Here is a 44,998-nt window from a genome sequence, read left to right as displayed (position 1 = left end):
AGAGGGTCGCCTTGTTGCCCTTCTTGTCGGCGACCTTCGCGTGGAAGGAGATGGCCTTGCCCTTCTCCGGGTTCTTCACCTTGATCTTGCCGCCGGTGACGGAGACCTTCTTCCAGGTCTGGCCGTAGTCGTACGACACCCACACCGACAGCGACTTGAGGTTGCTGCCCGCCGCGGCGCCCACGACGCTGACCGGGACGGTCTTCGTCTGACCGGCCGTGACCCGGCTGCTCAGGTCCGTCTTCGCGTTGAAGCGGACCGTGGAGGCCGGGAGCCTGACCTGGTCGGACGCCGGCTTCTTGGACTTGAACGTCCAGCTGGCGTCGATCCGGGTCGAGGCGGCGGCCACCTTGACGCTCCGCTTGACCGAGGTCGTCAGCTTGTACTCGGCCTCGGCGGACGGCACCTTGAAGACACCCTCACCGAACAGCGGGTCGGTGTTGGAGCCGATCTTCGTGCCGTTGCGGTACAGCTCCGTCTTCACCGAGGTGAAGTCGGAGGAGCCGGCGTGCTTGGCCCCGTCGGCGAACAGCGGCAGGAAGCCGTAGACGCTGTTGCCCTCGCGGAACAGGCCGTAGTCCGCGTTGATGTGCGGACCGAAGACCGCGGTGTTGAAGGTCTTCTGGTAGGTCTGGCCCGCCTTGAAGATCTGCGACGTGCCGAGCGTGTAGAAGGCGTCCGCGACCGGGAAGCCCTCGGGCGTGTGGCTGCCGTACTGCTCGACGTCGAACGTCCACCGGATGTTGTCGGACGTGGACAGGTACGTCGTGCGGGTGCCCGGCAGCTTCTGCTCGACCGGCGTGCCCATCACGAAGTCACCCGGGAACTCGCCGTACGAGCTCACGCCGCCGGTCTTGCCGGAGGCCGAGGCGCCCAGGCGGTTCTTCACCGTGGCGAGCTCGCTCGCCTTGAAGTGGCGGACCTTGTCGCCCTGGATCTTCTTCACCTTGGCGGTGGTGGCCACGTTGTACTCGGTGCTCGCGCCCTTGGTCCACTGGCCGCTCCAGGTCTGCTGGAGACCGGTGACCTCGCCGCCCAGGTGCTTCATGCGCAGATCGGCGAAGGAGCCGAGACCGACGCCGACGCCGATGGCGGCCGGGTCGTACATGTAGCCGATCATCGCCGAGAGCTGCTCGGCCCCGGCGTCCGGCACCGTGATGTCGGCCGCCTGGGTCTTACGGGCGTCGATCGTCACCGAGGTGTTCTTGGTGACGTTCAGCTTCGGCTGGACCAGCCAGTCCAGGCCACCCTCGAGGTTGACGAAGTCCTTGGCGATCCAGGCGTCCAGCAGGTACTGGCCCTTGGGCAGCCGCAGCGTGGTGGTGCCGGAGGCGACCGGCGGAACACCGTAGGAGCGGTTGGCGGCCAGGCCCGTGTAACCGAGCAGGATGGTGTTGTAGACGTCGGTCGGCTTGCCGTCCTTGCCGATGTGCTTGACGGTGACGTCGTACGACTCCACCTCGCGCTGCACCGCGGCGGCCGTACGGACCGTCTGCCCGCCGCCCGTCGCCGTCACGTACGCCGAGTAGGCGCCGTCCAGCGTGCCGCCCAGCTTGGTGTTGACCGTCATGCCGACGCTCGCCTTGCCGCCCGCCGGGACGGTCACCGAGGTGGCGCCCAGCTTGAAGAAGCCCGCCGGGGCCGGCCGGCCCTTCGGGTCGGTGGCGGTCGCCGCCAGCTTCAGGGTGACGTCCTGCGTACCGAGGTTGCGGTACGTCAGCTCCTTGGTGACCGGGGTGTCATCGGTGTGCGGCCACTGCTGCACCCCGAAGCTCAGCGACACCGGGTCGGCGATCAGGGTCTGCTTGATGGCCTTGTCGACCCGGATCCGGCCCGAACCCTGTTCGAACGGCGTGTACTTGCCGCCCTTCGCGGACGCGGTCAGCGCGCCCTTGAGCTCGGCGTACGTCCACTCCGGGTGCTGCTGCTTCAGGATCGCTGCGGCGCCCGCGACATGCGGCGTCGCCATCGACGTACCCGAGATGGTCAGGTACCCGGCCGGCTTCTCGCCGACCTCCTGCTCGATCATGCTGCCCTTGGCGGACGCGGCCGTGATGTCCACGCCCGGGGCGGTGACGTCCGGCTTGATCGCGCCGTCGCCGAGCCGCGGTCCGGTGCTGGAGAACCCGGCGAGCCGGTCCTTGTCGTCGACCGCGCCGACGGTGAGCGCGGCCTCGGCGCTGCCGGGCGAACCGACCGACTCCGGGCCGGAGTTGCCCGCCGCGATGGCGAACAGGATGCCCTTCTCGGCGGACAGCTTGTTGACCGCCGCCTCCAGCGGGTCCACCTCGGGGGTGTCCATGCCGCCGAGGCTGAGGTTGACGACCTGGGCGCCCTGCTCGGCCGCCCACTCGATGCCGGCCAGGATGCCGGAGTCGTCACCGGAGCCGGTGTCGTCCAGGACCTTGCCGTTGAGGACCTGGGCGCCGGGCGCCACGCCCTTGAACTTGCCGCCGGACTTCGCTCCGGTGCCCGCCGCGATGGACGCGACGTGCGTGCCGTGGCCGACCTTGTCCTCCGCGGTCGCGGCCGGGGTGAAGTTCTTCGAGGCGATCACCTGGTCCTTGAGGTCCGGGTGGTTCGCGTCGACACCGGTGTCCAGGACGGCGATCTTGACGCCCTTGCCGTCGTACCCCGCCGACCATGCCTTCGGGGTGCCGATCTGGGCCACGGAGGTGTCGAGGGTGGCCTTGCGGGTGCCGTCGAGCCAGACGTGGGCGATGCCCGAGGCGGTCCGGTCGCCGTTGGTGACCGCGGCCCACAGGTCGGGCGTCTCGGTGTACGGCGTCTGGACCGCGTCCGCGTTCAGGGACTTCAGGGTCCGGCGGAGCTGGCCCGCGTCCCGGACGTCGGCCTTGGTGCCGGCCGCGGCGCCCTTGTAGCCGACGATCACCTTCAGGCCCTTGGCCTGCGACTTGCGGGTGGCCGACTTGCTGAGCTCGGTGACGTCGAACAGCCGCTGGTCGAGCTTGCCCGCGGTGATCAGGCGGGCCGCGTCGGCGGGTATGACGAGCGTGTGCCCGTCGGCCTTGCGGATCTGGACGGGTATGTGCTGACGTCCCTCCGCCCGCTGCAGGCCGATCACCCGGCCCTTGGCGTCGACGGTGACCCGGTCACCGGTGATCAGGGTGAGGGCGTGATGGCCGGTCAGCTGAGCGGCGCCTGCTGCGCGCTGCTCGGGCTTCGCCGACGCCGGGCTGGTCATGCCGGCGGCGAGGGCGACGGCGGCGGCCGTGGCAACCGTGGCCGCGCATGCTCTTTTCACTTGTCTGCGCAAGTTTCCCCCTTGCTGAAGTACCGGGTGAATTCCCCCTTCACCCGGCCGGGGGTGGTCTGCACAGACGTACGTGCCCCCCGGAATAGGCAGTATGCCGGGGGGTGATCAGCTACCTCAATAGACAGGGGGCGGACAGAATCGGACTGTTACGCGTCGGTCTCACGACGCGACTTACGCGCTCGTGTTTTCCTTGACGGAGATCTTTCCCTTGCGGATGGTCGCGACGCGGGGGGCCTTCTTCGCGATCGCCGAATCGTGCGTGACCATGATGAAGGTGAGCCCGAGCTCCTTCCACATGCGTTCGAGTACGTCCATGATCTCGTCGCGCATCGACTCGTCGAGGTTGCCCGTGGGTTCGTCGGCGAGCAGCACCTTGGGCTGCTTGACCAGGGCGCGGGCGATGGCGACGCGCTGCTGCTGTCCTCCGGACATCTCGGAGGGGAGGTGGGCGAGCCGTTCGCCGAGGCCGACCGACTTCAGCGCCTCGGCGGCGCGTTCGCGGCGGTCCTTGCCCTTGACGCCGAGGGGGACCAGGGCGGTTTCCACGTTCTCCTGGGCGGTGAGGGTGGGGATGAGATTGAAACTCTGGAAGACGAATCCGATGTTCTCGCTGCGGACTCCGGTCAGTTTGGCCTCGGACAGTTTGGCGAGATCCGTGCCATCCAGAACGACCTCTCCCGACGTCGGACGGTCGAGACCGCCGAGCATCTGAAGAAGAGTCGACTTACCGCCGCCGGTGGGGCCCTGGATGACGAGACGGTCCCCGTCGGGGATGGTGAGGTCGACTCCGTCGAGGGCGTGGACTGTTTCCTTGCCTCGTGTGTAGAGCTTGGTGACGCTTCTGAGGTCGTACATGGGGTGGCTCCTGGGTGGGTCAGGGGTGCTTGGGGGGTTCGTCGACGGCGCCGCGGACGGTCTTCGTCACTCGACTCGGCGCAACGCGTCCGCCGGGCGGAGGCGGGAGGCTCGCCAGCCGCCGAAGGCGCCTGCGATCAGGCCGCCGGTCACCGCCAGGCCCACCGCCAGGGCGATCGTCGTCGCGCTGACCGGGGCCGTGAGGGCGACTTCGAGGGCGGTGGAGGTCTGCTCCGCCCCGGGGCCGCGCATCACGACGCCGGGGCCTCCGGCGAGGCCACCCCCGCCGCCGCCCAGCTGCGCTTCCAGCGTCGGGCTGATCGCCGTCACCGCGTACGCGCCCGCCAGGCCCACCGCGATGCCCAGGACGCCGCCGACCAGACCGTTGACGACCGCCTCACCGACGACCTGCCGGGTCACCCGGCCGGACTTCCAGCCCAGCGCCTTCAGCGTGCCGAACTCCCGCACCCGGCGCGACACCGCCGCGGACGTCAGCAGCCCGGCCACCAGGAACGCCGCCACCAGGACCGCGATCGACAGCCACTTGCCGACGCTCGACGCCAGGTCGGACGCCGTCGACAGCGACCCCGACACCGTGTCCGCCAGATCCGCCGACGTCGTCACCGTCGTACCGGAGATGTTCCGCTGGATCTCCGACTTCACCGCGTCGATCCGCTGCGAGTCGGTGGCCTTGACGTAGATCGTGGTGACCTTGTTCTTCGCGTCGGCCAGCGTCTGCGCCTGCTTCAGCGGGATGTAGAGATTGGCCGCCGCGTCCCCGCTCTCGGGCGTGGCGATGCCGATCACCTCGAACTTCGTGCCCTTGACGGTCACCGTGGAGCCGACCTTCAGCTTCTTCTCCTTGGCGTACGACGCGTCGGCGACGACCACCTCGGCGTTCGTCTCGGACGACGTGAACGTACGACCACTCGTGATCGTCGAGGAGGTCAGCGGACCCAGCGCCGGCTCGGTGACATCGGTGCCGTAGACCGAGTAGTTGTTGACGTCGAACTCGGCGCCACCGCCCTCCACCCGGCCCTCGGGCGCCTGCGTCCCGCCGCCGGGACCGCCCTGCTCCTGGCCGCCCCCGCCCTGCTGGAACTCGCCGCGCTTGAACTGCCCGCTGACCTTGATGACCTGGAGGCTCAGCCCGCCCACCGCGTCCGCGACCCCGCTCTGCGCGCCGACCTTGTCCACGGTCGAGCTCGCCAGCGTCTGGAAGCCCTGGACCAGGACCCGGTCGCTGCTCTGCTCCTCCTCGGAGTCGCTGTCCCGCGCGTCGAACTCGAACCGCGGCCGCTGCGCCTGATCCCCCTCCGCCGCGGCCGCCTTGGTGACGGTCATGTCGGTGCCGAGCCCGTACAGCGACTCCAGGACCTTGTCCTGGGCCCTGCCCATGCCCGAGGACACGGAGCTGACCACGATGACCAGGGCGATGCCCAGTGCGAGGCCGGAGGCGACGACGAGGGCCGCCTTTCGGCGGCGGCGCAGTTCGCGCCTCAGGTAGGTGAAGAACATGCGCCGCAAGCTAGGCAGGGCGCGTGATGAAGGGATAAGGCCCCGATAAGAGACGGATGAGAAGGCCCTCCGCGAACGGGGAAGCATGTCGTATCGGACTGTGCTTGTGTGGGCGCATGACGGCTCACACGGTGGAATACGTCCGGTACCGCATCCCTGAGCAGCAGTCGGCGGAGTTCATGGCCGCCTACACCCGCGCCGCGGCCGCCCTCGCGGCGGCCCCGCAGTGCGTCGACTACGAACTGGCGCGCTGCGAGGAGGACTTCGAGCACTACATCCTGCGGATCACCTGGACCTCGACCGAGGACCACATCGAGGGCTTCCGCACCTCGGAGCTGTTCCCCGGCTTCCTGGCCGAGATCCGCTCCTTCATGAGCACCATCGAGGAGATGCGGCACTACAAGCCGACCAGCGTGCGCGGCACCGGCTCTGCGGTGCCGACGCTGTACGCGTGGGCGGGCGGGGCCGAGGCGCTCGGCCGGCTGACCGCGGCCTTCTACGACAGGGTCGCCAAGGACGACCTGCTGGCCCCGCTGTTCGAGGGCCTGGACCCGGAGCACGCCGAGCACGTGGCGCAATGGCTGGGCGAGGTCTTCGGCGGCCCGACCGGCTACTCCGACACCCAGGGCGGCCACGGTCACATGGTCGCCAAGCACATGGGCCTGGCCATCACCGAGCCCCAGCGCCGCCGCTGGGTCAACCTCATCCAGGACGCGGCGGACGAGGCGGGCCTGCCCACGGACGCCGAGTTCCGCTCGGCGTTCCTGGCCTACGTGGAGTGGGGCACCCGCCTGGCGATCCACTTCTCCGGCCCGGACGCCCGGACCCCGGCCGAGCAGCCGGTGCCGAAGTGGAACTGGGGGGCGGCCCCGCCGTACCAGGGCTGAGGCGGGGCGGGGCTGAGACGGGTCAGGGGGCGGACCGCGCCGCGGAGCCGCTCTTGGCGGCGTCCGCGCCCCAGCTCGCCAGCAGCCGCAGCGCCTCCGCGGACGGCGAGCCCGGCTCGGAATGGTAGGTGATCAGTGACTGTTCCGAGCCGTCCGTCAAGGTGAACGTCTCGAAGTTCAGCGTCAGTTCGCCGACCAGCGGGTGCCGCAGCCGCTTGATGCCGTAGCTCTTCTCCCGCACGTCGTGGGTGGCCCACAGGAGCCTGAACTCTTCGCTCTTGACGGAGAGTTCGCCCACCAGCGAGGAGAGCCGGGGGTCGTCGGGGTGGCAGCCCGCGTCCATGCGCAGGTAGCTGACGATGTCGGAGGCCTTCTGGTCCCACTCCACGAACAGCTCCCGGTACTCCGGCCGCAGGAACACCAGCCGCGCCCAGTTCCGTTCCTGGGCCGGCAGCTCGGCCCAGTCGCCGAAGACGGCCGCGGCCATCGGGTTCCACGCGAGGATGTCCGTGCGCCGCCCGGTGACATACGCCGGGACGCTCTCCAGCGACACCAGCAGCTGTCCCAGCGACGCCCGCGCCTGCTCGGACCGCCCCGCCGGCTTCTTCTTGTGCTGCTTGGGCTTGGCCAGATGCGTCAGATGGGCGTGCTCGGCGTCGGTCAGCCGCAGCGCCCGCGCGATGGAGTCCAGCACCTCCGCCGACACATTGCGTCCGTTGCCCTGCTCGAGACGCGTGTAGTACGCCACCGACACCCCGGCCAGCTGCGCCAGCTCCTCGCGCCTGAGCCCCGGCACCCTGCGGTGCCGCCCGAAGTCCGGCAGCCCCACGTCCTCCGGCTTCAGCCGGGCACGCCGGGTGCGCAGGAACTCGCTGAGCTCGGCGCGCCGGTCCAGGCCGCCGGGCTCCTGCGGGGATGCGGGCTGTTGGTCCATGGGCCCAGTATTCACGGTCGTACGCCCACCAGCCTGACCCCGTCAGTAGTAGGAACACCAGACGTACGCAAAGCGGTGACCTGGGTGGACGGCGACGGCTGGGGCAGGCTGGTGGTGTGCCCGGACAGAAGGCAGCCGGGCGCGCAACCTCTAGGAGATCCACTCCCATGACCACTGTCGCTGCGTACGCCGCCCCCTCTGCCAAGGCCCCGCTCGAGCGCACCACCATCGAGCGCCGTGCCGTCGGTGAGTTCGATGTGCTGATCGACATCAAGTTCGCCGGTATCTGCCACTCGGACATCCACCAGGCCCGCGAGGGCTGGGGTGAGGCCATCTTCCCGATGGTGCCCGGCCATGAGATCGCGGGCGTGGTCTCCGAGGTCGGATCCGGTGTCACCAAGTTCGCCGTCGGCGACCGCGTGGGCGTCGGCTGCATGGTCGACTCCTGCCGTGAGTGCGACAACTGCCGGGCCGGTCAGGAGCAGTACTGCACCGGCGGCGGCATGATCGGCACGTACAACGCCCTCGACAAGAACGGGGAGCCCACCTACGGCGGCTACTCCCGCCAGATCGTCGTGGACGAGAACTACACCGTCCGCATCCCGGACGGCCTGTCCCTCGACGTGGCCGCGCCGCTGCTGTGCGCGGGCATCACCACGTACTCCCCGCTCAAGCACTGGAACGCCGGCCCCGGCAAGAAGGTCGCGGTCGTCGGCATGGGCGGCCTCGGCCACATGGCCGTCAAGATCGCGCACGCGCTGGGTGCCGAGGTGACGGTCCTGTCGCAGTCCCTGCGCAAGAAGGAGGACGGGCTGAAGCTGGGCGCGGACCACTACTACGCCACCAGCGACCCGAAGACCTTCGAGGAGCTCCGGGGCAGCTTCGACATCATCCTGTCCACGGTCTCGGCGCCGCTGAACCTGGACCAGTTCCTGTCCCTGCTCACCACGGACGGCGCCTTCGTGAACGTCGGCGCCCCCGAGGAGCCCGTCGCGCTCAACCTGTTCTCGGTGATCATCGGCCGCAAGTCCCTCGCCGGTTCCAGCATCGGCGGCATCCGGGAGACCCAGGAGATGCTGGACTTCTGCGCCGGGCACGGCCTCGGCGCGGAGATAGAGCTGATCGCCGCGAGCGAGATCAACGAGGCGTACGAGCGGGTGCTGGCGAGCGACGTCCGCTACCGGTTCGTCATCGACACCGCCACGATCTGACGGCCCCGGGCCCCGGCCCGGAAAGCCCAGCGGTATCCGTCCCCGGCGCGGGGACCTCCGGGGCCGTGAGCAGGCGGCCCCGGAGGGTCCTGTTCCCGGCCCACCCCCGCAGAGAGACGGCGTACGCCGAGGAACCCTAGGACGGGACGGGGGCGCCGGGGTCCGGTGCGGTGGGGCCCGGGTCCTCGGAGGGTTCGCTGAGCTGCTCGCGCAGGTAGTCCCAGGCCACCGCGATCAGCGCGGCGACCGGTACGGCGAGCAGGCTTCCCACGATGCCGGCCAGGCTGCCGCCCAACGTCACGGCCAGCAGGATCACGGCCGCGTGGAGGCCGAGCCCACGGCTCTGGATCATGGGCTGGAACACGTTGCCCTCGAGCTGCTGCACGACCACGATGATGGCCAGCACGAGCAGCGCGTCCGTCAGCCCGTTGGAGACCAGCGCGATGAGCACCGCGACGAAACCGGCGAACAGGGCACCGATGATCGGCACGAACGCGGAGACGAAGGTCAGTACCGCCAGCGGAAGCACCAACGGCACGCCGAGGATCCACAGGCCCAGGCCGATCAGGACGGCGTCGAGCAGACCGACGGCCGCCTGAGAGCGCACGAAGGAGCCCAGGGTGTCCCAGCCGCGCGCGGCCACGGTCGGGACGTCGGTGGCGAGCCGGCCGGGCAGCTGACGGGCGAGCCACGGCAGGAACCGCGGGCCGTCCTTGAGGAAGAAGAACATCAGGAAGAGCGCCAGGATGGCGGTGACCAGGCCGTTCAGTACGGTGCTCACACCCGTGACCACCGCGCCGGTGATGCTGCCCAGACCGTCCTGGGCGCGGGAGACGGCGGTGTCGAAGGCCTTGTTGATCTGCGCGTCATCGATGTTCAGCGGCGGCCCCGCGGCCCACTGGCGCAACTCCTGAACGCCCTCGATCACACGGTCGCTCAGTTCCCCGGACTGGGCGGCCACCGGCACCGCGATCAGCGCCACGATGCCCGCGGCGACCAGCAGGAACAGCACCGTCACGACCGACGCGGCGATCGCGGGCGGCCACCCGCGACGCAGCAGGAAGCGCATCGGCGGCCAGGTCAGGGTGGTCAGCAGCAAGCCGATCACGAGCGGCCAGACGATCGACCACATCCGGCCCAGGAGCCACAGGCTCACCGCGAGCATCAAAAATATGAGCAGCAACTCTCCGGAGGTCCGCGCCGATGTGCGCAGCGCGGCCCGGACCTTCGTGGAACTCAATGTGGCAGTCACGCAGGGCACCCTATGGGGACTCATGCCCCCTGAGCACCACTGGTAACGACCGGATGCCTACTCCGCCGCGGCTTCCGGCGCCGCCACCAGACCCGTCGGGCAGGACGCCCCCCAGTTCGTCTCGAACGGCGCGCTCAGCTCGACCCCGGTCCCGCCGATGCCGCAGTAGCCCCCGGGGTTCTTGTCGAGGTACTGCTGGTGGTACCCCTCCGCCGGGTAGAAGGCGCGGCCCTCCGCCGGAAGGATCTCCGTGGTGATCGTGCCGTAACCGGAGCCGGTGAGGACCTTCTGGTAGGCCGCGCGGGAGGCCTCCGCCACTGCCGCCTGGTCGGGGGTGTGGGTGTAGATCGCCGAGCGGTACTGGGTGCCCACGTCATTGCCCTGGCGGAAGCCCTGGGTCGGGTCGTGGGACTCCCAGAACGTCTTGAGCAGCTCGCCGTACGAGACCACCGCCGGGTCGAAGACCACGCGGACGACCTCCGTGTGGCCGGTCAGGCCCGAACAGACCTCTTCGTAGGTGGGGTGCTCGGTGTAGCCGCCCTGGTAGCCGACGAGCGTCGTCCACACGCCCGCGGGGAGCTGCCAGAACTTGCGCTCGGCGCCCCAGAAGCAGCCCAGGGCGAAGTCGGCGGTCTCCAGGCCCTCGGGGTAGGGGCCGAGCAGCGCGGTGCCGAGGACGGTGTGGCGGTCGGGAACGGTGAACGCCGGCTCGGGACGGCCGCCCAGCGCCTGCTCGGGGGTCGGCAGCTGAGGCGAACGGCTGTTCAGGAACATGCGGTCTCCAATCCCACGGGGTTCGGTCGGTTCAACGTGTCCGCGACCCCGGGCATTCCTCAGTGCGGCAGCGTCGCCGGGCTGCCGCCGTTGGCCTCGTAGCCGGCGACCGCGAGCGCCCGGTACACCGCGAACTCGGCGGCCGGGTCCGGGGAGTGCGTCCAGGGCAGGGCGCCGACATGGCCGTCGACGTGTATCAGCTGGTTCATGGCTTCCGCCCAGCGCTCGGCGCGCACCAGGAAGAACACGAGCAGATGGCGCACGTGCGCCAGCATCGGGTCGTCGGGGCGCGCCGAGTGGACCGCGTGCAGCGCGCCGTGCATCGCCTTGGTCACCACTTCGCTCTGGTAGAAGCCGCTGACCAGATTGACCTCGGGCAGATGCTCGAAGACGGCGAACAGCGGCATCGCCGCGAGCAGCGAACCCCGCGGCGCGCGGGCCGCAGCGGCCTCCGCGAAGGCGTTCGCCTGCCGGCGCGAGCCGTGCCACTTCTCGCACCAGTAGTGCAGCGCGGCCAGATGCGCGCCCATGTGCGCCGGCGCGCGGTCCAGGATCTTCAGCCACAGCTGCTCGAACTCCGGCTGCGAGTAGTTCAGCCCCCGGGCCACCGACAGCTCGACGATGTACGGGATCGGGTCGCCGGGGGCCAGCAGCGCCGCATCGCCGCAGGCCGCCCGCGCCTCCTCCATGATGATCCGGAACTCGTCGCTGCCGGGCGCCGCGGTGCGCCACGCCTGCTGCACCAGGAACTCCGCGTGCACCGCCGCGCCGCCCGCGTCCTTGGCCTGCTCGGCCCGCCACACCCGCAGCCACTGCCCGCCGGGCGTGTCACCGACCCCGCCGGGTCGCTGCTGGAGCTCCAGCGAGGCGGCGCCCGCGAAGGCCTGCACCCGCTGCCAGCGCAGCTCGCCCTCCGTCTCGGTGCCCGCGAGCAGCTGCGCGGCCGCGCGATGGTCCTGCGTGCGCTGCACCAGGTCCAGCACGTCCAGCAGGTCCTGGTCGGGGCCGGGCATCCGGACGTCCAGCTCCTCCTGCCGCACGAACCCGTAGTCCGCCGGGTCCGCGGCGTCCGGGTGGCCGGGCGGGACCTGCTCGATCATGCCCCGCCGGCGCCGCATGAACGGCAGCACCACAAAGCCGATCATGACCAGCGCCACCAGGACGAAGAGAATCTCCATGCCCCAAGCGTTCCAGACCGCACGGACAATTGGCCAACCCGGGCCGTGGCCTGTGGAAAACTCCGCGGCCGGCTCCCCGGTCGACTCCTCGGGCCGTCATCAGCGCCGTCGGAGCACTACGCTCGTGACCCATGAGCGACAGGCACATCAGTCAGCACTTCGAGACGCTCGCCATCCACGCGGGCAACACGGCGGACCCCCTGACCGGCGCGGTCGTCCCGCCGATCTACCAGGTCTCCACCTACAAGCAGGACGGCGTCGGCGGCCTGCGCGGCGGCTACGAGTACAGCCGGAGCGCCAACCCGACCAGGACCGCCCTGGAGGAGAACCTCGCAGCCCTCGAGGGCGGCCGTCGCGGACTGGCGTTCGCCTCCGGCCTCGCGGCCGAGGACTGCCTGTTGCGCACGCTGCTCAGCCCCGGCGACCACGTGGTCATCCCCAACGACGCCTACGGCGGCACGTTCCGCCTGTTCGCCAAGGTCGTCGCCCGCTGGGGCGTGGAGTGGTCGGTCGCCGACACCAGCGACCCCGCCGCCGTACGGGCCGCCATGACCCCGAAGACCCGGGCCGTATGGGTGGAGACCCCGTCCAACCCGCTGCTCGGCATCACCGACATCGCCGCGGTCGCCCAGATCGCCCGGGACACCGGCGCGCGCCTCGTCGTCGACAACACCTTCGCCACCCCCTACCTCCAGCAGCCGCTGTCGCTCGGCGCCGATGTCGTGGTGCACTCCCTGACCAAGTACATGGGCGGCCACTCCGACGTAGTCGGCGGTGCGCTGATCGTGAACGACGAGGCGCTCGGCGAGGAGCTGGCCTTCCACCAGAACGCGATGGGCGCCGTCGCCGGCCCCTTCGACTCCTGGCTGGTGCTGCGCGGCACCAAGACGCTGTCGGTGCGCATGGACCGGCACAGCGAGAACGCCACCAAGGTCGCCGACATGCTCTCCCGGCACGCGCGCGTGACGAGCGTGCTCTACCCGGGCCTGCCCGAGCACCCCGGTCACGAGATCGCCGCCAAGCAGATGCGGGCCTTCGGCGGCATGATCTCCTTCCGGGTCGCCGGCGGCGAGGAGGCGGCCGTCGAGGTCTGCAACCGGGCCAAGGTGTTCACCCTCGGCGAGTCCCTCGGCGGTGTCGAGTCGCTGATCGAGCACCCGGGCCGGATGACCCACGCCTCCGCGGCGGGCTCCGCCCTGGAGGTCCCCGCCGACCTCGTACGCCTGTCCGTCGGCATCGAGAACGTGGAGGACCTGCTGGAGGACCTCCAGCAGGCGCTCGGCTAGTCCCTCACCAGCCCGTCAGCGGTGGAGTCACCTCCGACGGCGGCTCCACCCAGGGGCGGGCCATCAGGGCCCACACCAGGAACGCCACCGACGCGGCGAACATCAGCAGCCACATCAGCCGCAGCGCCGCCCGGCGCCGCCGCAGCATCCGGCCGCCGCGCCGCACGGCGTCCGCGCAGAGGCCGGGCGGAACCACCGGGGGAGTGCGCTCCATGATCCGCCGTGCGGCGGCCTGCCGTTCGTTCTGGTTCATGACGCCGCCGCTCCCGCCCCTACGGCCGCGGGAGCGGGCCCCCGCGGCGGGTGCAGCAGGGTCGCCGTCGCCCGGTCGCAGATCGTCCGCACCCGCTCCAGGGGAAGCCCGAGCAGCGCCGCGGTCTGTTCCTCGGCGACCCCCTCGTACAGCCGCACGACGAGGATCAGGCGTTCCTGCGGGCCGAGGACGGCCAGCGGGCTGTCGGGGTGCGGGCGGGACCGGCCGGGACCGCCGTGGTGATGCCATGCCTCGCGCGCGAAGCGGGTGGCCAGATACTGCCGGGCGTGGTCGTACGGATCCTCGCCGCGCAACCGGTCCCAGCCGGCGTACGTATGCGCGAGGGCGAGCGTCAGCAGGCGCCGCGCGCGCGGGTTGTCGGCCGGAGCCTCCGCCGTGAGCAGCGTCGCGGTGTGCAGCAGCCGGCCCGCCGCACCTGCGACGAACGCCTCGAACTCCCGGACCCGGCGGACGTCCTGGAACGCATGCCGTTCTCGCACCGCGCCTCCCGCCTGAGGGGGGACCCCCGAGTGAGCGGATCCCGGCCACGTACGGGCGTACGAAGAGGACCCGGTTTCATATGAGGCCAGGGGCGGCCCGGGGTCAAGAGCCGGGCGGCACGCGTGTGTACGGGCCCGGCGCTCCCTAGGACGCCGACGCCGGTGCGGGCTCCGCGCCCGGCATGCCGTGCGCCGCCATCCGGGCGGACAACGCGCTGTTGAAGCGCGTCAGGAGCGTGCAGAACGCCTCGCGCTCCTCCGGCGCCCAGTCGTGTGTCAGCTCGGCCATCAACTGACGCCTTGAGGAGCGCACTTCCTCCAGCCGGGACTGCCCGCGCGGGGAGAGCTGGAGCACCACGGCCCGCCCGTCCTCGGGGTGCGAGGTGCGCTTGACGAGCCCGGTGTCGACGAGCGGGGCCACCTGCCGGGTCACCGTCGACGAGTCGATCCCCATGCTCGCGGCGAGCGCCTTGACCCCCATGGGGCCTTCCTTGTCCAGGCGGTTGAGCAGCAGATATGCGGCGCGGTCCATGGAGTTGCGCACCTGCCCGACCCCGCCGAGCCGGGTCTGTTCGGCACGGCGGGCGAACACCGCCACCTCGTGCTGCAGCGTGTCGAGGAGACCGGTGTCACCGACGGTCGACATGTCCATCGACATTTCAGGTGTTGTGGGCATGGCCGGGGGCTCACTTCATGAAGGGTGCTGGGTTGGGGGACAGGTTACGCGGATGGGGGGCGGGCCGTACCGGCGCTGCGCAAACCGGTCTCGGTGGTTGGTCACAACGGCAGTCCGCGCGTGTGAACTGCGAGACTTGAGTCATGAGCTACCGCAAGGCCGACCTGCTGCCGCCGGTCACGCTCGACGACGTGCGCGGCGCCCGGAAGATGCTCACGGGCGTGGCTCGGGTGACCGCGATGGAGGGCAGCCGGCACCTGTCCCAGCTCGTCGGCGCGCCCGTGCACCTCAAGTGCGAGAACCTCCAGCGGACGGGCTCGTTCAAGCTGCGCGGCGCCTACGTCCGGATCGCCGGGCTGCTGCCCGAGGAGCGGGCCGCGGGCGTCGTCGCGGCGAGCGCCGGCAACCACGCGCAGGGCGTCGCGCTCGCCTCCTCCCTGCTCGGGGTGGCCTCCACGGTGTTCATGCCGCAGGGCGCCCCGCTGCCGAAGATCAGCGCCACCCGGGAGTACGGCGCCGAGGTGCGCCTGCACGGCCACGTGGTCGACGAGACGCTGGCCGCCGCCCAGGAGTACGCGGCACAGACCGGCGCGGTGTTCATCCACCCCTTCGACCACGCCGACATCATCGCGGGCCAGGGCACGGTCGGCCTGGAGATCCTGGAGCAGTGCCCAGAGGTGCGCACGATCGTCGTCGGCATCGGCGGCGGCGGGCTCGCGGCCGGGATCGCCGTCGCGGTGAAGGCGATCCGGCCTGACGTGCGGATCGTCGGCGTGCAGGCCGCGGGCGCGGCGGCGTACCCGCCCTCGCTGGCGGCCGGGCGCCCGGTGTCGGTGCGCAACCCGGCGACGATGGCCGACGGCATCAAGGTGGGACGCCCCGGTGACGTGCCGTTCCGGATCATCGCCGACCTGGTGGACGAGGTCCGCACGGTCACCGAGGACGAGCTGTCCACCGCCCTGCTGCTCTGCCTGGAGCGCGCCAAGCTGGTGGTGGAGCCGGCCGGGGCGAGCCCGGTCGCGGCGCTGCTCAGCGACCCCGGCTCCTTCGAGGGCCCGGTGGTGGCGGTGCTGTCCGGCGGCAACGTCGACCCGGTGCTGATGCAGCGGGTGCTGCGGCACGGCATGGCGGCGCAGGGCCGCTACCTGGCGGTACGGCTGCGTCTGACGGACCGGCCGGGCGCCCTCGCCACGCTCCTCGGGGTGTTGTCAGTGCGGGACGCTAACGTCCTCGACGTGAGCCATGTGCGGACCGATCCCCGGCTCGGGCTCACGGAGGCGGAGGTCGAGCTGCACCTGGAGACGAAGGGGCCGACGCACTGCGCCGAGGTCGGCCAGGCCCTGCGCGAGGCCGGCTACACGGTCATCGACTGACGTCGGACCGAAGGTCGTCGACCGAGGTCAGGGGCCCCTTGGTCACTCGTTCGAGTAATTCCGTTGAGAGACGCGATACATCGCGTTATGGTGTGTCTCGTGCCACATTCCCGGCCTACCGACGAATCCCCGACGACGTGGAGACTCATATGCCAGGCGCCATCCATGCCGAAGGTCTGGTCAAGACCTTCGGCGACGTAAAGGCACTGGACGGTGTCGATCTTGACGTGCCCGAGGGCACCGTCCTCGGCCTGCTCGGGCCGAACGGCGCGGGCAAGACCACCACCGTCCGCTGTCTGACGACCCTGCTGCGCCCCGACAGCGGCAGGGCCGTCGTCGCCGGTATCGACGTGCTCAAGCACCCCGACGCCGTGCGCCGCTCCATCGGCCTCTCCGGCCAGTTCGCGGCGGTCGACGAATACCTCACCGGCCGCGAGAACCTCCAGATGGTCGGCCAGCTCTACCAGATGCGCGCGAAGGCGGCGAAGGCCCGCGCGGGCGAGCTGCTGGAGCAGTTCGACCTCGCCGACGCCGCGGACCGCCCGACCAAGACCTACTCGGGCGGGATGCGCCGCCGCCTCGACCTCGCGGCGGCCCTGGTGGTCTCCCCGCCCGTGATGTTCATGGACGAGCCGACCACCGGCCTCGACCCGCGCAACCGCCAACTGCTGTGGGACGTCATCAAGCGGCTGGTCTCCGGCGGCACCACCCTGCTGCTGACCACCCAGTACCTGGAGGAGGCCGACCACCTCGCCCATGACATCGCCGTGGTCGACCACGGCCGGGTCATCGCCCAGGGCACCTCCGACCAGCTCAAGGCCCGCACCGGCGGTGAGCGCGTCGAGGTCGTGGTGCACGAGCGCGAGCACATGCAGTCCGCCGCCGAGGTGCTCAGCGGCTTCGGCAAGGGCGAGACCAGCGTCGAGGACCACATGCGCAAGCTCACCGTTCCGGTGACCGGCGGCGCCAAGCTCCTCGCCGAGGTCATCCGTGAGCTGGACATCCGCGGGATCGAGATCGACGACATCGGACTGCGCCGCCCGACCCTCGACGACGTCTTCATGTCCCTGACCGGCCACGCCGCCGAGGACAAGGACAACGAGGGCAAGAACAACAAGGATTCCGACAAGGAGGCAGCCAAGTGAGCGCCGTCACCGACGCCGTGCCGGTCACGGCCCCCGGCAATCCGCTCGTCCAGTCCGTCCGCGACTCGCTGGTCGTGGCCAGGCGGAACCTGATCCGCATGTCAAGGATCCCGGAGATGGTGATCTTCGGGCTGATCCAGCCGATCATGTTCGTGGTGCTGTTCAGCTATGTCTTCGGCGGCTCCATGAACATCGGCGGCACCACCGAGTCCTCCGTCTACCGCGAGTTCCTGATGGCCGGCATCTTCGCGCAGACCGTCACCTTCGCCACTGCCGGCGCCGGGGCGGGCATCGCCGACGACATGCACAAGGGCCTCATCGACCGCTTCCGGTCCCTGCCGATGGCGCGGGGCGCGGTGCTCACCGGCCGGACCCTGGCCGACCTGGTGCAGACGGCGCTCACGCTGTTCGTGCTGGCCATGGTCGCGCTGCTGGTGGGCTGGCGTACGCACACCAGCTTCGGCGAGGTGCTCGGCGCCTTCGGTCTGCTGCTGCTGCTCGGCTATGCGTTCACCTGGGTCGGAGCCCTGATCGGCCTGTCCGTGCGCACTCCCGAGGCGGCCACCTCGGGCGGACTGATCTGGCTGTTCCCGGTCACGTTCATCTCGAACGCGTTCGTGGACTCCAGCCGCATGACCCCCTGGCTCCAGCACGTCGCCGACTGGAACCCCTTCAGCGCCACGGTCCAGGCCTGCCGCGTGCTCTTCGGCAACCCGGGGGTCTCGCCCTCCGATGCCTGGCCCATGCAGCATCCGGTGTGGGCGTCGCTGATCTACTCGGTACTGATCATCGTGCTGTTCCGGACCCTCGCGGTCCGCAAGTACCGGTCCGCGTCGGCATGACAACGCCCCCGGCGTCACAGGGACGCCGGGGGCGGGTCAAGGGCGTGCGTACGGGCGGGGGCCGGGGTCAGCCGCTGTAGGGCTCGGCCTTCAGGATCCGCACCGAGGCCTTCTTGCCGTTCGGCAGCTCGTACTCCGCGTCCTCGCCGACCTTGTGGCCGATCACGCCGGAGCCCAGCGGGGACTGGGGGGAGTAGGTCTCGATGTCGGAGCTCGCGTACTCGCGGGAGGCGAGCAGGAAGGACAGCGTGTCGTCCTCGTCACCGTCGAAGGCGATCGTCACGACCATGCCGGGCGCGACCTCGCCCTCCGCCGACGTCGGCGCCTCGCCGACCTGCGCGTTCTCGAGGAGCTGGGTCAGCTGGCGCACACGGAGCTCCTGCTTGCCCTGCTCCTCCTTGGCCGCGTGGTACCCGCCGTTCTCGCGCAGGTCGCCCTCCTCGCGCGCGGCCGCGATCTTGGCGGCGATCTCCGTGCGCGCAGGACCAGTAAGGTACGCAAGCTCGTCCTTGAGCTTGTTGTACGCCTCCTGGGTCAGCCAGGTGACGGACTCGCTGGTCTGGGTCACAGGTGCTCCTCGTCGGTACTGGGAATACAAAGCATCGCCCTACCCAGAAGAATGTTCCTTCACGGAAGGGCGAAACCACGAGCCTAACAATTCCGGGGCGCCAGGGGGAGGACATAAGCCGCCAGAATTACGTCAACGCAGGTCAGCGCCTACGTATTGCGGGCGAACCCGCTCTGTGCCCGGGCGGGCCGGGTCAGTCCGCGTGACAGCCGAGCAGCTGGGCCGTGGTGCCCTGCGACGTCGTACGCAACGTGACGACCTGGTCGATCCGCGTGGCGTCCCCGTCGAAGCGGAAGTCCGCCCGGCCGACCTCGGCGCCGCTCTCCGCCTGGGAGCGGATCGTGCAGTAGCCGGAGGCGCCGGAGTCCTTGCGGACCTCCAGGTGCACCTTGACCGCGTTCTCGGTGAAGTCGTACTTGATGATCTCGGCGCTGATCCTGCTCTGGCCGACGTAGTGGTAGCCGAAGTAGGCCACGGCGGCCAGGAGCAGGGTTCCGAGGACGGCGGCGGCGAGCTTGAGCCGGTGGTCGGAGCGCGCGTCCGAGGAGCGTCCGTACCGGCCCTCGGGCGGTCGTGGGCTCGCCGTGGTCATGATCGTCCTCTCGCGGGGCCGGGCCCCGGAATTATTCGGCCCCCGATTCGGTCACTATAGAAGCCGCCGTATGCGCCCGTTCACACGGGGGGCGCCGACCTACGAGGATTGAGTCTTGACTGACCAGCTGCGACTGATGGCCGTCCACGCCCACCCCGACGACGAGTCGAGCAAGGGCGCGGCCACCATGGCGAAGTACGTGTCCGAGGGGGTGGACGTGCTGGTCGTGACCTGCACGGGCGGGGAGCGCGGCTCCATCCTGAACCCCAAGCTCCAGGGCGACCGGTACATCGAGGAGCACATCCACGAGGTACGCAAGAAGGAGATGGACGAGGCCCGCGAGATCCTCGGCGTGAAGCAGGAGTGGCTCGGCTTCGTCGACTCCGGGCTGCCCGAGGGCGACCCGCTGCCGCCGCTGCCCGAGGGCTGTTTCGCCCTGGAGGACGTCGACAAGGCGGCCGGTGAGCTGGTCCGGAGGATCCGCTCCTTCCGCCCGCAGGTGATCACCACCTACGACGAGAACGGCGGCTACCCGCACCCCGACCACATCATGACCCACAAGATCTCGATGGTGGCGTTCGAGGGCGCGGCGGACACCGCGAAGTACCCGGAGGACGAGTACGGCCCGGCGTACCAGCCGGTCAAGCTCTACTACAACCAGGGCTTCAACCGCCCCCGCACCGAGGCGCTGCACCAGGCGCTGCTGGACCGGGGCATGGAGTCGCCGTACGGGGACTGGCTCAAGCGGTGGGACGAGTTCGAGCGCACCGAGCGCACGCTGACCACGCACGTCCCGTGCGCCGAGTTCTTCGAGATCCGCGACAAGGCCCTGGTCGCGCACGCCACCCAGATCGACCCCGACGGCGGCTGGTTCCGGGTGCCGATGGAGCTCCAGAAGGAGGTCTGGCCGACGGAGGAGTACGAGCTGGCGAAGTCCCTCGTCGATACCTCCCTCCCCGAGGACGACCTCTTCGCGGGCGTCCGCGACAATGCCTGACATGAGCGCAAGCGCAAGCCTGGCAATGACGCAGCTGGTCACCCTCGCCAAGGAGGTCGACGAGGACAAGGTCACCCCCGGTGTCCTCGGCTTCATCGTCTTCGCGGTGATGGCCTTGGCCGTGTGGGGCCTGATGAAGTCGATGAACAAGCACATGGGCAAGGTCGCCTTCACGGAGGCCCCGGACCCGAAGGCGGACGCCCCGGGGGACGCCGAGAAGGGCTGACCTCACCGCGCGTGGCCGGCCGGTGACAGCAGCAGGTGCGCCGACTCCGGCCGTTGCTTGGCCGGAGTGGGCGCCCGGCCGGCCGCGAGACAGGGTGCCGCTGATCACCGCCCCGCCGTCGCCACCGCCACCCCCATGACCTCCCGGGCGTGCCGGCTCGGCACCATGCCCAGGCGCCAGGCCTGCCAGCCCGCCTCCAGGTTCACGCCCCGCTCCAGCAGCAGCCGGTAGGCGTCGACGTACTCCTCCAGCTTCTCGTCGCGCACCGGATGACCGTTCCGGGCCAGGTGGGCCAGCTCCTCCTGGGCGACCGCCGTGCCGACCTCCACCCCGCCGGGCGCCGCGTAGGGCAGCAGGGTGCAGCGCAGGAACCGGGCCCAGTCCTCACCCCGGCGGTCGCCGTAGGAGGTGAACAGGCCCACCGCCTCGTCGCACAGCGCGAGCGCCTGCTGGGTACGGGAGTTGCCGGCGTCCACCACCGCCAGCTCCAGGCAGGTCCATGCCTCGCCGTGGGCGACGCCGATGCGCTGGAAGTCGGCCCGGGCGTCCACCAGCAGCTGGCGGGCGAAGCCGGAGTTGCGCAGGGAACCGGTCTGCACCGCCCGCAGATCGCGGGTCGCGCGCGCCGAGTGGTGGCGGGCGCACGCCAGGCCGTACACGTCCCGCATCCGGGAGAACATCGTGCGGGAGCGCTCCAGTTCGCGGACCGCCTGGTCCAGGTTGCCGGTCTCCTCCAGGGCCTGGCCCAGGTAGTAGACCGACCACGCCTCGCCGCGCGCGTCCTCGTTGTCGCGGTGCCGGGACGCCGCCTGGCGCAGGCCGTCCACCGCCGCGGAATGATCACCGGCGACCAGGCGGGCCCGGGCCAGCTGGGTCAGCGCCCACGCCTCGCCCCGCACGTCGCGGGTACGGCCGTACAGGTCGAGCGCGGTGCGCAGTTCGCGCTCCGCGCGCGGGACGTCGCCCATGCGCAGGCCCAGCTGGCCGAGCTGGAAGTGCGCCCACGCCTCGCCGTGCACCGACTCTCCCGCCCGGTGCAGCTCCAGCGAGCGGTTCAGCAGGTCCAGCGCCTCCGACAGGTGGGCCCGGTCCCGCTGCACCGCCGCCAGGGCGTGCATCGTCCAGGCCCGGTCCGTGGCCAGCTGCGGCGGCTCCTGCAGGTCCAGCGCCTCGCGCAGCTTCTTCGCCGCCTCCGTCAGCTGGCCCTGGTGGTGCAGGGTGATGCCCAGGGAGCACAGGGCGCGGGCCGCGCCCGCGTCGTGGTGGGCCTCCATGTACAGGTCCACCACCGACGCCAGCGTCGTCCTGGCCCGGTCCAGTTCGCCGACCTGCCGCGCGGCGATGCCCGTACGCCACTGCACCGAGCGCAGCAGCAGGCCCTGGTCCACCGCCTCGGCGAGTTCGCTGATCTCGCCCAGGCGGTACAGGTCGCCGCGCAGCAGGCAGTAGTCGCACAGGGCGCCGAGCAGTTCCAGGACCGCCGCCTGGTTGACGCCGTCCGCGTGCCGCAGCGCCGAGGTGATGAAGCTGGATTCGTCGTCCAGCCAGTGCAGGGCCTCGTCCAGGGAGGTGAAGCCGTGCGGGCTGAACCGGTCGGAGCGGGTGGACACGTTGCCGTCGACCAGGCGCAGCACCGAGTCGGCGAGGTCGGCGTAGTTGACGATGAGCCGCTCCTGCGCGGCGGAGCGTTCCGCCGGTTCCTCCTCGTCGAGGAGCCGGGCGTGGGCGAAGGCGCGGATCAGGTCGTGCAGGCGGTAGCGGTTGCCGCGGACGTGGTCGAGCAGGCCCGCCTCGGACAGGGCGGTCAGCCGGCGGGTGGCCTCCGGCTCGTCCGTCGCCAGCAGCGCGGCGGCCGCCGCCGCGCCCAGCGAGGCCCGTCCGGCCAGCGCCAGCCGGCGCAGCAGGCGGCGGGCCGGTTCCGGCTGGTCGGTGTAGCGCAGCCACAGCACTCTCTCGACCGGGTCCACGGGGCCGTAGGCGGCGAGGTCGGTGGCGAGCCGGCGGGGGGAGCGCTGGCCCAGCGAGGAGCCCGCGATGCGCAGCGCCAGCGGCAGGCCGCCGCACAACTCCCTGATCCGGTCGGAGGAGTCGGCGTCGTAGGGGCCGGTGGTGTCCTGTGCCACGGCCGTCAGCAGTTCCTCCGCGCCCGCTGCCGCCAACGGCTCCACGCGCAGGTGATGCACCCACGCCGGCAGGTCCCCGGGCAGGTCGAGGGCGTCGCGGGCGGTCACCAGGACCAGGCTGTCGGAGCGCTCGGGCAGCAGGGTGCGCACCTGCTCCGGGTCGGAGGCGTCGTCCAGGACGACCGTGACCGGCAGCCCGGTCAGATGCTGGTGGTACAGCTCGCTCAGCCGCTTGACCTGCTGGTCGGGGGAGGAGCGCTCCCGGAACAGCAGCTGCTCGCGCGGCGCGCCCAGCCGGTTCAGCAGGTGCAGCAGGGCGTCCCGGGTGGACAGCGGCGGCTCCTCCGCCGTGTCGCCGCGCAGGTCGACCACGCACGCCCCGCGGAACTGGTCCCGCAGATCGTGCGCCGCCCGCACCGCCAGGGCCGTACGCCCACTGCCGGGCGTCCCGTGCAGCACGACCACCGTCGGACGGGTCTCCGTGCTCGCCCGGGCCGCCTGCACCCACTGCCGGATCCGCCCCAGCTCCTGGCGCCGACCGGCAAACGGCTCCCGCGTCTCCGGGAGTTGCCCGAAGGACTGCTCCAGCACCTTGCGCCCCCGGGCGGCCGCGCTCTTGTCGGTGCCGCGCAGCTGCGGGCCCTGCTGCTTGGGCCCCGTCGACGCGCTCAGCATCCGCTGCTGATCGAGGAAGGGCCGGATCCCGCGTACCTCCAGCGCGGTCAGCCACTGCAGCCGCAGCTGCTCGGCGCCGCCGGGCTGCCCGGCCGCCCCCGCCCGGTGGTGCGCGGCCGGCAGGTGCACCCCGGCCACCTTCACCACCGTCGCCGCGGCGCCCACCAGCCCCACGGTCACGCCCGCGCCCACCGCGGTCCCGGCACCGGTGCCGAGGGCCAGGTCGGCGAGGACGGCGGCGACCCCCGCCACGCCCGCCACCAGCAGCGGGGTGCCGCCGCCCTCGCGGGCGTAGCGCTGGCCGAAGGTGAGCCGGCCGGCCTCCGCCTCGTCCAGGGCGCGGACGTACGCCGAGTACTCCTCGGCCGCCGGCTGCGCCATGGCGTCCAGCGCGCCGCGCGCCCGGGACAGCAGCACCGCCCCGTCGGTGCGTCCGCCCGAGCGCCGCACCTCTTCCTCCACGGCGCGAGCCAACAGCCGCTCGGCCTCCGTCCGATGGCTGTCCCGCATGTCAGGTCCCCCTCCGGCGGCAACACTTTCTTGGTCAAGTGTGCTGCGGACGGGACGCCCTGGGGAGAGGGCGGCAAGATCGGGCTTGTGGGGTGTGCTGCCCGGCGGTCCCCGGGGTACTGCGGCAGGATGGACACCATGCCGAACCGACTGGCCCATGAGACGTCCCCCTACCTGCTCCAGCACGCCGACAACCCCGTCGACTGGTGGCCCTGGTCGGACCAGGCGTTCGAGGAGGCGCGCCGGAGCGGCAAACCCGTGCTGCTCAGCGTCGGGTACTCCAGCTGCCACTGGTGCCATGTCATGGCGCACGAGTCCTTCGAGGACGAGGTGACGGCCGCGTACCTGAACGAGCACTTCGTCAACGTCAAGGTCGACCGCGAGGAACGCCCCGACGTGGACGCCGTCTACATGGAGGCGGTGCAGGCCGCCACCGGCCAGGGCGGCTGGCCGATGACCGTCTTCCTCACGCCCGACGCCGAGCCCTTCTACTTCGGCACCTACTTCCCGCCCGCCCCCCGCCACGGCATGCCCTCCTTCCGGCAGGTCCTGGAGGGTGTCCAGCAGGCCTGGACCGGCCGGCGGGACGAGGTCGACGAGATCGCGGGGAAGATCGTCCGCGATCTGGCCGGACGGGAGATCTCCTACGGCGACTCCCGGGCGCCCGGCGAGGAGGAGCTCGCGGGGGCACTGCTGGGGCTCACCCGGGAGTACGACCCGGTGCGCGGCGGGTTCGGGGGGGCGCCGAAGTTCCCGCCGTCCATGGTGGTGGAGTTCCTGCTGCGCCACCACGCCCGCACCGGCTCCGAGGGCGCCCTGCAGATGGCCGCCGACACCTGCGAGCGGATGGCCCGGGGCGGTATCTACGACCAGCTCGGCGGCGGCTTCTCCCGGTACTCCGTGGACCGGGAGTGGACCGTGCCGCACTTCGAGAAGATGCTGTACGACAACGCCCTGCTGTGCCGGGTCTACGCCCACCTGTGGCGGTCCACCGGGTCCGACCTCGCCCGCCGGGTGGCGCTGGAGACCGCCGACTTCATGGTCGGCGAACTGCGCACCGCCGAGGGCGGGTTCGCCTCCGCCCTGGACGCCGACAGCGACGACGGCACCGGCAAGCACGTCGAGGGTGCCTACTACGTCTGGACGCCGCAGCAGCTGCGCGAGGTCCTGGGCGAGGACGCCGAACTGGCCGCCCGCTACTTCGGGGTCACCGAGGAGGGCACCTTCGAGGAGGGCGCGTCCGTCCTGCAACTCCCGCAGCAGGACGGGGTGTTCGACGCCGAGAAGGTCGCAGGTGTCCGCGCGCGCCTGCTCGCCGCGCGTGCCGAGCGGCCCGCCCCCGGACGGGACGACAAGGTCGTCGCCGCCTGGAACGGGCTCGCCATCGCCGCGCTGGCCGAGACCGGCGCCTACTTCGACCGCCCCGACCTCGTCGAGGCCGCGGTGTGCGCCGCCGATCTCCTCGTACGCCTGCATCTGGACGAGCACGCGCAGCTCGCCCGTACCAGCAAGGACGGGCAGGCCGGGGCGAATGCGGGCGTGCTGGAGGACTACGCCGACGTCGCCGAGGGGTTCCTGGCGCTCGCGTCCGTCACCGGTGAGGGGGTGTGGCTGGAGTTCGCCGGGTTCCTGCTCGACCATGTCCTGACCCGGTTCGTCGACGAGGAGTCGGGTGCCCTGTTCGACACGGCCGTGGACGCCGAGCGGCTGATCCGCCGCCCGCAGGACCCCACCGACAACGCGGCCCCCTCCGGCTGGTCCGCCGCCGCGAACGCCCTGCTCAGCTATGCCGCCCAGACCGGTTCCGAGCCCCATCGCAGCGCCGCGGAGAGGGCGCTGGGTGTGGTGAAGGCGCTCGGGCCGCGGGTGCCGCGGTTCATCGGCTGGGGGCTCGCCGCCGCCGAGGCCCGGCTCGACGGACCCCGCGAGATCGCGGTCGTCGGGCCCTCGCTCGACGACCCGGCCACCCGGACCCTGCACCGCACGGCCCTGCTGGGCACCGCGCCCGGTGCCGTGGTCGCGGTGGGCGCTCCGGACAGTGACGAACTGCCGCTGCTGGCGGGGCGGCCGCTGGTCGGCGGTGAACCGGCGGCGTACGTCTGCCGTAATTTCACCTGTGACGCCCCGACGACCGATCCGGAGCGGCTGCGCGAGGCGCTGAGCGGCTGAGAGCAACGGTCGGGGGCGGTCCCGCGCTGCCCCGCGCTGTCCAAATGGGGCGTGTGTTCGGTTAGATCCCGCTCTTCGCCGCCCCGTTCCGAAACACGCTATTTATCGGAACAGCTCCCGCGCTTCACACATCCCCCCTAATCTCTGCACAGTGACGCGACGGCTGTGACTGGCCGTCGCGACAGGGGGTTTGGGGATCTGGGGGGATCTGTTGCTCACGTCTGTCTTCATCGCTGTCGTCTCGCTGGCCCTGTTCTGGATGGCGGCGTTCACCTTGTGGTGGCAGATGCACGCCTGGCGTACGCCTGAGGTGCTCGCCTCCACCCGGTTCAGCAGACCGGACGGTGGCGAGCATCTGTCGTTCTCACTGCTGCTGCCGGCCCGTCATGAACAGGCCGTGCTCGACCACACCATCCAGCGGCTGCTGGAGTCGAGCCACACCGACTTCGAGATCATCGTCATCGTCGGCCACGACGACCCGGAGACCACGGAGGTCGCCGAGCGGGCCGCCGCACGCGACCCACGGGTCCGGGTGGTCGTCGACACCCACGAGAAGAAGAACAAGCCGAAGGCCATGAACACGGCGCTGCCGCACTGCCGCGGCGACGTCGTCGGGGTCTTCGACGCCGAGGACCAGGTCCACCCGGAGCTCCTCGCCCACGTCGACCACGCCTTCCGCTCCACCGGCGCCGACGTCGTCCAGGGCGGGGTGCAGCTGATCAACTTCCACTCCAGCTGGTACAGCCTGCGCAACTGCCTGGAGTACTTCTTCTGGTTCCGCTCCCGGCTGCACCTGCACGCGCAGAAGGGGTTCATCCCGCTCGGCGGCAACACCGTCTTCGTCCGCACGGACGTGCTCCGGGCGGCCGACGGCTGGGACCCCGACTGCCTCGCCGAGGACTGCGACCTCGGGGTGCGGCTGTCCAGCATCGGCAAGAAGGTCGTCGTCGCCTACGACTCCGACATGGTGACCAAGGAGGAGACGCCCGGCAGCCTGATGTCGCTGCTCAAGCAGCGCACCCGCTGGAACCAGGGCTTCCTCCAGGTCTACCGGAAGAAGGACTGGAAGCAACTGCCCACCTTCGGGCAGCGGTTGCTGGCCCGCTACACCCTCACCACGCCGTTCCTCCAGGCCTTCACGGGCGTGATCATCCCGCTCAACGTGGCCATCGCCCTCTTCCTCGACGTGCCGGTGTCCATCGCGTTCATCACCTTCCTGCCGGCCGTCACCGCGCTCGTCACCTTCGTCTTCGAGGTCGTCGGACTGCACGACTTCGGCAAGCAGTACGGGCTGCGCGTCCGGTTCGTGCACTACCTCAAGCTCATCGTCGGCGGTCCCTTCTACCAGGTGCTGCTCGCCGGAGCCGCGATCCGTGCCGTCTGGCGCGAGCAACGCGGCCGTAACGACTGGGAGTTGACGACCCATGTCGGCGCACACCTCAACCAGGCCGAAGTGATCCGAGAGGACGTTCCTGCGTGACCTCCACCCTTCCCGCGGTGACCACCGAGGTCCCCGCGCAGCGGCAGCCTGCGCCGGAAATCCGTTCGACGGATCGAACGACCCCGCCGAAGGAGCTGCGTACCTCTCGACCCGACCTCGTCCTGTGCGTCGTGCTGCTCGCGGCGATCCTCGTCGTGCAGGGCTGGAACATCGCCGACTACCCGACCCTCAGCGACGACGAGGGCACCTACCTCGCCCAGGCCTGGGCGGTCCAGGAGGGCAAAGGGCTCGCCCACTACACGTACTGGTACGACCACCCGCCGTTCGGCTGGATCCAGATCGCCGCGCTGACCTGGATACCCTCGCTGATCAGCCCCGACTCGATGACCGTCGGCTCGATGCGCGCGGCCATGCTGGTCGTCAGCGGGATCAGCGCGGTCCTGGTGTACGTGCTCGGGCGGCGGCTGTCGCTGCCGCGCTGGGCCGCCGGACTCGGCATGGTCCTGTTCGGTCTCTCGCCGCTCTCGGTGATCCTCCAGCGCGAGATCTTCCTGGACAACCTCGCCGTGATGTGGACGCTGCTGGCGTTCACCCTCGCCGCGTCGCCGAGCCGGCACCTGTGGCACCACTTCGGCGCGGGCATCGCCGCCGCCACCGCGGTGCTGACCAAGGAGACGATGCTGTTCGTCCTCCCGGCGATCCTCGTCACCATGTGGCGGCACAGCCACCGCGACACCCGCAAGTTCGCGGTGACCGGCGCGATCACCGCGTGCGTCCTGATCGGTCTGTCGTACCCCCTGTTCGCCCTGCTCAAGGGCGAGCTGTTCCCCGGCGCCGGGCACGTCTCGCTGTGGGACGGCGTCAAGTACCAGATGACCAGGCCCGGTTCCGGCTTCATCCTCGATGAGGGCTCCGGCTCCCACGGCGTGCTGCAGTCGTGGCTCTACTACGACCGGGTCCTGCCCCTCGGCGGCCTCGCGGGCGCTCTCCTGCTGCTCGCCACCTGGCGCTGGTCGGTCACCGCCCGCGCGCTCGCCGGGCCCTGCGCCGCCGTGGCGATCCTCGCCCTGGTCGCGATGCGCCCGAGCGGCTACCTGCCCGCGATGTACATCATCCAGGCGCTGCCGTTCCTCGCCCTCGTCCTCGCCGGCGGCACCGCGTCGGTCGCCCACGCCGTCCTGCGCAAGGGACGGCTGCCCCGCGCGGGCCGGTACACCCTGGCCGCCGTCCTCGCCATCGGCGCGGGCGCCTATGTCGTCCCCCGCTGGTACGACGGCGGCCGCACCGCCGTCACCGCCGACGCCAACGCCCCCTACCGGGCCGCCTCGAAGTGGCTCAGCACCGAGGTGGAGAACCCCAAGGACACCCGCGTCCTGGTCGACGACGCGCTCTGGCTGGACCTGGTGCACGCCGGGTACCGGCCCGGCAACGGCGTCATCTGGTTCTACAAGGCCGACCTCGACCCCGCCGTCACCAAGACCATGCCCCGCGGCTGGCGCGACATCGACTACGTCGTCGCCTCCCCGACCGTACGGCGCGACGCGGCCGACCTGCCCAACGTGAAGGCGGCCATGGAGCACTCCACGCCCGTCGCCGTCTTCGGCAAGGGCGACGACCGCATCGAGATCCGGCAGATCCAGACCGTTGGAGGCGGCGTCCGATGAGCCAGGAATACACCACCCCGATCCCGGATCTTCAGGCGGCCGAGGTCCCCGAGCCCGGCGCCGTCACCATCGTCGTACCGACCTTCAACGAGTCGGCGAACATCCGCCGGCTGCTGCGCCTGATCACCGAGTCGGTGCCCGCCCGGCTGCCCTGCGAGGTCGTCTTCGTGGACGACTCCACCGACGACACCCCCGAGGTGATCAAGGAGGCGGCGCAGGACTGCCCCTTCCCGGTGGCCGTGATCCACCGGGACGACCCGGTCGGCGGGCTCGGCGGCGCCGTCGTGGAAGGGCTGAAGGCGGCCACCTCGGACTGGATCGTCGTGATGGACGGCGACTGCCAGCATCCGCCCTCGCTGGTCCCGGAGCTGGTGGCCACCGGCGAGCGGTCCGGCGCCGCGCTCGTCGTCGCCTCCCGGTACATCAAGGGCGGCAGCAGGGCCGGGCTCGCGGGCAGTTACCGGGTCGCCGTCTCCCGGGGCGCCACCTGGCTCACCAAGTCGCTGTTCCCGCGCCGGCTGCACGGCATCAGCGACCCGATGAGCGGGTTCTTCGCGATCCGCCGCCAGGCCGTGACCGCCGAAGTCCTCAAGCCGCTCGGCTACAAGATCCTCCTGGAACTCGCCGTCCGCAGCCGCCCGCGCCAGGTCGCCGAGGTGCCGTTCGTCTTCCAGGACCGGTTCGCCGGCGAGTCCAAGTCGACCGCCCAGGAGGGCCTGCGCTTCCTGCGCCACCTGGCCGGACTGCGCACCGCGTCCCCGGCCGCCCGCATGGTCGGCTTCGGGCTGATCGGCGCCTCCGGGTTCGTGCCGAACCTGCTCGCCCTGTGGATCCTCACCGGCTTCGGCATGCACTACCTGCCCGCCGAGATCGTCGCCAACCAGTTCGGCGTGGCCTGGAACTTCCTGCTCATCGAGCACCTGCTGTTCCGTGACCGGCGGCGGCACCGGCGCTGGTGGGACCGCGCCGGCCGGTTCGCGCTGCTCGCCAACGCCGATCTGGTGCTGCGCATTCCGCTGATCGCGCTGTTCGTGGCCGAGTTCGGGATGGGCGCCCTCTCGGCCACCGCGCTGGCCCTGGTCACCACCTTCGTCCTGCGCTTCGCCGCCACCGAGGCGCTGGTCTACCTGCCCCGCAGGAACGCCGGCGGGGAGCCGCACGGGAGCCGCACAGCAAGGAGCACCGCATGAGACACCGACGGAGAACCGCCCTGTTCGCGGTGGGCACCCTCACCGCCGGGCTGCTGCTGACCACACCCCACCCCGCCTCCGCCGCCAACCTGATCAAGAACCCGGGCTTCGAGACCGCCGGCACCGGCGACATGCCGTTCTGCTGGTCCAAGTCCGGCTGGGGCGACAACGACTTCTCCTACGAGACCGTCGCCGACGCCCACTCCGGCTCCAAGGCCATGAAGGTGACCCTGACCCGCCGGACCCAGGGCGACCGCAAGGCGCTGATCACCGAGTCCGCGAACTGCGCGCCCGCGGTGACACCGGGCAAGCAGTACGACCTCGGCCTCTGGTACAAGACCACCACCCCGGACGCCAGCGTCACCCTCTTCCGGCACGACACCACGGCCGGCTGGCAGTACTGGACCGACCTCAAGACGCTGGACCTGGCCGGGAGCTGGACCGAGGCCACCGTCCGCACCCCCGAGGTCCCGGCCGGCACCGACCGGATCAGCTGGGGCGTCTCGGTCTACGGCACCGGCTCGGCGACCACCGACGACTACACGATGGACCAGGTCCCCGACGTCACCCCGCCGCCGCAGTGCACGGGCACCGCCCAGGAGTGCGCCAACGGCCGCTGGGACGTGCTGCCCGTGCAGAACCCGGTGCGCTCGATGCACTCCGTCGTGCTGCACAACGGCAAGGTGCTGCTGATCGCGGGCTCCGGCAACAGCGAGGAGATGTTCAAGGCGGGCACCTTCACCTCCGCGGTGTACGACCCGGCCAACGGCACCTACAAGATCATCCCCACCCCGAAGGACATGTTCTGCGCCGGCCACGTCCAGCTCCAGGACGGGCGGGTGCTGGTGATGAGCGGCAACAAGGGCTACCCCTCGGCGGACGGCACGGTCGGCTACCAGGGGTACAAGGACTCGTACGTCTTCGACCCCACGACCGAGACGTACACCAAGACCAACGACATGAACGACGGTCACTGGTACCCGTCGGCGACGATCCTCGGCAACGGTGACGTGATCTCCTTCGGCGGGCTGAAGGAGGACTCGACCGGGTCGGTGACGGCGGAGGTGTTCTCGCAGGCCGAGCAGAAGTGGCTCGAACTGTGGAAGGTCAACCAGACCTGGTCCTACTGGGGCCTGTACCCGTCGATGATCCTGATGCAGGACGGCCGCCTCTTCTACTCCGGCAGCCATGTCTTCGGCAACAACATCCCGGGCACCGGCTCCGCGGTCTACGACTACGCCGCGAACACGGTCACCCAGGTGCCGGGGCTGCAGAAGAAGGACGAGCGGGACCAGTCGGCGAGCGTGCTGCTGCCCCCGGCGCAGGACCAGAAGGTCCTCACCCTCGGCGGCGGCAACATCGAGTCCAACCCGGACGCCAACCGGCTGACCGACATCATCGACCTCAAGCAGCCGAACCCGGCCTACGTCGCCGGGCCGCCGATCCCGCAGGGCACGGTCGACCTCGGCAACGGGCGCGTGGCGCAGACCGGCGGCCAGGGCAAGATGTACGTCTCCGCCGTGCTGCTGCCCGACGGCAAGGTGCTGGAGACGGGCGGCGCCCTGCACAACCGCGCCAACCCCGTGTACGAGACGTCGATCTTCGATCCGGCGACGGAGACGTTCGACCCGGTCGCCGCGGACCCCGAGGCGCGCGGCTACCACTCCTCGGCGTTCCTGCTCCCGGACGGCCGGGTGATGACCACCGGTGACAACCCGGGCAACGGCTCCTGGAACCACAACGTGTCGATCTACACCCCGCCCTATCTCCTCAAGGGCCAGCGACCGGCGATCACCTCGGTGATCGACACCGAGTGGACCTACGGCGACACCCAGCGGATCACCGTGGACCGGCCCATCGCCAAGGCGGAGCTGATCCGCCCGGCGGCGGTGACCCACTCCTCGGACCCGAACCAGCGGTTCGTGGACCTGCCGCTGTCGGTGGACGGCAACAACATCGACCTGAACGTGACGAGCAACCCCAACCTGGCCCCGCCCGGCTGGTACATGCTCTTCGCGGTCGACGCCAACGGTGTCCCGTCGGTCGCCAAGTGGGTCCATCTGCAAGGACCCGCGGCCCTGAAGGCGACGGACGCCTCGGCGCACGTCCACTCCTTCGCCGACGACCTGTCCGGCAAGGTCACGGGCCCCGGCAGGAAGAGGTCCGCGCAGCAGGTCAGCCCGACGGTCGCCGGCTGCGACCGCCACTACGGCTCGGCGAACGTCTGCGTCCCGACCGAGTTCCCGCCGGCCGTGAAGGCGACGGCCAAGGCCCGCTGCGACTGGCTGAAGCGGAACGACTACGGCCGCCTGAAGGTGAACGGCAAGGACGACCCGCTGCGGCTGGACCGGAACGGGGACGGCATCGCCTGCGGAAAGCGTGACGTCCGTACCCGCTAGGCGAATTCGGTGAGGGCGCGCTCCACGATGGCCACCAGCTGCTCGTGGTGCGCGCCCTTCCAGTACGCCCGGCCGCACTCCTGGCACTGGGCGAACACGTCGTAGGACCGCTGGGTGCCGCCGTGCAGCTGGTCGGCGACCTCCTCCTTCGTGGCCTCCTTCAGCAGGCCGTTGCAGGCGGTGCAGCGGGTCCACGGCCGCAGTTCGGGGCGGAACCGCTCCAGGACGTCGCGGAGCTGGTCCTCGGGGCGTGTGCTGTAGACGTAGGCGCCCGCCCACAGCTCGCGGCGGCGCAGCAGGCCCCGGTCGCGGCTGAGCATGACCCGCTTCTCCGCCGCCGAACGCGCCGCGAGCGCCGGATCCCCGATGTCCGTCGACTCGTACGCCGTGTCCACGCCGAGCAGCCGCAGCCGCCGCGCGAGGGTGCCCAGATGGACGTCGAGCAGGAAGCGCAGGGGAGCGCCCGGCACCTGCTGGGGGCGCTCGACCGCCTTCACCCGCACGGAGTCGCCCGCCGCGGCGACGTAGGACACCGGCACCTGCCGGCCGTCCACCTCCAGGGTCCCGACCTCGGTGAGCGGCACGCCGAGGGACTCCACGACATGGCCGAGGGACGAGACCCCGTCGGTGACGAGGGCGGTGGCGCCGGACCGGCGGCCGTGCGGGACGAACAGCGCCAGCTCGGGGGCGACTTCGAAGCGGATCTCCGGTGCGGTCACCCGGTCAGGATGCCATGGTGCGGCAGTGCCGGGAGAGCCCGCCGACGGGCTACGCGTGCTGGTAGGCGACCAGGGAGATGCCGACGTAGTGCACGGCGAAGGCCGCCAGGGTGAAGGAGTGGAAGACCTCGTGGAAGCCGAACCAGCGCGGTGAGGGGTTGGGCCGCTTGATGCCGTAGATCACGCCGCCCGCGCTGTACAGCAGGCCGCCGACGATCACCAGGACCAGGACCGTGACGCCGCCCGAGCGCATGAAGTCGGGCAGGAAGAAGACGGCCGCCCAGCCCATCGCGATGTAACAGGGCGTGTAGAGCCAGCGCGGGGCGCCCACCCAGAAGACCCGGAAGGCGATGCCCGCGACAGCGGCGGCCCAGATCCCCCACAGCAGCCACCGCCCCTTGCTGCCCGGCAGGAGCAGCATGGTCAGCGGGGTGTAGGTGCCGGCGATGATCAGGAAGATGTTGGCGTGATCGAGCCGGCGCAGGATGCCGTCCATGCGCGGGCTCCAGTCGCCCCGGTGGTACAGCGCGCTGACACCGAACAGCAGACAGGCCGTGAGGGCGTAGATCCCGCAGGCCAGGCGGCCTCTGGGGGAGTCGGCGAGGGCGGTCAGCACCAGGCCCGCGATGAGTACGGCCGGAAACATGCCCAGATGCAGCCAGCCCCGGAGCTTGGGCTTGACCGGATGGGGCAGGGAGAGCGCCACGGGACCGCGGCCGTCGTCCGGCGGGTCCAGGGGCGCGTCGGGGACGGACGCATTCATAAGGGGAATCGTACCTACGACGTGGGGGGTCTCCCCCTTGCGCAGCGGACGTGGCAGGTCTCACGCTCGCTCACCTGTGACGCCCTCTGGACATATGGGCACTCGCGTCGGATGATCAAATGAGTGCGGTCGGCACCGGATGAGCGCCAGGTACCCCTCTGGCAAGCATCCGGGTCGCAGCCCCCACGGGGCCTCCAACCAAAAATCCCTCATTTAGGAGCAATCGTGGCGCGCGACATCGTGGCTCCCCCCGGCGTCCCCACCACCCATCAGGAACTGATCTCGTGGGTCGACGAGATCGCGGAACTGACCGAGCCGGACAACGTGGTCTGGTGCGACGGATCCGAGGCCGAGTACGAGCGCCTGTGCGAGGAGCTCGTGGCGAAGGGCACCTTCAAGCGGCTCGACCCGATCAAGCGCCCCAACTCCTACTACGCGGCCTCCGACCCCACCGATGTCGCCCGGGTCGAGGACCGCACCTTCATCTGCTCCGAGAAGGAAGAGGACGCGGGCCCCACCAACCACTGGAAGGCCCCCGCCGAGATGCGGGAGATCTTTGCCGGGGAGAAGGGCATCTTCCGCGGCTCGATGAAGGGCCGGACGATGTACGTCGTCCCGTTCTGCATGGGCCCCCTCGGTTCGGACCTCTCCGCGATCGGCGTCGAGATCACCGACTCCGCCTACGTCGCGGTCTCCATGCGCACCATGACGCGCATGGGGCAGCCCGTCCTCGACGAGCTCGGCTCCGACGGCTTCTTCGTGCGTGCCGTGCACACGCTCGGAGCGCCGCTGGCCGAGGGCGAGGCGGACGTGCCGTGGCCCTGCAACTCCACCAAGTACATCTCCCACTTCCCGGAGTCCCGCGAGATCTGGTCCTACGGCTCCGGCTACGGCGGCAACGCCCTGCTCGGCAAGAAGTGCTACGCCCTGCGCATCGCCTCCGTCATGGCCCGCGACGAGGGCTGGCTGGCCGAGCACATGCTGGTCCTGAAGCTCACCCCGCCGCAGGGCGAGTCCAAGTACGTCGCCGCCGCCTTCCCGAGCGCCTGCGGCAAGACCAACCTCGCCATGCTGGAGCCCACGATCTCCGGCTGGACCGTCGAGACGATCGGCGACGACATCGCCTGGATGCGCTTCGGCGAGGACGGCCGCCTGTACGCCATCAACCCCGAGGCCGGCTTCTTCGGCGTCGCGCCCGGCACCGGTGAGCACACCAACGCCAACGCGATGAAGACGCTGTGGGGCAACTCCGTCTTCACCAACGTGGCGCTCACCGACGACAACGACATCTGGTGGGAGGGCATGACGGAGGAGACCCCGGCCCACCTCACCGACTGGAAGGGCAACGACTGGACGCCCTCCTCGGATTCGCCGGCCGCCCACCCCAACGCCCGCTTCACCGTCCCCGCCTCGCAGTGCCCGATCATCGCGCCCGAGTGGGAGGACCCCAAGGGCGTGCCGATCTCCGCGATCCTCTTCGGCGGCCGGCGCGCCACCGCCGTACCGCTGGTCACGGAGTCCTTCGACTGGAACCACGGCGTCTTCCTCGGCGCGAACGTCGCCTCCGAGAAGACCGCCGCCGCCGAGGGCAAGGTCGGCGAGCTGCGCCGCGACCCGTTCGCCATGCTGCCGTTCTGCGGCTACAACATGGGCGACTACATGGGCCACTGGGTCGACGTCGCCAAGGACAAGGACGCCGCGAAGCTCCCGAAGATCTACTACGTCAACTGGTTCCGCAAGAACGACGAGGGCACGTTCGTCTGGCCCGGCTTCGGCGAGAACTCCCGGGTCCTGAAGTGGATCGTGGAGCGCCTCGAGGGCAAGGCCGAGGGCGTCGAGACCCCGATCGGCATCCTGCCGACGAAGGACGCCCTCGACACCAAGGGCCTGGAACTGGCCGACTCCGACCTGGAGTTCCTGCTCACGGTCGACAAGGAGGTCTGGCGCGAGGAAGCCGCGCTGGTCCCCGACCACCTCAACACCTTCGGCGACCACACGCCGAAGGAGCTGTGGGACGAGTACCACGCGCTGGTGCGGCGCCTGGGCTAGTCCCCCCATGAACCCCCCGCGGCCGGCCTCCGATGGGAGCCCTGACCAGTGATCGTCACGGGCCGGCCGCGGGCGGCAGCAACTCGCCTGCCCTCGCGCCCCCTTGAACACGGGATCTTCATCCCTGTTACATGGGGGGCACACGGGTCCCACCGCTTCCGGTGGGGCCCGACACAGCCTGTGGGGGGCACAGTTGAATACTGCACACCGTTCCGGACGCCTCGCGGCCACCGTCCTCGCCGCGGTCCTCGCCGGGACCGGACTCACCGTCGCCGCGGCGCCCGCGGCGCACGCGGCGGCCTCGGACACCGTGGCCAAGCTGCCGTTCACCTCGTACTCGGCGCTGGCCGTCGACAGCGTCCACGAGCGCATCTTCCTCGCCGACGCAGCCGTGGGATCCAGTTCCTACTACGGCCAGATCGCCGTCTACACCTTCCAGGGCGAGCGCATCTCCACCATCACCACCAACTACCACGTCTCCGGCCTGGCCCTCAGCGCCGACTCGAGCACGCTGTACGTCGGCGAGCGCTACCGCATATCCGCCTACGACACCGCCACCCTGGCCATCAAGAGCGCGCCCAACGCGCCCGGCGACCAGTGCGGGCGCGAGGTCGTGGTCGCCGGAGGCAAGCCGTACTACACCTCGCAGTGGGCCGACTACCTCAGCCAGTGCGGCACGGCGGCATCGCACCTGGACACGATCATCGACGGCGGCTGGCAGCGCACCGGCTGGAACGACTCCGGCAAGCTCCTGCTGGAGGGCGGCCCGAACGACACCTTCGTGATGGGCCAGGGGCTCAACTCCGCGGCGCCGGACCCGTTCCTCAGCGTCTTCGACGGCAGTGGCGAGACCCCGGTGCGCGGCGCCACCCGCCGCTTCGCCGACGACGCCGGACAGGGCGCCCTGGACCTGAAGGACATCGCGGTCTCCCCGGACGGGGCGAAGGTCGCCCTCGCGGACGCCAAAACCGGCACCCGGCTGCTCAACACCAGCGACCTCTCGGACGCGTCCACCCGCTACCAGCCCCTCCCGGCTGGTGCCACCGCCGCCTCCGTCGCCTTCAGCGGCGACGGCAAGTACCTGGCGCGCGGCGCCTCGGCCACCGGCGCCACCCCCGACCTGCTGGTGCAGCCCGCGGACCCCGGTGACGCCACCGCCCCGCTGGAGTTCGTCTTCGAGGGCAGCCAGGACGGCGACCGGGTCGTGCCGCGCGGCATGGAGTGGTCGGCCGACGGCTCCCGGCTGTTCGCCGTCACCACCAACGCCACCGGCGGCCAGTACTGGCTGCACATCATCCAGCCCCCGGCCGTGCAGTACGACGTCCGCTTCACCGGCGGGCTGACCCACAGCCCCGCCCAGGCGGTCGCGGGCGAGCCGCTCGCCGTGCGCGGCAAGCTGGAGTGGGACGGCCCGGCGCCCGGCCGGCCGCTGCAGGTCACCGCCAGCCGCACGGACGCGGCCGGCACCCACGACCTGGGCACCTTCCCCGTCAAGGAGGACGGCTCCTACACCGTGCTCGACGAGCCCGGCCTGCTCGGCGACGCCACCTACCGCGTCTCGTTCCTCGGCGACCTCACCCACCGCCCGGCGGACGGCCCCAGCACCACGGTCACCGTCGGCAAGGCGCCCGCCTCGATCGCGCTCACCGCCCCGGCGGAGGCGTCGATGAGCTCCGGCGTGGAGATCACCGGCACGTTCACCGCGCAGGGCAAGGCGCTGCCCGACCGGGCGGTGCTCAAGGTCGAGCGCACCGACCGCCTCGGCAGCGGCACCCTGTCGTCGGTGACGGTCGGCGCGGACGGCACGTTCACCGTCAACGACATCCCGCGCGCCCGCCGCGACGTCACCTACACGGTCAGCTGGCCGGGCGACGACCTCCACCTGGGCGCCTCGGCGTCGGCGACGGTCCACGTCACGCGCTGACCCCCTCCCCGCCCCGGTCCTCCAGGTACCGGGTGTGGGTCTCCTGGCGGCGGGCCTCCGTGTCCCGCAGGGCCGCCGCCAGGCTCTCCGCCTCCTGCCGCAGCAGACCGAGCTGCCGCTCCAGATGCCGCTCCGGCGGCTCCTGCCCCGGCGTCAGCCGCGTCCACCACCTCGCCCGTACGAAGCTGTCGACGGCCTCGGGAAGGTCCTGGCGCACGGCCCGCCCCAGGGTGTGCAGGCCCTCCGGGTCCCCGGCGAGCAGATGGCCGGCCCAGCCCGGTGTCAGCAGCGCGGTGAGCAGGTTCGTCAGCTCGGTCAGGCGTCCCTCGGCGCCCGGGGGCAGCTCGACCTCCGCCAGATACCCGCACAGCTTCTCGAAGTCGCGGCGCAGCTCCTCCAGTTGCTCCGACGGGTCCGGGAAGGCCGGCAGCGCGGGCCGCTCCGGCGGGGCGATCAGCGCGCCCGCGCCGTACAGCCCCGCCACGACGACCGGCCAGTACGGCCCCGCCACCCCGGCGAAGGTCAGGGCGAGCCCGGCGATCCCGCAGACGCTGCCGGCGATGTTCTTGCGGGACTCGAGGTATCTACTGATAGCCACGGATCTCCTCGAAGGCGCCGTCCAGCGAGCCCTGCCGGGCGTCGAAGAGACGGCCGCCGGTCAGGTCGGCGATGTGCTCCAGCTCGGACCGGTCGGAGTCGCCGAAGAGGATGGGGAAGACGGGCGTTGCGCGCCGGTCCCGGTCGAGCCCCGCGTAGAAGGCGTCGAACTCCTCCGCCTCGGCGCCCGCGGTGTTCTCGCCGTCCGTCATCAGCACGATCGACGTGAACGTGTCCCGCCCGGCGCCGAGATGGCCGTACGCCTCCTGCAGCGAGGTGTAGATCGCGGTGTCGCCCTCGGCGGTGAGCGCCGCGGTGTCCTTGCGGATGGCGTCGAGCCCGGAAGCCGGGTCCGCGGGGTCGACGACATGGGTGCGCACGCTCTTCACGTCCGAGCCGAACGGCAAAAGCGTCACCTCCTCCCGCTCGCGGAAGTCGCCGGTGAGCCCGGTGAGCGCGGACTTCAGGCGGGTGAGGCGGTCGCCCCGCATCGAGCCGGAGGTGTCGAGGACGTACACCGTCCGGGACGGGCGGCGCAGCTCGTTCCGGTAGGCGTCGAGCAGCCCGTCGGCGACGGAACGGCTGCCGGGGAAGGGCAGTTCACGGCGGCGGCCGGGGTCCAGGCCGGTTCCCGGGAGCACGGAGGCGACGACCGGGCGGCGGTGGGTGAGGTCGGTGATCTCCTTCTGCAGGTCCGGGCTGCGCAGCGCCTCGGCCAGCCGGCGCACGTTCTCGCGGGTCCCGGCGTCCGTGGCGGCGAGCGAGGAGAGGGGGTAGTCGGCGGTGACGACACCGTCGCTCGGGCGGATCACGGTCAGGTCCGGGATGCCCTCGAGGACGGACTCGTAGTTGAGCATCGCGTCCACGTCCCCGCGCCGCTCGTAGGCGGCCGCCAGCCAGCCCGAGGAGCCCGAGGTGAGCCGCTGGCCGCGGAAGAACTCCTTCAGCCGGTCCCGGGCCTCGTCGACGTCCGCGTCGGTGAGCGCCGACTGGGCGCCGGAGAGGGCGGAGGCGACCGAGACGAGCGTGGCGAACCCGGAGTTGGAGCGTGCCGGGTCGGTCATGCCGTACGTCAGCTTCCCGTCCCGTACCGCCTGCTCGACCTGCGACCAGGTGACGTTCTCCGGCTTCCAGCCGAGCTCGCGCACGGTGTCCGGCCGGACGCCGATGGCGACCGGGCTGCTCATCACCGGGGTCTCCGAGACGACCTTCCTCGCCGCCTCGGGGCGCAGCCGCAGGTAGTCGTTGGACGACAGCCACAGGGCGTCGAACCTCCCGTCCGTGCCGCCCTTGGCGAGCAGGTCCACGGCGTCCAGGGTGCCGCGGTAGGTGGCCTCGACCTTGATGCCGGTGTCCTGCTCGACCCGGTCGAGCACCGGGGTCATGTCGGCGAGCTCGCTGGAGGCGAGGACGCGCAGGGTGCCGGGCCCGGGGGAGTCGGGCTCCTTCTCCCCCTGCGCGGTGCAGGCGGTGGCGAGCAGGGCGGCGGCGAGCAGGGCGGCACGGCGTCTCATCCGAGGCCCCCGTCCAGCGCGCCCCGGTTCCGGCTGCGCTCCAAGTAGGCGGAGGCGTGCTGGAGTTCGGAGGTCAGGTTGTCCACGGTCGTCGCCATCGCCTCGATCGCCTGGACCTTGTACGTGTCGATGGCGTCCAGGGTCCGGTAGATCTGCTGGAACGCCGACCGCAGGGTCTCCGCGCCGACCGCCGGGTCGGCGGCGATGCGCTGGATCTCCCCGCTCTGCGTGGCGAGCATCTCGGCGTTGCCCCGCACCAGGTCCTCGGTGGTCCCGCGCAACGCGTTGACCTGCTCGACGACCTTCTTCTGGTTGTCCAGCGCGGAGGCCAGCATCACCGAGATCCGCAGCGCCGACACGGTGGTCGTGGCGGCCCGGTCGACGCCCTTGATCAGCTCGTCGTTGTTGCGCCGTACGACGTCCATGGCGAGGTAGCCCTGCGCGCACACCGCGAGCTGGGTGAGCAGGTCCTGGTGCTTCTGCCGGACGGGGAAGAGGACGTCGGCGCGCAGCGAGTCGGCGGCGCCCGGATCGGCGACCGAGGCGATGTGCTCCTCGACGGCGGTGTCGAGGGCCTCGGTGAGGACGACGTACTCCTGGAGCTTGCCCATGGTCTCCCACAGGCGGACCCGCTCGGTCTGCAGCGCCGCGTTGTCCCGGCGCAGTTCGTCCTGGCCGCCGCGCAGCGAGCCCACGATCTTGTTCAGGGTGCCCTGTGCGGAGGCGTACTTGGCGACGTGGTCGCGCAGCCGGTTGCCGCCGGGCAGCCGGGAGAGGAGCTTGCGGCCCCTGGAGGCGGGCAGATCGCGCGGGTCCAGGTCCTCCACCACCCGGCGCAGCTCCACGAGCGAGCCCGCGACCTGCGACTGGGCGTCCCCGCCCTTGTCGGGCAGGCCCCGGACGGTCCGCTCCAGCATCCGGTTGGACTGCGCGGCCGCGCTGCGCATCTCACCGGCGCCGAGCGCGGTGATCTCCCCGACCTTTCCGGCGAACTCCGGGGAGCGGGCGTCCAGGGACGCGAGCGTCTGTACGTAGTCGGCGGCCTTCTGCGCGATCCCCGCGCGGACGCCCTCGTCGACGGGGACGAGCCCGCCGGCCTTCTCCCGCGGCACCGGCGCGACGGCCTCGGGCGGGGTGAGCGTGAAGGTTTCCTCGGTCATGTGCGGTTCCCCCTAGGATCCGGCCCGGCGCGCCATGTCGTGCAGCACCGCGGAGGTGGGCACGGGCACCTGCCGGACGCCGGTGAGCTGCTGGTTGAGATAGGCCGCGTGCGCGGCGGTGGCCGAGGTGAACTCGGCGGTGACGCCCTGCGGCCGGAACCCGTGCCGGACCGCGAGCTCGCGCAGCCGGGGGTCCGAGGTGAGCAGGTCGCCCAGCGCGCGGCCCTCCTCGGTCAGCGGTACGACGGTGTGGTCGCTGTTGGCGGTGGTGTCCGGGTAGAGGACGGTCAGGTCGGCCAGGCCGCCGTCGCCCTGCCCGAGCAGCGCGGCGACCTGCGACTCGTAGACGAGGACCAGCGGGTTCCCGGCGCCGCTGACGAAGTCCCGGAACGCCGCGTCCGTGCTGGACTGCTGGGCGCCCTGCACGCTGACCAGCTTGCGCATCAGCGGGGCGGTCGCCTCGACGTCCTTCGTGCTCGCGGCGACCCGGCCGCCGCCCTCGACGTAGGAGGCCGCGGCGAGGTAGAGGGCGCCGGAGTTGGAGGTCCCCGGATCGGTCGAGGCGATGAAGAGGGTGCCGGTCAGCTCCCCGTGCCTGTCGGCGCCCTTGAGCTGCTGCCAGGTCCGGTCCGCGCGGGCGGCGTCGAGGTAGGCGGCCATTTTCAGGGTGCCGCGGTGCTCCCCGTCCAGCGTCGCCAGGCCGTTGCGGGCGAGCACGTCGGCGGCGCTGCGGTGGGCGACCACGACGAGGGGCGAGTAGAAGGGCCGAGGCAGCGGCTGGCGCACCTCGTACTTGGCGGCCAGCTCGTCGGCGGGCGCCTTGCTGGAGGGGAAGGCGAGGTCGTACCCCTTGAGGTCGAGCCCCTCCATCGCCCAGGACCCGGACGTCTCCGCCCGCACGGTGTAGCCCTGGGTGGCCAGGGCCTCCACCACGTCGGGATCGGCGAAGAACTCCGCCTTCTCCGACCCGATCACTGCTCGCACGGTCTTCGTTGCCGTGCCTGTGTCCCCGGATTCCCGGCCCGCCACGACAGCCGCCACCACGCCGCCGATCAGCAACACCGCGAGGACGATTCCGATGATTCGTCTCACACGGCGAGCGTGCTCTCGGAACCCAACATTCCCCGTCGCGGGCGATGAACGGGAGGTGTCATACCGACTCCGGTCCTGCAACACCCCGAAAGCGGCCGCGGCTCAAGCCAACGCAGTGCATGGCGCCCGGTCCGCGCGTCGCTGCGGGTGCACGCGGACCGGGGCCGACTGGGGGCGCCCCGAAAGGGGCGCAGGGAACTGCGCGACAAGCCACCGCGCTCCCGCAGCCGCAGGGCGACGTCAGGCCCTACGGCGACAAGGCGCCGCGGCTCAAGCGGCGCAGCACGCGTGCGCGTCCATGCGCTCGGCCGCCAGGATGGCCGCCGCCGTGTCGGCGCGGGACGCCGCGACGACCAGGGCGCGGCCGGCGAGCGTGTGCGCCCGCTGGTGCAGCGCCGACGGGTCACGGGCCTCGCCCGTGGGCACCGCACGCACCGCCGCGCCGCCCCGGAGCCGGGTCACCTGCTCCGCGAGCCGCTCGGTGGCGGCGTCCAGATCGGCGGACGGGGCCAGGGCGCGCAGTTCGTCGGTGACGGCCAGCAGTGCGGCGAGATGGCCCGCCAGCTGGATGTCCAGCTCCTCCTCGCGCGTCCGGTGCGGGAAGTCGGAGGTGCCGGCCATCGTGCTGTGGACCGACTTGGTGCGGATCGGTTCGTACATGGGGATGGCCTCCTGTGCTCTGACAGGAAACCATCCTAGCTTGGATTCCGTCTAAAGTTGAGTCGATCGTAGATCCGGCGCTCAAGGCTGGCTGTAGCCGTCGAGGAAGTTCCCGATCCGGGTCATCGCGTCCCGCAGGTCCCCGACCGTCGGCAGGGTCACGACCCGGAAGTGGTCGGGCTCGCTCCAGTTGAACCCGGTCCCCTGGACGACCATGATCTTCTCGCGCCGCAGCAGGTCCAGCACGAGCTGCCGGTCGTCCTTGATCTTGAAGACGTTGGGGTCGAGCCGGGGGAAGAGGTAGAGGGCGCCCTTGGGGCGCACGCAGCTCACCCCGGGGATCTGCGTGAGCAGCTCGTAGGCGACGTCCATCTGCTCCTTGAGCCGCCCGCCGGGCAGGACGAGGTCCTTGATGGTCTGCCGGCCGCTGAGGGCCGCGACCACCCCGTGCTGGCCGGGCATGTTGGCACACAGCCGCATGTTGGCGAGGATCGTCAGGCCCTCGATGTAGGAGTCGGCGTGGGCCCGCGGCCCCGAGATCGACATCCAGCCGACGCGGTACCCGGCCACCCGGTACGCCTTCGACATGCCGTTGAAGGTGAGGGTCAGCAGATCGGGGGCGACCTTGGCGGTCGGGGTGTGGGTGGCGCCGTCGTAGAGGATCTTGTCGTAGATCTCGTCGGAGCAGACGAGGAGGTTGTGCCGGCGGGCGATGTCGGTGAGCCCCTTGAGCACGGCCTCGTCGTAGACGGCGCCGGTGGGGTTGTTCGGGTTGATGATGACGATCGCCTTGGTGCGGTCGCTGATCTTCCGCTCCACGTCGGCCAGGTCGGGCATCCAGTCGGCCTGCTCGTCGCAGCGGTAGTGCACCGCGGTTCCGCCGGACAGCGAGACGGCGGCGGTCCACAGCGGGTAGTCCGGCGAGGGCACGAGCACCTCGTCGCCGTCGTCCAGCAGCCCCTGCATCGCCATCACGATCAGCTCGGAGACGCCGTTGCCGACGAAGACGTGCTCGACGTCCGTCTCGATGCCGAGGGTCTGGTTGTGCATGACGACCGCGCGGCGGGCGGCGAGCAGTCCCTTCGCGTCGCCGTACCCGTGGGCCGAGGAGACGTTGCGGAGGATGTCCTCCAGGATCTCCGGCGGGCACTCGAACCCGAAGGCCGCCGGGTTGCCGGTGTTCAGCTTGAGGATGCGGTGACCCGCCGCCTCGAGCCGCATGGCCTCCTCGAGAACCGGGCCCCGGATCTCGTAACAGACGTTGGCGAGCTTGGTCGACTGGATCACCTGCATGCCGGTGAGCTTACGGCCCGGTAACGCCCCATGGGCCGTGTTTCCCACCACATGAGACGGGTGGTTTGGGTGGTTATCGCCGACGGCTGTCCCCGGCATGCCTCCCGTCCCTAGAATGCGCGGCCATGTCCAGGCCACCTCAGTACGGAGACGGGACGAACGGCGTGAATGCCCCCAACGGTGTCACGGGCCCCCAGGGCGGGGGTCCGCAGGGTGAGGGTCCCCAGGTTCCGCCGCGGGTGTACGTCCCGCAGGCGGCCCCGTCCCCCGACTACGAGGAGTACCCCGACCCGGCCGTGGCGCACGGCTGGCAGAACGCGTACGACGAGACGAGCCGCTTGCCGCGGGTGCCCGGTGCGCCGGACGGCGGCTGGGAGCCCGGCACCGCCGGCCGCGCCGCCCGCCGCTCGCACCGCCGCCGGGAGCGGCGCCGCCCCGTCCTGATGGCCGCGGGCGCGCTGGGCGCGGTCTCGGTCGCCGCCCTGGTGGCGGGCTTCGGGTTCTCCTCCGACTCCTCCTCGGGTGGCCCGGAGGGGAAGAAGGACCCGGCCCGCTCGGCGAAGGACGACGCCGGCACCCCGACGGACCGGTCGGCGACACCGTCCCCGGCCTCGACGGGTGCGTCCGAGGCGCCGGGCGCCACGGCCTCCCCCGGCGGGACGGAGCCGGAGGAGCCCAAGGACTCCGGCGAGGACTCCGCGCCGCCCGCGAC

Annotated in this window: 37 protein-coding genes; 16 read left to right on the top strand and 21 right to left on the bottom strand. The window is 71.1% G+C overall.

What is annotated here, in order from left to right:
• The 3 genes from M8H82_RS33195 to M8H82_RS33185 all read right to left on the bottom strand — a co-directional run.
• Positions 1-3,205: S8 family peptidase (locus tag M8H82_RS33195; protein ID WP_250078870.1), on the bottom strand; the 3,205-nt coding region annotated here is incomplete at its 3' end.
• 243 nt (positions 3,206-3,448) lie between these two features.
• Complete coding sequence (locus tag M8H82_RS33190) at positions 3,449-4,132, bottom strand: ABC transporter ATP-binding protein (RefSeq protein ID WP_250078867.1); 684 nt, start codon at positions 4,130-4,132, stop codon at positions 3,449-3,451.
• Between the two features lie 66 nt (positions 4,133-4,198).
• Positions 4,199-5,650, bottom strand: coding sequence for an ABC transporter permease (locus M8H82_RS33185; protein WP_250078866.1), 1,452 nt, complete (start codon positions 5,648-5,650; stop codon positions 4,199-4,201).
• 116 nt (positions 5,651-5,766) lie between these two features.
• On the opposite strand from M8H82_RS33185, the gene M8H82_RS33180 reads away from it, so the two are divergent.
• Complete coding sequence (locus M8H82_RS33180; RefSeq protein ID WP_250078864.1) at positions 5,767-6,537, top strand: group II truncated hemoglobin; 771 nt, start codon at positions 5,767-5,769, stop codon at positions 6,535-6,537.
• Between the two features lie 22 nt (positions 6,538-6,559).
• Here M8H82_RS33180 and M8H82_RS33175 read toward each other — a convergent pair whose 3' ends face one another.
• Complete coding sequence (locus M8H82_RS33175; RefSeq protein WP_250078862.1) at positions 6,560-7,471, bottom strand: helix-turn-helix domain-containing protein; 912 nt, start codon at positions 7,469-7,471, stop codon at positions 6,560-6,562.
• A gap of 167 nt (positions 7,472-7,638) precedes the next feature.
• On the opposite strand from M8H82_RS33175, the gene M8H82_RS33170 reads away from it, so the two are divergent.
• The gene (locus tag M8H82_RS33170; RefSeq protein WP_250078860.1) at positions 7,639-8,682 is read left to right on the top strand and encodes an NAD(P)-dependent alcohol dehydrogenase; all 1,044 of its coding nucleotides are present in this window, start codon (positions 7,639-7,641) and stop codon (positions 8,680-8,682) included.
• Positions 8,683-8,818: 136 nt separating this feature from the next.
• Here the strand turns inward: M8H82_RS33170 and M8H82_RS33165 are convergent, their stop codons facing one another.
• From M8H82_RS33165 to M8H82_RS33155, 3 genes are read right to left on the bottom strand one after another with little or no spacing between them, the layout of a single operon-like run.
• On the bottom strand, positions 8,819-9,958 hold the full coding sequence (locus tag M8H82_RS33165; RefSeq protein ID WP_284049652.1) for an AI-2E family transporter: 1,140 nt from the start codon (positions 9,956-9,958) through the stop codon (positions 8,819-8,821).
• A 33-nt stretch (positions 9,959-9,991) separates the two neighbouring features.
• On the bottom strand, positions 9,992-10,708 hold the full coding sequence (gene msrA, locus M8H82_RS33160; protein WP_250078856.1) for a peptide-methionine (S)-S-oxide reductase MsrA: 717 nt from the start codon (positions 10,706-10,708) through the stop codon (positions 9,992-9,994).
• Between the two features lie 59 nt (positions 10,709-10,767).
• Entirely contained in the window at positions 10,768-11,886 is a 1,119-nt protein-coding gene (locus tag M8H82_RS33155; RefSeq protein ID WP_250078853.1) for a hypothetical protein, read from the bottom strand.
• 131 nt (positions 11,887-12,017) lie between these two features.
• Between M8H82_RS33155 and M8H82_RS33150 the strand changes: the two genes are divergently transcribed.
• Positions 12,018-13,172 (top strand): cystathionine gamma-synthase, encoded by a 1,155-nt coding sequence (locus M8H82_RS33150; protein ID WP_250078850.1) that lies wholly within the window; start codon positions 12,018-12,020, stop codon positions 13,170-13,172.
• Positions 13,173-13,176: 4 nt separating this feature from the next.
• Here M8H82_RS33150 and M8H82_RS33145 read toward each other — a convergent pair whose 3' ends face one another.
• The 3 genes from M8H82_RS33145 to M8H82_RS33135 all read right to left on the bottom strand — a co-directional run bounded on the left by M8H82_RS33145 (position 13,177) and on the right by M8H82_RS33135 (position 14,583).
• Positions 13,177-13,425 carry a hypothetical protein gene (locus M8H82_RS33145; RefSeq protein ID WP_250078848.1) on the bottom strand — a complete coding sequence of 83 codons (249 nt, stop codon included), beginning with the start codon at positions 13,423-13,425 and terminating at the stop codon, positions 13,177-13,179.
• The gene (locus tag M8H82_RS33140; RefSeq protein WP_250078847.1) at positions 13,422-13,925 is read right to left on the bottom strand and encodes a sigma factor-like helix-turn-helix DNA-binding protein; all 504 of its coding nucleotides are present in this window, start codon (positions 13,923-13,925) and stop codon (positions 13,422-13,424) included. The genes M8H82_RS33145 and M8H82_RS33140 overlap by 4 nt, the downstream gene beginning before the upstream one ends.
• A gap of 145 nt (positions 13,926-14,070) precedes the next feature.
• Positions 14,071-14,583, bottom strand: coding sequence for a MarR family winged helix-turn-helix transcriptional regulator (locus tag M8H82_RS33135; RefSeq protein ID WP_250078845.1), 513 nt, complete (start codon positions 14,581-14,583; stop codon positions 14,071-14,073).
• Positions 14,584-14,744: 161 nt separating this feature from the next.
• Here M8H82_RS33135 and ilvA point away from each other — a divergent pair, with 161 nt between their 5' ends.
• The 3 genes from ilvA to M8H82_RS33120 all read left to right on the top strand — a co-directional run bounded on the left by ilvA (position 14,745) and on the right by M8H82_RS33120 (position 17,961).
• The gene (gene ilvA, locus M8H82_RS33130; protein WP_250078843.1) at positions 14,745-15,974 is read left to right on the top strand and encodes a threonine ammonia-lyase; all 1,230 of its coding nucleotides are present in this window, start codon (positions 14,745-14,747) and stop codon (positions 15,972-15,974) included.
• Positions 15,975-16,123: 149 nt separating this feature from the next.
• Complete coding sequence (locus M8H82_RS33125; RefSeq protein ID WP_250078840.1) at positions 16,124-17,119, top strand: ATP-binding cassette domain-containing protein; 996 nt, start codon at positions 16,124-16,126, stop codon at positions 17,117-17,119.
• On the top strand, positions 17,116-17,961 hold the full coding sequence (locus M8H82_RS33120; RefSeq protein ID WP_250078839.1) for an ABC transporter permease: 846 nt from the start codon (positions 17,116-17,118) through the stop codon (positions 17,959-17,961). Before M8H82_RS33125 ends, M8H82_RS33120 begins: the two co-directional genes overlap by 4 nt.
• Positions 17,962-18,028: 67 nt before the next feature.
• Here the strand turns inward: M8H82_RS33120 and greA are convergent, their stop codons facing one another.
• A complete protein-coding gene (gene greA, locus M8H82_RS33115) occupies positions 18,029-18,529 on the bottom strand; it encodes a transcription elongation factor GreA (RefSeq protein ID WP_250078836.1) in 501 nt (166 codons plus the stop codon).
• Positions 18,530-18,722: 193 nt separating this feature from the next.
• The gene (locus tag M8H82_RS33110; RefSeq protein WP_250078834.1) at positions 18,723-19,121 is read right to left on the bottom strand and encodes a DUF4307 domain-containing protein; all 399 of its coding nucleotides are present in this window, start codon (positions 19,119-19,121) and stop codon (positions 18,723-18,725) included.
• A gap of 115 nt (positions 19,122-19,236) precedes the next feature.
• Between M8H82_RS33110 and mca the strand changes: the two genes are divergently transcribed.
• Positions 19,237-20,118, top strand: a complete 882-nt coding sequence (gene mca / locus M8H82_RS33105) for a mycothiol conjugate amidase Mca (RefSeq protein ID WP_250078833.1) — start codon at positions 19,237-19,239, stop codon at positions 20,116-20,118.
• Entirely contained in the window at positions 20,111-20,344 is a 234-nt protein-coding gene (locus M8H82_RS33100) for a hypothetical protein (RefSeq protein WP_250078831.1), read from the top strand. The genes mca and M8H82_RS33100 overlap by 8 nt, the downstream gene beginning before the upstream one ends.
• Positions 20,345-20,448: 104 nt before the next feature.
• Here the strand turns inward: M8H82_RS33100 and M8H82_RS33095 are convergent, their stop codons facing one another.
• On the bottom strand, positions 20,449-23,652 hold the full coding sequence (locus M8H82_RS33095) for a tetratricopeptide repeat protein (protein WP_250078829.1): 3,204 nt from the start codon (positions 23,650-23,652) through the stop codon (positions 20,449-20,451).
• Between the two features lie 138 nt (positions 23,653-23,790).
• Between M8H82_RS33095 and M8H82_RS33090 the strand changes: the two genes are divergently transcribed.
• The 5 genes from M8H82_RS33090 (at position 23,791) to M8H82_RS33070 (ending at position 32,515) form a co-directional block, all read left to right on the top strand.
• On the top strand, positions 23,791-25,821 hold the full coding sequence (locus M8H82_RS33090; RefSeq protein ID WP_250078827.1) for a thioredoxin domain-containing protein: 2,031 nt from the start codon (positions 23,791-23,793) through the stop codon (positions 25,819-25,821).
• 211 nt (positions 25,822-26,032) lie between these two features.
• Positions 26,033-27,301 (top strand): glycosyltransferase, encoded by a 1,269-nt coding sequence (locus tag M8H82_RS33085; RefSeq protein ID WP_250078825.1) that lies wholly within the window; start codon positions 26,033-26,035, stop codon positions 27,299-27,301.
• A complete protein-coding gene (locus tag M8H82_RS33080; RefSeq protein ID WP_250078823.1) occupies positions 27,298-28,926 on the top strand; it encodes a phospholipid carrier-dependent glycosyltransferase in 1,629 nt (542 codons plus the stop codon). Before M8H82_RS33085 ends, M8H82_RS33080 begins: the two co-directional genes overlap by 4 nt.
• Positions 28,923-30,116: a glycosyltransferase family 2 protein gene (locus tag M8H82_RS33075; RefSeq protein ID WP_250078821.1), complete on the top strand. Its 1,194-nt coding sequence runs from the start codon at positions 28,923-28,925 to the stop codon at positions 30,114-30,116. Before M8H82_RS33080 ends, M8H82_RS33075 begins: the two co-directional genes overlap by 4 nt.
• Complete coding sequence (locus M8H82_RS33070) at positions 30,113-32,515, top strand: galactose oxidase-like domain-containing protein (RefSeq protein WP_250078818.1); 2,403 nt, start codon at positions 30,113-30,115, stop codon at positions 32,513-32,515. The genes M8H82_RS33075 and M8H82_RS33070 overlap by 4 nt, the downstream gene beginning before the upstream one ends.
• On the opposite strand, the gene M8H82_RS33065 is transcribed toward M8H82_RS33070, so the two are convergent.
• Positions 32,512-33,234 carry a Mut7-C ubiquitin/RNAse domain-containing protein gene (locus M8H82_RS33065; protein WP_250078815.1) on the bottom strand — a complete coding sequence of 241 codons (723 nt, stop codon included), beginning with the start codon at positions 33,232-33,234 and terminating at the stop codon, positions 32,512-32,514. The genes M8H82_RS33070 and M8H82_RS33065 overlap by 4 nt on opposite strands.
• Positions 33,235-33,283: 49 nt before the next feature.
• Positions 33,284-33,997 carry a hemolysin III family protein gene (locus M8H82_RS33060; protein ID WP_250078813.1) on the bottom strand — a complete coding sequence of 238 codons (714 nt, stop codon included), beginning with the start codon at positions 33,995-33,997 and terminating at the stop codon, positions 33,284-33,286.
• A gap of 225 nt (positions 33,998-34,222) precedes the next feature.
• On the opposite strand from M8H82_RS33060, the gene M8H82_RS33055 reads away from it, so the two are divergent.
• Positions 34,223-36,046, top strand: coding sequence for a phosphoenolpyruvate carboxykinase (GTP) (locus M8H82_RS33055; protein ID WP_250078812.1), 1,824 nt, complete (start codon positions 34,223-34,225; stop codon positions 36,044-36,046).
• Between the two features lie 193 nt (positions 36,047-36,239).
• On the top strand, positions 36,240-37,970 hold the full coding sequence (locus tag M8H82_RS33050; RefSeq protein WP_250078810.1) for an Ig-like domain repeat protein: 1,731 nt from the start codon (positions 36,240-36,242) through the stop codon (positions 37,968-37,970).
• On the opposite strand, the gene M8H82_RS33045 is transcribed toward M8H82_RS33050, so the two are convergent.
• The 6 genes from M8H82_RS33045 to M8H82_RS33020 all read right to left on the bottom strand — a co-directional run bounded on the left by M8H82_RS33045 (position 37,960) and on the right by M8H82_RS33020 (position 44,286).
• On the bottom strand, positions 37,960-38,568 hold the full coding sequence (locus M8H82_RS33045; RefSeq protein ID WP_250078807.1) for a hypothetical protein: 609 nt from the start codon (positions 38,566-38,568) through the stop codon (positions 37,960-37,962). The two genes, M8H82_RS33050 and M8H82_RS33045, sit on opposite strands and share 11 nt — an antisense overlap.
• Entirely contained in the window at positions 38,555-40,081 is a 1,527-nt protein-coding gene (locus M8H82_RS33040; protein WP_250078806.1) for a substrate-binding and VWA domain-containing protein, read from the bottom strand. The genes M8H82_RS33045 and M8H82_RS33040 overlap by 14 nt, the downstream gene beginning before the upstream one ends.
• Positions 40,078-41,241 (bottom strand): toxic anion resistance protein, encoded by a 1,164-nt coding sequence (locus M8H82_RS33035; protein WP_250078804.1) that lies wholly within the window; start codon positions 41,239-41,241, stop codon positions 40,078-40,080. The genes M8H82_RS33040 and M8H82_RS33035 overlap by 4 nt, the downstream gene beginning before the upstream one ends.
• A gap of 12 nt (positions 41,242-41,253) precedes the next feature.
• The gene (locus tag M8H82_RS33030) at positions 41,254-42,333 is read right to left on the bottom strand and encodes a substrate-binding domain-containing protein (protein WP_250078802.1); all 1,080 of its coding nucleotides are present in this window, start codon (positions 42,331-42,333) and stop codon (positions 41,254-41,256) included.
• 270 nt (positions 42,334-42,603) lie between these two features.
• Complete coding sequence (locus M8H82_RS33025; protein ID WP_250078800.1) at positions 42,604-42,993, bottom strand: hypothetical protein; 390 nt, start codon at positions 42,991-42,993, stop codon at positions 42,604-42,606.
• Between the two features lie 81 nt (positions 42,994-43,074).
• The gene (locus tag M8H82_RS33020) at positions 43,075-44,286 is read right to left on the bottom strand and encodes a pyridoxal phosphate-dependent aminotransferase (protein WP_250078797.1); all 1,212 of its coding nucleotides are present in this window, start codon (positions 44,284-44,286) and stop codon (positions 43,075-43,077) included.
• Positions 44,287-44,411: 125 nt separating this feature from the next.
• On the opposite strand from M8H82_RS33020, the gene M8H82_RS33015 reads away from it, so the two are divergent.
• Positions 44,412-44,998, top strand: a 587-nt coding sequence (locus tag M8H82_RS33015) for a hypothetical protein (protein ID WP_250078795.1), incomplete at its 3' end; no start/stop codon positions are given.

Source organism: Streptomyces sp. YS415 (assembly GCF_023544665.1).
Classification (GTDB): domain Bacteria; phylum Actinomycetota; class Actinomycetes; order Streptomycetales; family Streptomycetaceae; genus Streptomyces.
This window is presented reverse-complemented; position numbering and strand designations above follow the sequence as displayed.

Excerpts from the sequence above, each read along its gene's own strand:
- M8H82_RS33075 (WP_250078821.1), top strand. The coding sequence starts at position 28,923 with ATGAGCCAGGAATACACCACCCCGATCCCGGATCTTCAGGCGGCCGAG.
- M8H82_RS33145 (WP_250078848.1), bottom strand. The coding sequence starts at position 13,425 with ATGAACCAGAACGAACGGCAGGCCGCCGCACGGCGGATCATGGAGCGC.
- M8H82_RS33135 (WP_250078845.1), bottom strand. The coding sequence starts at position 14,583 with ATGTCGATGGACATGTCGACCGTCGGTGACACCGGTCTCCTCGACACG.
- M8H82_RS33035 (WP_250078804.1), bottom strand. The coding sequence starts at position 41,241 with ATGACCGAGGAAACCTTCACGCTCACCCCGCCCGAGGCCGTCGCGCCG.
- M8H82_RS33180 (WP_250078864.1), top strand. The coding sequence starts at position 5,767 with ATGACGGCTCACACGGTGGAATACGTCCGGTACCGCATCCCTGAGCAG.
- M8H82_RS33190 (WP_250078867.1), bottom strand. The coding sequence starts at position 4,132 with ATGTACGACCTCAGAAGCGTCACCAAGCTCTACACACGAGGCAAGGAA.
- M8H82_RS33125 (WP_250078840.1), top strand. The coding sequence starts at position 16,124 with ATGCCAGGCGCCATCCATGCCGAAGGTCTGGTCAAGACCTTCGGCGAC.
- msrA (WP_250078856.1), bottom strand. The coding sequence starts at position 10,708 with ATGTTCCTGAACAGCCGTTCGCCTCAGCTGCCGACCCCCGAGCAGGCG.
- M8H82_RS33095 (WP_250078829.1), bottom strand. The coding sequence starts at position 23,652 with ATGCGGGACAGCCATCGGACGGAGGCCGAGCGGCTGTTGGCTCGCGCC.
- M8H82_RS33060 (WP_250078813.1), bottom strand. The coding sequence starts at position 33,997 with ATGAATGCGTCCGTCCCCGACGCGCCCCTGGACCCGCCGGACGACGGC.
- M8H82_RS33165 (WP_284049652.1), bottom strand. The coding sequence starts at position 9,958 with ATGAGTCCCCATAGGGTGCCCTGCGTGACTGCCACATTGAGTTCCACG.
- M8H82_RS33185 (WP_250078866.1), bottom strand. The coding sequence starts at position 5,650 with ATGTTCTTCACCTACCTGAGGCGCGAACTGCGCCGCCGCCGAAAGGCG.
- M8H82_RS33155 (WP_250078853.1), bottom strand. The coding sequence starts at position 11,886 with ATGGAGATTCTCTTCGTCCTGGTGGCGCTGGTCATGATCGGCTTTGTG.
- M8H82_RS33020 (WP_250078797.1), bottom strand. The coding sequence starts at position 44,286 with ATGCAGGTGATCCAGTCGACCAAGCTCGCCAACGTCTGTTACGAGATC.
- M8H82_RS33070 (WP_250078818.1), top strand. The coding sequence starts at position 30,113 with ATGAGACACCGACGGAGAACCGCCCTGTTCGCGGTGGGCACCCTCACC.
- M8H82_RS33150 (WP_250078850.1), top strand. The coding sequence starts at position 12,018 with ATGAGCGACAGGCACATCAGTCAGCACTTCGAGACGCTCGCCATCCAC.
- M8H82_RS33025 (WP_250078800.1), bottom strand. The coding sequence starts at position 42,993 with ATGTACGAACCGATCCGCACCAAGTCGGTCCACAGCACGATGGCCGGC.
- M8H82_RS33100 (WP_250078831.1), top strand. The coding sequence starts at position 20,111 with ATGCCTGACATGAGCGCAAGCGCAAGCCTGGCAATGACGCAGCTGGTC.
- ilvA (WP_250078843.1), top strand. The coding sequence starts at position 14,745 with ATGAGCTACCGCAAGGCCGACCTGCTGCCGCCGGTCACGCTCGACGAC.
- M8H82_RS33090 (WP_250078827.1), top strand. The coding sequence starts at position 23,791 with ATGCCGAACCGACTGGCCCATGAGACGTCCCCCTACCTGCTCCAGCAC.
- M8H82_RS33040 (WP_250078806.1), bottom strand. The coding sequence starts at position 40,081 with ATGAGACGCCGTGCCGCCCTGCTCGCCGCCGCCCTGCTCGCCACCGCC.
- M8H82_RS33175 (WP_250078862.1), bottom strand. The coding sequence starts at position 7,471 with ATGGACCAACAGCCCGCATCCCCGCAGGAGCCCGGCGGCCTGGACCGG.
- M8H82_RS33110 (WP_250078834.1), bottom strand. The coding sequence starts at position 19,121 with ATGACCACGGCGAGCCCACGACCGCCCGAGGGCCGGTACGGACGCTCC.
- M8H82_RS33170 (WP_250078860.1), top strand. The coding sequence starts at position 7,639 with ATGACCACTGTCGCTGCGTACGCCGCCCCCTCTGCCAAGGCCCCGCTC.